The sequence below is a fragment of the Pseudomonas sp. NBRC 111131 genome (genome assembly GCF_001320525.1).
Classification (GTDB): Bacteria; Pseudomonadota; Gammaproteobacteria; order Pseudomonadales; family Pseudomonadaceae; genus Aquipseudomonas; species Aquipseudomonas ceruminis.
Map to the genome: position 1 here is coordinate 169,661 of NZ_BCBH01000001.1, position 56,115 is coordinate 225,775.

At 62.6% G+C, this 56,115-nt stretch carries 52 protein-coding genes (2 of these 52 only partly in view); 31 read left to right on the plus strand and 21 right to left on the minus strand.

Translation table 11 applies throughout. The features are described 5' to 3' along the window. From ftsW to lpxC, 8 genes are all read left to right on the plus strand, one after another. A protein-coding gene (gene ftsW, locus APH34_RS00790) for a putative lipid II flippase FtsW (protein ID WP_176514911.1) crosses the window boundary here: on the plus strand, positions 1-67 show its 3' end. The gene continues 1,145 nt to the left of window position 1, outside the view; the window shows 67 of its 1,212 coding nt (coding positions 1,146-1,212); its start codon lies beyond the left edge, outside the window; it ends in the stop codon at positions 65-67. Then, entirely contained in the window at positions 57-1,136 is a 1,080-nt protein-coding gene (gene murG / locus APH34_RS00795; RefSeq protein WP_054899266.1) for an undecaprenyldiphospho-muramoylpentapeptide beta-N-acetylglucosaminyltransferase, read from the plus strand. Before ftsW ends, murG begins: the two co-directional genes overlap by 11 nt. Further along, positions 1,129-2,577 carry a UDP-N-acetylmuramate--L-alanine ligase gene (murC, locus tag APH34_RS00800; protein ID WP_054899267.1) on the plus strand — a complete coding sequence of 483 codons (1,449 nt, stop codon included), beginning with the start codon at positions 1,129-1,131 and terminating at the stop codon, positions 2,575-2,577. The genes murG and murC overlap by 8 nt, the downstream gene beginning before the upstream one ends. Next, positions 2,574-3,530, plus strand: coding sequence for a D-alanine--D-alanine ligase (locus APH34_RS00805; RefSeq protein ID WP_054899268.1), 957 nt, complete (start codon positions 2,574-2,576; stop codon positions 3,528-3,530). Before murC ends, APH34_RS00805 begins: the two co-directional genes overlap by 4 nt. A 6-nt stretch (positions 3,531-3,536) precedes the next feature. After that, the gene (locus APH34_RS00810) at positions 3,537-4,406 is read left to right on the plus strand and encodes a cell division protein FtsQ/DivIB (RefSeq protein WP_054899269.1); all 870 of its coding nucleotides are present in this window, start codon (positions 3,537-3,539) and stop codon (positions 4,404-4,406) included. 14 nt (positions 4,407-4,420) lie between these two features. Beyond that, positions 4,421-5,677: a cell division protein FtsA gene (gene ftsA, locus APH34_RS00815; protein WP_051098537.1), complete on the plus strand. Its 1,257-nt coding sequence runs from the start codon at positions 4,421-4,423 to the stop codon at positions 5,675-5,677. Positions 5,678-5,732: 55 nt separating this feature from the next. Next, positions 5,733-6,929, plus strand: a complete 1,197-nt coding sequence (gene ftsZ / locus APH34_RS00820; RefSeq protein ID WP_054899270.1) for a cell division protein FtsZ — start codon at positions 5,733-5,735, stop codon at positions 6,927-6,929. A 112-nt stretch (positions 6,930-7,041) separates the two neighbouring features. After that, positions 7,042-7,953: a UDP-3-O-acyl-N-acetylglucosamine deacetylase gene (lpxC, locus tag APH34_RS00825; protein ID WP_054899271.1), complete on the plus strand. Its 912-nt coding sequence runs from the start codon at positions 7,042-7,044 to the stop codon at positions 7,951-7,953. 62 nt (positions 7,954-8,015) lie between these two features. On the opposite strand, the gene APH34_RS00830 is transcribed toward lpxC, so the two are convergent. Then, complete coding sequence (locus APH34_RS00830; protein ID WP_054899272.1) at positions 8,016-8,471, minus strand: DUF721 domain-containing protein; 456 nt, start codon at positions 8,469-8,471, stop codon at positions 8,016-8,018. A gap of 293 nt (positions 8,472-8,764) precedes the next feature. Here APH34_RS00830 and secA point away from each other — a divergent pair, with 293 nt between their 5' ends. From secA to APH34_RS00850, 4 genes are all read left to right on the plus strand, one after another. Further along, positions 8,765-11,500, plus strand: a complete 2,736-nt coding sequence (gene secA, locus APH34_RS00835; RefSeq protein WP_054899273.1) for a preprotein translocase subunit SecA — start codon at positions 8,765-8,767, stop codon at positions 11,498-11,500. 178 nt (positions 11,501-11,678) lie between these two features. Beyond that, on the plus strand, positions 11,679-12,896 hold the full coding sequence (argJ, locus tag APH34_RS00840; protein WP_054899274.1) for a bifunctional glutamate N-acetyltransferase/amino-acid acetyltransferase ArgJ: 1,218 nt from the start codon (positions 11,679-11,681) through the stop codon (positions 12,894-12,896). A 154-nt stretch (positions 12,897-13,050) separates the two neighbouring features. After that, positions 13,051-13,683, plus strand: coding sequence for a glutathione S-transferase family protein (locus APH34_RS00845; protein ID WP_054899275.1), 633 nt, complete (start codon positions 13,051-13,053; stop codon positions 13,681-13,683). Beyond that, on the plus strand, positions 13,680-14,624 hold the full coding sequence (locus tag APH34_RS00850; RefSeq protein WP_054899276.1) for a Nudix family hydrolase: 945 nt from the start codon (positions 13,680-13,682) through the stop codon (positions 14,622-14,624). Before APH34_RS00845 ends, APH34_RS00850 begins: the two co-directional genes overlap by 4 nt. Before the next feature lie 77 nt (positions 14,625-14,701). Here the strand turns inward: APH34_RS00850 and APH34_RS00855 are convergent, their stop codons facing one another. The 3 genes from APH34_RS00855 to APH34_RS00865 are packed head-to-tail and all read right to left on the minus strand — an operon-like array spanning position 14,702 to position 18,258. Continuing rightward, a complete protein-coding gene (locus APH34_RS00855) occupies positions 14,702-15,268 on the minus strand; it encodes a cob(I)yrinic acid a,c-diamide adenosyltransferase (protein WP_054899277.1) in 567 nt (188 codons plus the stop codon). Position 15,269: 1 nt separating this feature from the next. After that, positions 15,270-17,300: an ATP-binding protein gene (locus APH34_RS00860; protein ID WP_054899278.1), complete on the minus strand. Its 2,031-nt coding sequence runs from the start codon at positions 17,298-17,300 to the stop codon at positions 15,270-15,272. Between the two features lie 40 nt (positions 17,301-17,340). Continuing rightward, positions 17,341-18,258, minus strand: a complete 918-nt coding sequence (locus APH34_RS00865) for a putative 2-dehydropantoate 2-reductase (RefSeq protein WP_054899279.1) — start codon at positions 18,256-18,258, stop codon at positions 17,341-17,343. A 102-nt stretch (positions 18,259-18,360) separates the two neighbouring features. Between APH34_RS00865 and APH34_RS00870 the strand changes: the two genes are divergently transcribed. The 3 genes from APH34_RS00870 to APH34_RS00880 all read left to right on the plus strand — a co-directional run bounded on the left by APH34_RS00870 (position 18,361) and on the right by APH34_RS00880 (position 21,240). After that, the gene (locus APH34_RS00870) at positions 18,361-18,846 is read left to right on the plus strand and encodes a YajQ family cyclic di-GMP-binding protein (RefSeq protein ID WP_012312882.1); all 486 of its coding nucleotides are present in this window, start codon (positions 18,361-18,363) and stop codon (positions 18,844-18,846) included. Positions 18,847-18,960: 114 nt separating this feature from the next. Continuing rightward, positions 18,961-19,803 carry a mechanosensitive ion channel family protein gene (locus APH34_RS00875; protein WP_054899280.1) on the plus strand — a complete coding sequence of 281 codons (843 nt, stop codon included), beginning with the start codon at positions 18,961-18,963 and terminating at the stop codon, positions 19,801-19,803. A gap of 192 nt (positions 19,804-19,995) precedes the next feature. Next, complete coding sequence (locus APH34_RS00880) at positions 19,996-21,240, plus strand: MFS transporter (RefSeq protein ID WP_054899281.1); 1,245 nt, start codon at positions 19,996-19,998, stop codon at positions 21,238-21,240. 72 nt (positions 21,241-21,312) lie between these two features. Here the strand turns inward: APH34_RS00880 and APH34_RS00885 are convergent, their stop codons facing one another. Further along, positions 21,313-22,860, minus strand: a complete 1,548-nt coding sequence (locus APH34_RS00885; protein ID WP_054899282.1) for an AmpG family muropeptide MFS transporter — start codon at positions 22,858-22,860, stop codon at positions 21,313-21,315. A 43-nt stretch (positions 22,861-22,903) separates the two neighbouring features. Beyond that, on the minus strand, positions 22,904-23,257 hold the full coding sequence (locus APH34_RS28480; RefSeq protein WP_082422700.1) for an MGMT family protein: 354 nt from the start codon (positions 23,255-23,257) through the stop codon (positions 22,904-22,906). A 153-nt stretch (positions 23,258-23,410) separates the two neighbouring features. Between APH34_RS28480 and APH34_RS00890 the strand changes: the two genes are divergently transcribed. The 5 genes from APH34_RS00890 to groL all read left to right on the plus strand — a co-directional run bounded on the left by APH34_RS00890 (position 23,411) and on the right by groL (position 28,024). After that, positions 23,411-24,421 (plus strand): DUF481 domain-containing protein, encoded by a 1,011-nt coding sequence (locus tag APH34_RS00890; RefSeq protein WP_054899283.1) that lies wholly within the window; start codon positions 23,411-23,413, stop codon positions 24,419-24,421. Between the two features lie 123 nt (positions 24,422-24,544). After that, positions 24,545-25,276, plus strand: a complete 732-nt coding sequence (locus APH34_RS00895) for a HugZ family protein (RefSeq protein ID WP_054899284.1) — start codon at positions 24,545-24,547, stop codon at positions 25,274-25,276. A gap of 66 nt (positions 25,277-25,342) precedes the next feature. Beyond that, positions 25,343-25,804, plus strand: coding sequence for an FxsA family protein (locus tag APH34_RS00900; RefSeq protein ID WP_054899285.1), 462 nt, complete (start codon positions 25,343-25,345; stop codon positions 25,802-25,804). Positions 25,805-26,041: 237 nt separating this feature from the next. After that, positions 26,042-26,335, plus strand: a complete 294-nt coding sequence (locus APH34_RS00905; RefSeq protein WP_009395550.1) for a co-chaperone GroES — start codon at positions 26,042-26,044, stop codon at positions 26,333-26,335. A gap of 48 nt (positions 26,336-26,383) precedes the next feature. Continuing rightward, positions 26,384-28,024: a chaperonin GroEL gene (groL, locus tag APH34_RS00910; protein WP_054899286.1), complete on the plus strand. Its 1,641-nt coding sequence runs from the start codon at positions 26,384-26,386 to the stop codon at positions 28,022-28,024. A gap of 93 nt (positions 28,025-28,117) precedes the next feature. On the opposite strand, the gene APH34_RS00915 is transcribed toward groL, so the two are convergent. Beyond that, entirely contained in the window at positions 28,118-28,849 is a 732-nt protein-coding gene (locus tag APH34_RS00915) for a phosphatase PAP2 family protein (protein ID WP_054899287.1), read from the minus strand. Positions 28,850-29,030: 181 nt separating this feature from the next. On the opposite strand from APH34_RS00915, the gene colR reads away from it, so the two are divergent. From colR to APH34_RS00940, 5 genes are all read left to right on the plus strand, one after another. Then, positions 29,031-29,714, plus strand: a complete 684-nt coding sequence (gene colR / locus APH34_RS00920; RefSeq protein WP_003255215.1) for a two-component system response regulator ColR — start codon at positions 29,031-29,033, stop codon at positions 29,712-29,714. Continuing rightward, entirely contained in the window at positions 29,704-31,008 is a 1,305-nt protein-coding gene (locus APH34_RS00925) for a HAMP domain-containing sensor histidine kinase (protein ID WP_054899288.1), read from the plus strand. Before colR ends, APH34_RS00925 begins: the two co-directional genes overlap by 11 nt. 113 nt (positions 31,009-31,121) lie before the next feature. Continuing rightward, positions 31,122-31,802, plus strand: a complete 681-nt coding sequence (locus APH34_RS00930) for a class I SAM-dependent methyltransferase (protein ID WP_054899289.1) — start codon at positions 31,122-31,124, stop codon at positions 31,800-31,802. Between the two features lie 6 nt (positions 31,803-31,808). After that, complete coding sequence (locus APH34_RS00935; protein WP_054899290.1) at positions 31,809-32,510, plus strand: lipopolysaccharide kinase InaA family protein; 702 nt, start codon at positions 31,809-31,811, stop codon at positions 32,508-32,510. Next, complete coding sequence (locus APH34_RS00940) at positions 32,507-32,740, plus strand: hypothetical protein (protein ID WP_054899291.1); 234 nt, start codon at positions 32,507-32,509, stop codon at positions 32,738-32,740. The genes APH34_RS00935 and APH34_RS00940 overlap by 4 nt, the downstream gene beginning before the upstream one ends. An 89-nt stretch (positions 32,741-32,829) precedes the next feature. Here the strand turns inward: APH34_RS00940 and APH34_RS00945 are convergent, their stop codons facing one another. The 10 genes from APH34_RS00945 to APH34_RS00990 all read right to left on the minus strand — a co-directional run bounded on the left by APH34_RS00945 (position 32,830) and on the right by APH34_RS00990 (position 47,962). Next, positions 32,830-34,017 carry an MFS transporter gene (locus APH34_RS00945; RefSeq protein ID WP_054899292.1) on the minus strand — a complete coding sequence of 396 codons (1,188 nt, stop codon included), beginning with the start codon at positions 34,015-34,017 and terminating at the stop codon, positions 32,830-32,832. A gap of 484 nt (positions 34,018-34,501) precedes the next feature. Further along, positions 34,502-37,546 carry a multidrug efflux RND transporter permease subunit gene (locus APH34_RS00950; protein ID WP_054899293.1) on the minus strand — a complete coding sequence of 1,015 codons (3,045 nt, stop codon included), beginning with the start codon at positions 37,544-37,546 and terminating at the stop codon, positions 34,502-34,504. A gap of 13 nt (positions 37,547-37,559) precedes the next feature. After that, on the minus strand, positions 37,560-38,708 hold the full coding sequence (locus APH34_RS00955) for an efflux RND transporter periplasmic adaptor subunit (RefSeq protein ID WP_054899294.1): 1,149 nt from the start codon (positions 38,706-38,708) through the stop codon (positions 37,560-37,562). A 214-nt stretch (positions 38,709-38,922) separates the two neighbouring features. Continuing rightward, on the minus strand, positions 38,923-40,020 hold the full coding sequence (locus APH34_RS00960; protein WP_054899295.1) for a DUF1513 domain-containing protein: 1,098 nt from the start codon (positions 40,018-40,020) through the stop codon (positions 38,923-38,925). A 2-nt stretch (positions 40,021-40,022) separates the two neighbouring features. Continuing rightward, positions 40,023-41,087: an imelysin family protein gene (locus APH34_RS00965; protein WP_054899296.1), complete on the minus strand. Its 1,065-nt coding sequence runs from the start codon at positions 41,085-41,087 to the stop codon at positions 40,023-40,025. Positions 41,088-41,106: 19 nt separating this feature from the next. Continuing rightward, entirely contained in the window at positions 41,107-42,534 is a 1,428-nt protein-coding gene (locus APH34_RS00970; RefSeq protein ID WP_054899297.1) for a di-heme oxidoredictase family protein, read from the minus strand. 158 nt (positions 42,535-42,692) lie between these two features. After that, complete coding sequence (locus tag APH34_RS00975; protein WP_054899298.1) at positions 42,693-44,030, minus strand: imelysin family protein; 1,338 nt, start codon at positions 44,028-44,030, stop codon at positions 42,693-42,695. A 147-nt stretch (positions 44,031-44,177) separates the two neighbouring features. Then, entirely contained in the window at positions 44,178-46,229 is a 2,052-nt protein-coding gene (locus APH34_RS00980) for a bifunctional diguanylate cyclase/phosphodiesterase (RefSeq protein ID WP_054899299.1), read from the minus strand. Positions 46,230-46,558: 329 nt separating this feature from the next. Beyond that, the gene (locus tag APH34_RS00985) at positions 46,559-47,155 is read right to left on the minus strand and encodes a superoxide dismutase (protein WP_054899300.1); all 597 of its coding nucleotides are present in this window, start codon (positions 47,153-47,155) and stop codon (positions 46,559-46,561) included. 207 nt (positions 47,156-47,362) lie between these two features. Next, positions 47,363-47,962, minus strand: a complete 600-nt coding sequence (locus APH34_RS00990; protein WP_054899301.1) for a LysE/ArgO family amino acid transporter — start codon at positions 47,960-47,962, stop codon at positions 47,363-47,365. 90 nt (positions 47,963-48,052) lie between these two features. Between APH34_RS00990 and APH34_RS00995 the strand changes: the two genes are divergently transcribed. From APH34_RS00995 to APH34_RS01005, 3 genes are all read left to right on the plus strand, one after another. Next, positions 48,053-48,943 carry a LysR family transcriptional regulator ArgP gene (locus APH34_RS00995; protein WP_054899302.1) on the plus strand — a complete coding sequence of 297 codons (891 nt, stop codon included), beginning with the start codon at positions 48,053-48,055 and terminating at the stop codon, positions 48,941-48,943. A 49-nt stretch (positions 48,944-48,992) separates the two neighbouring features. Continuing rightward, the gene (locus APH34_RS01000; RefSeq protein WP_054899303.1) at positions 48,993-49,988 is read left to right on the plus strand and encodes an NAD(P)-dependent oxidoreductase; all 996 of its coding nucleotides are present in this window, start codon (positions 48,993-48,995) and stop codon (positions 49,986-49,988) included. Between the two features lie 87 nt (positions 49,989-50,075). Continuing rightward, the gene (locus APH34_RS01005; protein WP_054899304.1) at positions 50,076-50,903 is read left to right on the plus strand and encodes a hypothetical protein; all 828 of its coding nucleotides are present in this window, start codon (positions 50,076-50,078) and stop codon (positions 50,901-50,903) included. Between the two features lie 67 nt (positions 50,904-50,970). Here APH34_RS01005 and APH34_RS01010 read toward each other — a convergent pair whose 3' ends face one another. Together APH34_RS01010 and APH34_RS01015 are read right to left on the minus strand one after the other, a co-directional pair. Further along, positions 50,971-52,020, minus strand: coding sequence for an alkene reductase (locus APH34_RS01010; RefSeq protein ID WP_054899305.1), 1,050 nt, complete (start codon positions 52,018-52,020; stop codon positions 50,971-50,973). An 18-nt stretch (positions 52,021-52,038) separates the two neighbouring features. Further along, the gene (locus APH34_RS01015) at positions 52,039-52,341 is read right to left on the minus strand and encodes a helix-turn-helix transcriptional regulator (RefSeq protein ID WP_054899306.1); all 303 of its coding nucleotides are present in this window, start codon (positions 52,339-52,341) and stop codon (positions 52,039-52,041) included. 152 nt (positions 52,342-52,493) lie between these two features. Here APH34_RS01015 and APH34_RS01020 point away from each other — a divergent pair, with 152 nt between their 5' ends. Beyond that, the gene (locus APH34_RS01020) at positions 52,494-53,078 is read left to right on the plus strand and encodes an ACP phosphodiesterase (protein ID WP_054899307.1); all 585 of its coding nucleotides are present in this window, start codon (positions 52,494-52,496) and stop codon (positions 53,076-53,078) included. 50 nt (positions 53,079-53,128) lie between these two features. On the opposite strand, the gene APH34_RS01025 is transcribed toward APH34_RS01020, so the two are convergent. Continuing rightward, positions 53,129-53,917, minus strand: a complete 789-nt coding sequence (locus APH34_RS01025) for a lysophospholipid acyltransferase family protein (protein ID WP_054899308.1) — start codon at positions 53,915-53,917, stop codon at positions 53,129-53,131. Next, positions 53,917-54,672 (minus strand): L-ornithine N(alpha)-acyltransferase, encoded by a 756-nt coding sequence (olsB, locus tag APH34_RS01030; RefSeq protein ID WP_054899309.1) that lies wholly within the window; start codon positions 54,670-54,672, stop codon positions 53,917-53,919. Before olsB ends, APH34_RS01025 begins: the two co-directional genes overlap by 1 nt. 149 nt (positions 54,673-54,821) lie before the next feature. Between olsB and APH34_RS01035 the strand changes: the two genes are divergently transcribed. Next, positions 54,822-55,709 (plus strand): hypothetical protein, encoded by an 888-nt coding sequence (locus APH34_RS01035; RefSeq protein WP_054899310.1) that lies wholly within the window; start codon positions 54,822-54,824, stop codon positions 55,707-55,709. 47 nt (positions 55,710-55,756) lie between these two features. Continuing rightward, positions 55,757-56,115: the start of a serine hydrolase gene (locus tag APH34_RS01040; RefSeq protein ID WP_054899311.1), read on the plus strand. The gene runs 721 nt beyond the window's last position; 359 of the gene's 1,080 nt are visible here — the first part of the coding sequence; its start codon is at positions 55,757-55,759; its stop codon lies off the right edge, out of view.

The following is a 56,115-nucleotide window of genomic DNA, read 5'->3' on the forward strand; positions in this document are numbered from 1 at the left end:
CCTGGGCAGCGAAGAACACGAATTCAGTGAAAGCGATTTTGCCGAGGAGACCAGTCATGGCCGCTGACGGTAAAAACGTACTGATCATGGCTGGCGGCACCGGGGGGCATGTGTTCCCCGCCCTGGCCTGCGCGCGTGAATTCCAGGTCCGCGGCTACAGCGTGCACTGGCTCGGTACGCCGCGCGGCATCGAAAACGAACTGGTGCCCCAGGCCGGATTGCCGTTGCACCTGATCCAGGTCAGCGGCCTGCGCGGCAAGGGCAAGCTGTCGCTGCTCAAGGCGCCGTTCACCCTGGTCAAGGCAGTGTTCCAGGCGCGGCGCATCATTCGTCAGCTCAACCCGGTGTGCGTGCTCGGCTTCGGCGGTTATGTGACCGGCCCAGGCGGGGTTGCCGCGCGGTTGTGCGGCGTGCCCGTGGTGATCCACGAACAGAATGCCCGCGCCGGTACTGCCAATCGCCTGCTGGTGCCGTTGTCGGCGCGCGTCTGCGAAGCATTCCCCGGCACGTTCGAGGCCAGCGACAAGCTGCGCACCACCGGCAACCCGGTACGTCCTGAGCTGTTCATGGATGCCCAGCGTGCGCCGCTGGTCGAGCGCCGTGCCCGCTTGTTGGTCATGGGTGGCAGCCTGGGTGCGGAACCATTGAATAAATTGTTGCCTAAGGCCCTGTCCGAGGTGCCCGCGAACCTGCGGCCCGAGGTGTTCCATCAGGCCGGCAAGCATCACGCGGCGGTCACCGCCGAGCGTTATCACGAGGCAGGTGTCGAGGCTCAGGTAGAGCCGTTCATCAAGGACATGGCCCACGCCTATGGCTGGGCAGACATAGTGGTGTGCCGGGCCGGTGCCTTGACCGTCAGCGAACTCGCCGCGGCGGGCCTGCCTTCGATGCTGGTGCCGTTGCCCCATGCCATCGACGACCACCAGACCCACAACGCCCAATATCTGGCTCGGGAAGGCGCCGCCTTCCTCATGCCACAAGCGACAACTGGCGCAGCGCAGCTCGCTGAACGCCTGAACGAGGTGCTGATGCAACCCGAGAAACTCAACACCATGGCCGGCACCGCACGGCGCCTGGCCAAACCTGCCGCAACCAGCACCGTGGTCGATATCTGCCTGGAGGTGGCCCATGGTTGAGAGCCAGAAAGCCATGCCCCAGCCGAAGATGGGCCGGATCAACCGCATTCACTTCGTCGGTATCGGCGGCGTGGGCATGTGCGGGATCGCCGAAGTACTGCTGAACCTGGGTTACCAGGTGTCGGGCTCCGACCTCAAGGCCTCGCCGGTCACCGAGCGCCTGGAGTCGTTCGGTGCCGAGATCTTTGTCGGCCACCGCGCCGAAAACGCTGCCAATGCCGATGTACTGGTGGTGTCCAGCGCCATCAACCCGGCTAACCCGGAAGTGGCAACTGCCCTTGAACGCCGCATCCCGGTGGTGCCGCGTGCCGAGATGCTCGCCGAGCTGATGCGCTATCGCCACGGTGTGGCCGTTGCCGGTACCCACGGCAAGACCACCACTACCAGCCTGCTGGCCTCGGTGTTCGCCGCCGGCGGCCTGGACCCGACCTTCGTCATCGGTGGCCGCCTGACCGCCGCCGGCACCAATGCACAGCTGGGCACCAGCCGCTACCTGATCGCTGAAGCCGATGAAAGCGACGCCAGCTTCCTGCACCTGCAGCCGATGGTCGCCGTGGTCACCAATATCGACGCCGACCACATGGCCACCTACGAAGGTGACTTCAACAAGCTGAAGAAGACCTTCGTCGAGTTCCTGCACAACCTGCCGTTCTACGGGCTGGCCGTGATGTGCCTGGACGACCCGGTGGTGCGTGAGATCCTGCCGCAGGTCAAGCGCCCGACGGTGACCTATGGCTTCAGCGAAGAGGCCGACATCCGCGCCATCAACGTGCGCCAACAGGGCATGCAGACCCACTTCACCGTGCTGCGCCGCGACCGCGAGCCGCTGGACGTGTCGGTGAACATGCCCGGCAACCACAACGTGCTCAACGCCCTGGCCACCATCGCCATTGCCACGGACGAAGGCATCAGCGACGAAGCCATCGTCCAGGGCCTGTCTGGCTTCCAGGGTGTCGGCCGCCGCTTCCAGGTTTACGGCGAGCTGCCTGTCGATGGCGGCAGCGTGATGCTGGTCGACGACTACGGCCACCACCCGACGGAAGTGGCCGCAGTGATCAAGGCCGTGCGTGGCGGCTGGCCAAGCCGCCGCCTGGTCATCGTCTACCAGCCTCACCGTTACAGCCGCACGCGTGACCTGTACGACGACTTCGTGCAGGTGCTGGGCGATGCCAACGTGCTGTTGCTGATGGAGGTGTACCCGGCTGGTGAAGAGCCGATCCCCGGTGCTGACAGCCGTCAGCTGTGCCACAGCATCCGCCAGCGCGGCAAGCTGGACCCGATCTACATCGACCGTGGTGCCGAGCTGGCGCCGCTGGTCAAGCCGCTGCTGCGTGCCGGCGACATCCTGCTGTGTCAGGGTGCTGGCGACGTTGGTGGCCTGGCCCCGCAATTGATGAAAAGCCCGCTGTTCGCAGGCGCCAAGCAGGAGAAGTCGAAATGACCAGCGCCTACGACAAGTTGCACTCGACCCTGGACGTCAAGGCGTTCGGCCGCGTTGCCGTGCTGTACGGCGGCAAGAGCGCCGAACGTGAGGTGTCGCTGAAATCTGGCGCTGCGGTGATCGAGGCGCTGACCAGCGCCGGTGTCGACGTGGTCGCCATCGACGTAGGTGACGACCTGCTGGTGCGCTTGCAGCGCGAGAAGATCGACCGCGCCTTCATCATCCTCCACGGCCGTGGCGGTGAAGACGGCAGCATGCAAGGCCTGCTCGAGTGCCTGGGCATCCCCTATACCGGCAGTGGCATCCTCGCGTCTGCCCTGGCGATGGACAAATTGCGCACCAAGCAGGTGTGGCAGAGCCTGGGTATTCCGACACCGCGTCACGCCGTGCTGGCCAGCGCAAATGATTGTGTTGCTGCCAGCAGGGAACTGGGCTTCCCGCTGATCGTCAAACCCGCCCATGAAGGCTCTAGCATCGGCATGGCCAAGGTGAACAGCGAGCAAGAGCTGGTTGCTGCCTGGCAGGACGCCGCCAAATACGATTCCGAGGTACTGGTCGAGCAGTGGATCCACGGCCCCGAGTTCACCATCGCGGTGCTGCGTGGCCAGGTGCTGCCGCCGATCGCGTTGGGCACCCCGCACGTGTTCTACGACTACGACGCCAAGTACATCGCCAATGACACCCAGTACCGCATCCCATGCGGCCTGGACAGTGCCAAGGAACAGGAGCTGATCGACCTGACCGCGCGCGCCTGCGATGCCATCGGCATCGAAGGCTGGGGCCGGCTGGACGTGATGCAGGACGAGCAGGGCCGGTTCTGGCTGCTCGAAGTCAACACCGCACCCGGCATGACCGACCATAGCCTGGTGCCCATGGCGGCCCGCGCGGCCGGCCTGGACTTCCAGCAACTGGTGCTGGCAATCCTGGCCGACAGCGTTGAGACGCGAGGTTAACAAACCATGCAAGGCGCGATGATACGTCAGCAGCAACCCGTTACCGGCCGCAGCAAGCCGGTGCCACGTGGTGCCAGCCGACTGGTGGCTGACGAGCCCGTATCGGCGCGCCTGCCGCGGCCGAGCCTGGGTGGCCTCAAGCGCTTGCTGTGGCCGGTATTGCTGGTAGCAGCAGGCTTTGGTGCCTACGAAGGCGCTATTCGCCTGATGCCGTATGCCGATCGGCCGATCACCAAGATCGCCGTGCAGGGCGACCTTAGCTACATCAGCCAGCAGGCGGTGCAGCAGCGGATCGCGCCCTACGTGGCCGCGAGCTTCTTCAGCGTCGACCTGACGGCGATGCGTGCCGAGCTCGAGCAGATGCCCTGGATCGCCCACGCGGAAGTGCGCCGGGTGTGGCCGGACGAAGTGGTGATCCGCCTGGAAGAACAGTTGCCGGTGGCGCGCTGGGGCGACGAAGCCTTGCTCAACAACCAGGGCCAGGCCTTCACCCCCCGCGAGCTGGCCAACTACGAGCACCTGCCGCAGCTGTTCGGCCCGCAGCGTGCTCAGCAACAAGTCATGCAGCAGTATCAGGTACTGAGCCAGATGCTGCGCCCCTTGGGCTTTTCCATCGCTCGCCTGGAGCTGCGCGAGCGAGGCAGCTGGTTCCTGACCACCGGTGCTGGCAGCACCGGCCCGGGTATCGAGCTGCTGTTGGGGCGCGACCACCTGGTGGAGAAGATGCGCCGTTTCATTGCCATTTACGACAAGACACTCAAAGAGCAGATCACCAACATCGCCCGCATTGATCTGCGTTACGCCAACGGACTTGCCGTTGGTTGGCGGGAACCGAACGCACCGACGACGGCCCAACCCGCCGTTGCGAAGAATTAGAGAGAGGCAGGACCATGGCAAACGCGCATAGCGGCAAAATGATCGTCGGGCTGGACATCGGCACCTCCAAGGTGGTGGCGCTGGTGGGTGAAGTGGGCGAAGACGGCACCCTGGAGATCGTGGGTATCGGCACCCATCCGTCCCGCGGCCTGAAGAAGGGCGTGGTGGTGAATATCGAGTCGACCGTGCAGTCGATCCAGCGGGCGGTGGAAGAAGCCCAGCTGATGGCTGGCTGCCGCATTCACTCGGCCTTCGTCGGCGTGGCCGGCAACCACATCCGCAGCCTGAACTCCCACGGTATCGTCGCCATCCGCGACCGTGAGGTCAGCCTGGCCGACCTCGAGCGTGTGCTCGATGCGGCGCAGGCCGTGGCCATCCCGGCCGATCAGCGCGTGCTGCACACCCTGCCGCAGGACTACGTGATCGATAACCAGGAAGGCGTGCGCGAGCCGCTGGGCATGTCTGGTGTGCGCCTGGAGGCCAAGGTCCACGTGGTCACCTGCGCCGTCAACGCGGCGCAGAACATCGAGAAGTGCGTACGCCGTTGCGGCCTGGAAATCGACGACATCATCCTCGAGCAGCTGGCGTCGGCCTATTCGGTGCTGACCGACGACGAAAAAGAGCTGGGCGTGTGCCTGGTGGACATTGGTGGCGGCACCACCGACATCGCCATCTTCACCGAAGGCGCCATTCGTCACACGGCGGTGATCCCGATTGCCGGCGACCAGGTGACCAACGACATCGCCATGGCGCTGCGTACGCCCACCCAGTACGCCGAAGAAATCAAGATCCGCTACGCCTGTGCCCTGGCCAAGTTGGCCGGCGCCGGTGAGACCATCAAGGTGCCGAGCGTCGGCGACCGCCCGCCGCGCGAGCTGTCGCGCCAGGCCCTGGCAGAAGTGGTGGAGCCACGTTACGACGAGCTCTTCACCCTGATTCAGGCCGAGCTGCGCCGCAGCGGCTACGAGGACCTGGTGCCGGCCGGCATCGTCCTCACCGGCGGCACCGCGAAGATGGAAGGCGCCGTGGAACTGGCCGAGGAAATCTTCCACATGCCGGTACGCCTGGGCGTACCGCACAGCGTTCGGGGGCTGAGCGACGTGGTGCGCAACCCGATCTATTCCACTGGCGTGGGCTTGCTCACCTACGGCCTGCAAAAGCAGACCGAGGACCTGCCCCTGACCGGTAACAGCAGCAGCAACAGCTATGGCGATGAACCGAAGGCCCCAGTGCTTGAGCGCTTCAAGCGGTGGGTCCAGGGCAACTTCTAAGTTTCAAAGCAGTAGTGGTAGGCGCGACAACTAGAGAACTGTAAGGAGAGGGAAAATGTTCGAGCTCGTAGACAACGTCCCGCAAAGCCCGGTCATCAAAGTGATCGGCGTCGGCGGTGGCGGCGGCAACGCCGTCAACCACATGGTGAAGAGCAGCATCGAAGGCGTCGAGTTCATCTGCGCCAACACCGATGCACAGGCGCTGAAAAACATCGGCGCACGCACCATCCTGCAACTGGGTACCGGCGTGACCAAAGGTCTGGGTGCCGGCGCCAATCCGGAAGTCGGCCGCCAGGCCGCGCTGGAAGACCGTGAGCGCATCGCCGAGGTGCTGCAGGGCACCAACATGGTGTTCATCACCACCGGCATGGGTGGCGGTACCGGTACCGGTGCGGCACCGATCATCGCCGAAGTGGCCAAGGAAATGGGCATTCTCACGGTTGCCGTGGTGACCCGCCCGTTCCCGTTCGAGGGCCGCAAACGTATGCAGATTGCCGATGAAGGCATCCGCATGCTGGCTGAGAGCGTCGACTCGCTGATCACCATCCCCAACGAGAAGCTGCTGACCATCCTGGGCAAGGATGCCAGCCTGCTGTCTGCCTTCGCCAAGGCTGACGACGTACTGGCCGGTGCCGTGCGCGGCATCTCCGACATCATCAAGCGCCCAGGCATGATCAACGTCGACTTTGCCGACGTGCGCACCGTCATGGGTGAAATGGGCATGGCGATGATGGGTACCGGTTGCGCCAGCGGCCCGAACCGTGCGCGTGAAGCCACCGAGGCGGCGATCCGCAACCCGCTGCTCGAAGACGTCAACCTGCAGGGCGCCCGCGGCATCCTGGTGAACATCACCGCAGGTCCTGACCTGTCGCTGGGTGAGTACTCCGATGTGGGTAGCATCATCGAAGCCTTCGCCTCCGACCACGCAATGGTCAAGGTCGGCACCGTGATCGACCCGGACATGCGCGACGAACTGCACGTGACCGTGGTTGCCACCGGTCTGGGCGCGCGCATCGAGAAGCCGGTCAAAGTGGTCGACAATACCCTGCAGACGGCTCAGCAGGTGTACGAGTCCTCCAACCCGGCCCCGGCTCGCCAGGAGCAGCCAGCGGTTAACTACCGTGACCTGGAGCGTCCGACCGTCATGCGCAACCAGGCCCATGCAGGTGCCGCGGCAGCAGCTAAACTCAACCCTCAGGATGACCTGGACTACCTGGATATCCCGGCCTTCCTGCGTCGTCAGGCCGATTAATGGAATTTATCAGGGGTATAAGGGTGATTGGTGTTCAGCAAAGGCCGGGTCTGTTATCATCCCCAGCCTTTGTTGATACCTGTTCGCAATTTGCGCTGAAGCGGCCAATGCCATGATTAGACAACGCACCCTGAAGAATACCATCCGTGCCACAGGCGTCGGCCTGCACTCCGGGGAGAAGGTCTACCTGACCCTCAAGCCTGCGCCTGTCGATACCGGCATCGTTTTCCGTCGCGCCGACCTCGACCCTGTGGTCGAAATCCCGGCGCGTGCGGCCAACGTTGGCGAGACCACCATGTCCACCACGCTGGTCAACGGTGACGTCAAGGTCGATACGGTCGAGCACCTGCTCTCCGCCATGGCGGGCCTGGGCATCGATAACGCCTACGTCGAGCTCTCCGCCTCGGAAGTGCCGATCATGGATGGCAGCGCCGGTCCCTTCGTATTCCTGATTCAGTCTGCCGGCCTGGAAGAGCAGGACGCAGCCAAGAAGTTCATCCGCATCCTGCGTGAAGTGACAGTGGAGGAGGGCGACAAGCGCGCTACCTTCCTGCCTTTCGAAGGGTTCAAGGTGAGCTTCGAGATCGACTTCGATCATCCGGTGCTGCGCAACCGGACCCAGAGTGCAAGCGTCGACTTCTCCAGCACGTCCTTCGTGAAGGAAGTCAGCCGCGCCCGCACCTTCGGCTTCATGCGTGACATCGAGTACCTGCGCAAGCACAACCTTGCGCTGGGCGGCAGTGTCGAGAACGCCATCGTGGTGGACGAAGACGGTGTGCTCAACGAAGACGGTCTTCGCTACGAAGACGAATTCGTCAAGCACAAGATCCTCGATGCCATCGGCGACCTGTACCTGCTGGGTAACAGCCTGATCGGCGAGTTCAAGGGCTTCAAGTCCGGGCACGCGCTGAACAACCAGCTGTTGCGCAAGCTCATCAAAGAAACCGATGCCTGGGAAGTGGTCACTTTCGAAGATGCCAGTACGGCACCGATCTCTTATATGCGCCCTGTTGCGGCCGTGTAAGTTCGAACACTCTCTCTAGTGATTAAGGCCACCTTCGGGTGGCCTTTTTTATGGCCGCAGGTTCAGCTTTTGCCCTTGGCATGACTGGCCAGGCGCTGCAGGGCCTCGCGCAGCCTAGGGTCGCTGATGCCCTCTGCGGAGCCGCGAATGCTCTCGGCTGCCGTGTTCGACAGCGTGGTCGCGTTGCCGCCGCGTCTGGCCGGAACCAATGGCGGCTGCACCTTGTACAGAATGCGCTGCAGGTTGCCGAACGCCTCCAGTGCCTGGAGCTGACGCATCAGGCGCTTCTGCTGGTAGCGCAGGCGTGTGGCCCAATGCCCATCGGTGACCACCAGCAGCAAGGTGCCATCGCGCCACGAGGCCACATGGCAATGCTCGCGGGCAGCCGGTTGCAGCTGGCTTTCCAGCAAGCGCTGCAGGTGCTCCAGGCGCTCGGCCTGGTTCAGCAGCAGGCGCAATGGGCGGACCTGACGCAGCAACGCGGACGGTGGCTGGGCGGGGGAGGGTTTGTAGGCCATGGGAATACGCATGAGGTTACAAGATACGCAGTCTACCACCACTGGTGCCTGGACCGGCCCAATCAGCAACAAGCACCGTTCTTGATACGTTTCATCAACCTCTGGGTTGAACTCAGGGAAAATGCCCTTATCTTAGAAACGCCCCCGCCAAAGCGCTGTGCCAGCATCGTGGAAATCCACCACTTTCCTCACCATCGTTTCCGGGTAGAATGCTCGTTCGCATGCGGCCTCAGGGCTGCACGGGCGACTCATGGGGCCGCCCTCCATCCCTACGTGTGGAAGATCCTGCCGATATGTTTGCGCCTTTGTTAAAAAAACTTTTTGGAAGCAAGAACGAGCGTGAAGTCAAACGCATGCTCAAGACGGTGAACATCGTCAATGCCTTCGAAGAGAAGATGGTGGCCCTCTCCGATGAGCAACTGCGGGGCAAGACCGCAGAGTTCAAGGAGCGCCTGGCCAAAGGCGAGACACTGGACCAACTGCTGCCTGAAGCCTTCGCCGTGGCCCGGGAGGCCGGTAAGCGCGTCATGGGCATGCGCCACTTCGACGTGCAGCTGATCGGCGGCATGACCCTGCACGAGGGCATGATCGCAGAAATGCGTACCGGTGAAGGCAAGACCTTGGTCGGTACCCTGGCCGTTTACCTCAACGCGCTTTCCGGCAAGGGCGTGCACGTGGTCACCGTCAACGACTACCTGGCCCGCCGTGACGCCAACTGGATGCGCCCGCTGTACGAATTCCTCGGCCTCACCGTCGGCATCGTCTCTGCCTTCCAGCCGCCTGAAGAAAAGCGCGCCGCGTACGCGTCCGACATCACCTATGGCACCAACAACGAGTTCGGCTTCGACTACCTGCGCGACAACATGGCGTTCAGCCAGGAAGAGAAGTTCCAGCGTGAACTCAACTTCGCCGTGATCGACGAAGTCGACTCGATCCTCATCGACGAAGCCCGTACCCCGTTGATCATCTCCGGCCAGGCCGAAGACAGCTCCAAGCTGTACATCGAGATCAACCGCCTGATCCCGCGCCTGACCCAGCACATCGAAGAAGTCGAAGGGCAGGTTACCCAGGAAGGCCACTTCACCATCGACGAGAAGAGCCGCCAGGTCGAGCTCAACGAAGCCGGTCACCAGTTCATCGAAGAGATGCTCACCCAGGCTGGCCTGCTGGCCGAAGGCGAAAGCCTCTACTCGGCGCATAACCTGGGCCTGCTGACCCACGTCTACGCTGGCCTGCGCGCGCACAAACTGTTCCACCGCAACGTCGAGTACATCGTTCAGGATGGCCAGGTCCTGCTGATCGACGAGCACACCGGCCGTACCATGCCGGGCCGCCGTCTGTCCGAAGGCCTGCACCAGGCCATCGAAGCGAAAGAGAACCTGAACATCCAGGCCGAGAGCCAGACCCTGGCCTCGACCACCTTCCAGAACTATTTCCGTCTCTATACCAAGCTGTCCGGCATGACCGGTACCGCCGATACCGAAGCGTTCGAGTTCCAGTCGATCTACGGCCTGAACGTGATGGTCATCCCGCCGAACAAGCCGCTGGCGCGTAAGGACTTCAACGACCTGGTGTACCTGACCGCCGACGAGAAATACGCCGCGATCATCGCCGACATCAAGGAAAGCATGACCCACGGCCGCCCCGTGCTGGTGGGTACTGCGACCATTGAAACCTCCGAGCACATGTCGAACCTGCTGAAAAAAGAAGGTATCGACCACAAGGTACTGAACGCCAAGTACCACGAGAAGGAAGCCGAGATCATCGCCCAGGCCGGCGCCCCAGGTGCGCTGACCATCGCCACCAACATGGCCGGCCGTGGTACCGACATCCTGCTGGGTGGCAACTGGGAAGCCGAAGTGGCTGCGCTGGATAACCCCACTGCCGAGCAGATCGCACAGATCAAGGCCGACTGGCAGAAGCGTCACCAGCAGGTGATCGAGTCGGGCGGCCTGCATGTGATCGCGTCCGAGCGCCATGAATCCCGTCGTATCGACAACCAGCTGCGTGGCCGTTCCGGCCGTCAGGGCGACCCGGGCTCCAGCCGCTTCTACCTGTCGCTGGAAGACAGCCTGATGCGCATCTTCGCCTCTGACCGGGTGAAGAACTTCATGAAGGCGCTGGGCATGCAGTCCGGCGAGGCCATCGAGCACCGTATGGTCACCAACGCCATCGAAAAGGCCCAACGCAAGGTCGAAGGCCGCAACTTCGACATTCGTAAGCAACTGCTCGAATACGATGACGTGGCCAACGAACAGCGCAAGGTGATCTACCACATGCGCAACAGCCTGTTGGCGGCCGAAAACATCGGCGACACCATCGAAGAGTTCCGCAAGGAAGTGCTCGACGCTACCATCAGCCAGCACATCCCGCCGCAATCGCTGCCTGAACAATGGGACGTGGCTGGGCTGGAAGCTGCGCTTTCCAGCGATTTCGCCATGAAACTGCCGATTCAGCAGTGGCTTGACGAGGACGAGCACCTCTACGAGGAAACCCTGCGCGAGAAGCTGCTGAACGAGATCACCAGCGCTTACACCGAGAAGGAAGACCAGGCCGGTATCGATGCCCTGCGCACCTTCGAGAAGCAGATCCTGCTGCGCGTGCTGGACGACCTGTGGAAAGACCACCTGTCGACCATGGACCACCTGCGTCACGGTATCCACCTGCGTGGTTATGCGCAGAAGAACCCGAAGCAGGAATACAAGCGCGAGTCCTTCGCCCTGTTCCAGGAGCTGCTTGAGTCGATCAAGCGCGACACCATCCGCGTGCTGTCGCACGTTCAGGTGCGCCGCGAAGACCCGGTCGAAGAGGAAGCTCGCTTGCGCCGCGAAGCCGAGGAACTGGCCAGCCGCATGCAGTTCCAGCATGCGGCCGCACCCGGTCTGGAGAGCGAGCAACTGAGCGAAGAGGGCGCTGAAGTGGCCGTGGCCGCTGCCCCGGTACGCAACGATCAGAAGCTGGGCCGCAACGAACCGTGCTGGTGTGGTTCGGGTAAGAAGTTCAAGCACTGCCATGGTCAGATTGAATGATCTGATCCACCCGCAGTAACGTGACAAAACCGGGGCCGCTGTGCGGCCCATTCGCGGCACAAGGCCGCTCCCACAGGGACCGCGTGCGTTCTTGTGGGAGCGGCCTTGTGCCGCGTATGGGACGCGAAGCGGCCTCGCTCTTCCATCATCATTTCACCGTTTTTCTAGGAGCGCTCTAATGGCTGTTGGTCTTGGTCCTTTGCCCACTCTGCACCCGGTGCCGGGTTTTGAACTTGGCATCGCTTCTGCCGGCATCAAGCGCCCAGGGCGCAAGGATGTAGTGGTCATGCGCTGCGCCGAAGGCTCCAGCGTGGCGGGCGTGTTCACCCTCAATGCATTCTGTGCAGCACCGGTGATCCTCTCCAAGCAGCGTGTGCAGGGCACCGTGCGCTACCTGCTGACCAACACCGGTAATGCCAACGCCGGTACCGGCGCGCCAGGCCTGGCCGCCGCAGAGCGTACCTGCGCCAAGCTGGCCGAGCTGGCCGGTGTGCCTGCCGAATCGGTGCTGCCATTCTCCACCGGTGTGATCGGCGAGCCGTTGCCGGTCGAGAAGATCGAAGGTGCCCTGCAGGCTGCGCTGGACAACCTGTCGGAAAACAACTGGGCCGAAGCCGCTACCGGCATCATGACCACCGACACCCTGCCCAAGGGTGCCAGCCGCCAGTTCCAGCATGAAGGCGTGACCGTCACCGTGACCGGCATCAGCAAAGGTGCCGGCATGATCCGCCCGAACATGGCCACCATGCTCGGCTACATCGCTACCGACGCCAAGGTCGCCCCAGCGGTGCTCAAGGACCTCATGCTCGACGGCGCCAACAAGTCGTTCAACCGCATCACCATCGATGGCGACACCTCGACCAACGACTGCTGCATGCTCATCGCCACCGGCAAGGCCGACCTGCCGGAAGTCACCGAAGCCAGCGGTGACCTGTTCGAAGCCCTGAAAAAAGCAGTCTTCGAAGTGTGCATGGAAGTGGCCCAGGCCATTGTCCGAGACGGTGAAGGCGCTACCAAGTTCGTTACCGTGCAGGTCAACGGCGGTGGTAATCACCAGGAGTGCCTGGACGTCGGCTACGCTGTCGCCCACTCGCCACTGATCAAGACCGCGCTGTTCGCCTCCGACCCTAACTGGGGGCGCATCCTGGCCGCCGTGGGCCGTGCCGGCGTACCTGAGCTGGATGTCAGCCTGATCGATGTGTACCTGGACAGCGTCTGCATCGCCAGCAAAGGCGGCCGCAGCCCGAGCTACACCGAAGAGCAAGGTTCGGCCGTGATGGCGCAGGAAGAGATCACCATCCGTATCGAGCTGGGCCGTGGCCAGTGCAGCGAAACCATCTGGACCACTGACCTGTCCCACGAGTACGTGAAGATCAACGCCGAATACCGTACCTGATGCACTGATCCGAAGGCCTCTTCGCGGGCAGCCCGCTCCCACAGGTGTTGCACACCCTGAAGGAGCGGCGCAGCCCCTGTCGGAGCAGGCTTGCCCGCGAAAGGCTGCGCAGCAGCCTGCGGGTTCTGCAATACACCTCTGATGGAGCCGACCCATGAGCTATCACCTGATCATCGGCGACAAGCTGTATTCTTCCTGGTCGCTACGCGGCGCGCTGGCCCTCGAGCTGGCCGGCGTTCCCTACGAAGAAACCCTGATCAAACTCAAGCAGCCTGATACCCGTCAGCGCCTTCTCGCCTTCTCCTCCACCGGCAAAGTACCGCTGCTCAAGAGCGAGCACGGCGTGATCGCTGACTCGCTGGCCATCGCCGAATACCTCAATGAGCGCCACCCCGAGGCCCAACTCTGGCCTGCCGACGTGGCCGCTCGTGCCCAGGCCCGCTCGGCCTGCGCGCAGATGCACAGTGGCTTCTTCGCCCTGCGCGGTGCCATGCCATTCGACCTGTCGCGGGATGAGGCACTGGAGAGCATCCCCCTGGACGTGCAGGTGGACATCGACCGTATCGTCGCACTGTGGTCTGAATGCCGCTTGGTGGCCAAGGACAGTGGGCCGTTCCTGTTCGGCAAGCCGAGCCTGGCCGACGCTTTCTTCGCGCCGGTGGCCGTGCGCTTGCGCACCTACCGTGTGGCAGTCCCAGCGCAGGCTGCGGCGTACATCGAGACCATTTACCAGTGGCCGGCCTTCAAGGCCTGGCAGCAAGCTGGCCTGGCGGAGCGTGAAGGGTGAAACGGATTCATGTAGCAGCAGCCGTCATTCGCGGCACTGACGGCCGTATTCTCATTGCCCGCCGAGCCGACAGCCAGCACCAGGGCGGCCTGTGGGAGTTCCCTGGCGGCAAGGTGGAGGAGGGCGAGGGCGTCGAAGCGGCGCTGGCCCGCGAGCTTCGCGAAGAGCTGGGCATCGAAGTGACCCGCTCGCGGGCGCTGATCAAGGTCAGCCACGATTACCCGGACAAGCAGGTATTGCTGGATGTTCGCGAGGTCGACGCCTTTACCGGCGAACCACACGGTGCCGAAGGCCAGCCGTTGGAGTGGGTGGTGCCGCGTGACTTGTCGCAGTACACCTTTCCCGAGGCGAACAAGCCAATCGTGGCCGCTGCGCGCCTGCCAGACCAGTACCTGATCACCCCGGACGGCCTGGAAGTGCCACAACTGCTCAAGGGCATCCAGAAGGCAGTGGCTGCCGGTATCCGCCTGATCCAACTGCGCGCCCCGGACATGTACGACCCCAAATACCGCGATGTGGCGGTGGATGCGGTGGGCTTGTGCGCCGGCAAGGCGCAGCTGATGCTCAAGGGGCCTCTGGAATGGCTGGGCGACTTCCCGTCGGCCGGCTGGCACCTGACTGCGGCGCAGCTGCGCAAATACGCGGCCAAGGGCCGTCCGTTCCCCAAGGACCGCTGGTTGGCGGCCTCCTGCCACAATGCCGAGGAGCTGGCGCTGGCCGAGCAGATGGGCGTGGATTTCGTCACGCTCTCGCCGGTGCAGCCGACTCAGACCCACCCCGAGGCGGCGCCGCTGGGTTGGGATGAGGCGCAGCGCTTGATCGCGGGCTTCAGCCATCCCGTGTTCTTGCTGGGTGGGGTGGGCCCAGATGAGCGTGGGCGAGCCTGGGAAGCCGGGGCGCAGGGTGTGGCCGGAATTCGAGCGTTCTGGCCTGAGGCCTGACCCAGGGGCCGCTGGGCGGGCCTTCTAGTGAGTGACCCGCGCAGTGGCTGTGGGAGCCGGTTGGTCGGCGATTGGGCTCAGCCCAGAGGGCGCTCTGCCGCCTGCCACAACACCTCGGCCACTCCCTGGCGCCGCCCGATGATCCGCGCCGCCACGAACAGCAGGTCGGAAAGGCGATTGATATACGCCAGCCCCGCGCCCTCCAGTGGCTCCACGGCATTCAACTGCTGGCAGCGCCGTTCCGCACTACGCGCCAGGCTGCGGCATACATGGGCCTGGGCGACCAGTGCCGACCCGCTGGGCAGGATGAAGTTCTTCAGCGGCCCCAGCTCGTCGTTCCACACATCGATGGCGGCTTCCAAGCGCTCTACCTCGGCCATGTTCAGCGCTCGGTAGCTAGGCATTGCCAGCTCGCCGCCGAGGTCGAACAGGCGGTGCTGACAAGGTGCCAGGACTTCGCTGACCTCCTTGAGCCCTTGCTCATCCAGGCCTGCCAGTAGCAGCCCAAGCTGGCTGTTGAGGCTGTCCACCTCGCCGATCGCTTCAATACGCGGGTGGTCCTTGGGTACCCTGCGTCCATCGCCCAGGCCGGTTTCACCCTTGTCGCCGGTGCGGGTGTAGATCTTCGACAGGCGATAGCCCATGTCATGCCTCCGTTGTGGTTGGCGTCGCCGCTGCCGGCTGGCCGAGGGGTAGGCGCAGAGTGAAGCACGTGCCCTGGCCGGGCGTGGACTGCACCTCCATCTGCCCCTTGTGGTTGTTGGTAATGATGAAATATGACACCGATAGCCCAAGCCCAGTGCCCTGGCCGATTTCCTTGGTGGTGAAGAACGGCTCGAAGGTGCGTTTGCGTACCGCTTCGGGCATGCCGATACCGTTGTCCTCGACCTGGATCTCGGCCCACGGCGGATTGAGCCTGGTGCGCAAGGTGATACGCCCGGGCTCGCTGGGCTGTGGGCGTAGGTGGATGGCCTGGGCGGCGTTTTTCAGCAGGTTGAGCAGCACCTGCTCCAATTCGTTGGCGGTGCAGGGCACCGGCCCAAGGTTGGGGTCGAACTGACGGACGATGGCCTGGCCCTTGAAGTCGAAGCCGATGGTCAGGTCGAAGTCGTTACCGGCGATGTCCACTGCCTGGTCGATCAGCGCTGGCAAATCGCATGGGGCCAACTGGCGGTTGCTGCGGCGGCTGAAACTGAGCATGTGGGTGACAATCTTCGCAGCCCGGGCGCCAGCTTGCTGAATGCCGTCGAGCAATTGCGGCACCTCCCGGCTTTCCAGGTAGCGGTTGACGGTGGGCAGGTCGATGCCCAGCTCGCTGGCTTGTTCCTGATTGCGTGGCAGCTCCGGTGACAGGCGTCGGCGGATGTTCTGCACGTTGTGCAAGATCGCCCCGAGCGGGTTGTTGATCTCGTGCGCCATGCCGGCCGCCAGCCCGCCCACCGAGAGCATTTTTTCCGATTGCACCATCATTTCTTCCAGCGACAGGCGCTGGGTGATGTCGTCGATACGGATCACCACGCCACGGCCGCCTCCGCCCATCAGGGGGTAGAAGGTCAATGCGTAATGCCGTGAGTCGTCTCCCTTGGGCCACGTGACCCGTTCGATCTTCGCGACACGGTGTTTCTCCACCGTCTCCTTGAGCTGCGGCAGGAAGGGCTTGAGCGGTTCGAAGGCGATGAAGATGGGCTGGTTCAGCGCTTCGTCCAGCGGTGTGCCGGAAAGTGCCGTGGCCTCCTGGTTCCATTGCGTGACGTAGAGTTGTTCGTCGAGGGCGATCAGCGCAGAAGGCATGGAGTCGATGATGCTGTTGAGGTAGTTCTGAAAGCCCGTGAGTTTCTTCTCGATCTTGCTGCGCACCTGGACTTCCAACTCGAGCTTGCGGTTGGTGTGGCGGGTTTCCTCGGCCAGGCCCTGGGCCTGGTCAAAGGCGCTCTGGAATTCGTCGCGGGTGCGCTTGAGCTGCTGTTCGCGTGCCTCGATACGCGACAGCATGGTGTTGAAGGCCTCGGCCAGGCTGCCGATCTCGTCGTCGTTGCCACGTTTGGCGCGCAGCGCGTAGCTCTCTTCGCGGGTAACCTGGCGGCTGAGCTCTTCGAGCTGGTTGATCGGCTGGGTGATCAGGCGTTTGATCTGCCGTGCGATCACCAGCCACAGCAGGATGCTGAACACCAGGATCGCCAGGCTGGCGCTGAGGGTGCCAGTGTAGAAGGCGGTCGGCAGCTCGCTGCTGGCCACCAGCAGCAAGTGCGCAGGTGGGCTGGCTTCGCGGGGGATACGAATCAACTGGGTGCTGCGAAATTCCATCAGGCGCCAGCCATCGATGTTGCGGTAACGCTTGGGCAGCGCCATGGGTTCACCATGCTGCAGTTGGGCGAGCAGGCGGCCATCACCGCCATACACCGCGGCGGCGCGCAGCGGCGTGTAGCTATCCAGTTCATTGAGCAGTGCCGTGGCGTTTTCTGGAGAGTCGCCGGCGCGTGCCGACAGTTGTGGGTTGGCGACCAGGCGGCCGATGGTCTGCAGTGCCTGCGGCGCCATGCTCTCCTGGGTGATCCAGTAGGCGGCGCTGATGAAGGTCAGGTTGGCCACCAGCAGTATGGTCACCAGCAGCACCAGCAGGGCCGCCAGCAGCTTCTGCCCGACCGGGAGGTTTTCCAGGCGTTGGCGCAGGGTCATGGGCAAGGCAATGTCCGTATTCGGTTGTGAAGGGGTCGCGTCAGGCGCAGGGCAAGCCGCGAGCTCGCAGGTTATCGACCAGGCGCTGGTGCAGGTGTTCCAGCTGTGGCAGTGCCATACCGTGGCGTTCTGCAGCACGGCAGGCGTGACCCAGCAGGTAATGCACCTCGGTACGCCGACCAGCGCGCACGTCCTGATACATGGAAGAGTAGTTGGCCGCCGTGGCAAGGATCACCCGTTGCACTTCCTCGCCCAGGTCATCGGCAGCCTTGGGCTGGCCACACTGGCGCAGCAGTTCGCCCAGTTCGGCGCACAGGCTGTCGACTTCGTCCAGATGCCCCAGCAGCCCGCCGTTCTGGCAGTCGTGCAGCACGGTCAGGGGGTTGATGGCGCAATTGAGCGCCAGCTTGCGCCACAGACGGGTGAGGATGTCCACCGACCATTGGGCGGGAATGCCCGCGTCATGCAGGTCGTCGAACCATTGCGGCACACCGGGGTTGCCCGGGTCACCCAGCCAGTTGAAGCCCTGGCCGGCAAAACGTACCCGCCAATCGCTTTCGCTGAAGGCGCCCTCGGTGCTGGAGGCGAAGATGCAACGGGCAAGTGGGGCCTGATCTGCGACTTCATCCTGGCTACCCAGGCCGTTCTGCAGCAGGACGATCTCCGCGTCAGCGGCCAGGCGTGGCGCCAGGCGGGCAACTGCGGGAGCGGCGTCGTACGCTTTGCAGGCCAGCAGCAGGCGGTGGATCGGCCCGTCGCCCTCGGCCGTTTCGGCGGGGATGGCGTACATCCTGGCGTGGTCCTGCTCGACCAATGTCAGCCCGCCGGCCTGCTGATACGCCTGCAGCCGCTGCCCGTCGCGCAGAATCAGGCGTACCGCCTTGCCTGCACGTGCCAAGCGGCACGCCCAAAGGCTGCCAAGGCTACCGGCGCCGAGAATATGCCAGGTGCTGCTCATCTGCGTTTCGCAACCCGTTATAATGAGACCGCATTTTAACCTTCTAACCCCGACGCGCTCCATCTTCAGACTGAGCGCGCTTTTATTTTATGGAGAACAACCATGCCTTCGTTCGACGTGGTATCGGAACTGGACAAGCACGAAGTGCAGAACGCCGTCGAAAACGCCATCAAGGAACTCGACCGCCGTTACGACCTCAAGGGCAAGGGCAGCTTCGAGTTCAAGGAGAAGGAACAAACCGTGCTGCTGACCGCCGAGGCCGAGTTCCAGCTCGAGGCCATGATCGAGATCCTGCGCCTGGCGCTGGTCAAGCGCAAGATCGACGTCAAATGCCTGGAAACCAAGGACGCCTACGCTTCCGGTAAGGAAATGAAGCAGGAAGCCAAGTTCCGTGAAGGCATCGACAAGGAGCTGGCGAAGAAGATCGTCGCCCACATCAAGGATGCCAAGCTCAAGGTCCAGGCCGCTATCCAGGGTGAGCAGGTGCGTGTCACCGGCAAAAAGCGTGACGACCTGCAAGAGGCCATTGCTGCCTTGCGTGCCAAGGAATTCGACATGCCGCTGCAGTTCAACAACTTCCGCGACTGATCCAGGGAGCGCCAGGAACCCCGATGGCGCGATGATGTCCATGGGGGTTCATGGCCGCTGAACCGCTGGTGGCTGCTTTACTGTGTACTTGCCGCTCGGCATCAGGAGATGAATATGGATTTGAACGCTGAAGTCGATCAGCTGGTCCGCCAATCGCAGACCTGGATCCCCTTGATCATGGAATACGGCAGCCGTGTGCTGCTGGCGCTGCTGACCCTGGCGGTCGGCTGGTGGATCATCAACAAGGTCAGCGCCCGGTTGGGCAAGCTGGTGGGGCTGCGCAACGCCGACCTGGCACTGCAAGGCTTCATCAGTACCCTGGCCAACATCGTGCTGAAGGTGCTGCTGCTGGTCAGCGTGGCGTCGATGATCGGCATCGAGACCACCTCGTTCGTCGCGGCCATTGGTGCCGCAGGCCTGGCCATTGGCCTGGCTTTGCAGGGCAGCCTGGCGAACTTCGCCGGCGGCGTGCTGATCCTGATGTTCCGCCCATTCCGCATCGGCGACTGGATCGAAGCGCAGGGTGTCGCAGGCACCGTCGACAGCATCCAGATTTTCCACACAGTGCTGCGCACCGGTGACAACAAGACGGTCATCATGCCCAACGGCAGCCTGTCCAACGGCATCATCACCAACACCAACCGCCAGCCAACGCGCAAGGTTGTGTTCGATGTAGGTGTGGATTACGAGGCTGACCTGCAAAAAGCCCGTAATGTGCTGCTGGAACTGGCACAAGACCCACGTGTGTTGCCCGACCCTGCGCCGCAGGCAGTGGTGGCAACCCTGGGCGACAGCTCGATCACCGTATCGCTGCGCTTGTGGACCAAGACGGCGGACTATTGGGATGTGATGTTCATGCTCAACGAGCAGGCGCGTGACCGGTTGAAAGCCGAGGGGATCGATATTCCCTTCCCGCAGCGTGTGATTCGCGTGGTGCAGGAAACCACTGCGCAGTAACACTGGGCTGTAGCGGGGGCCGTTGTGCGCCCCTTTCGCGACGCCAGGCCGCCCCGTGCAGGAGCGGCAAGGTGCCACGAAAGGGGCGCGCAGCGGCCCTCGCTTTTTGTGTGCCATTACACTTGTTCACAGCCAACCCGTGCCGTTTCTGGCATATAGGCTGGCCTCACCTGTCTCTACCCGAAAGCCATCATGAAGCCACTGCTGTATATCACCCCCCTCAGGGCCCTGTTGTTCGGCCTGACCCTGGCCTTGTTCGAGCTGCTCACCTACCTTGCCAGCGACGCTGTCATGCCGGCGATGCCTGTGGTGGTCGACCACCTGAACGCCAGCCCGCAATACATCCCCCACGCACTCAACCTGTACCTGCTCGGTGGCGTGGTGCTGCAGTGGCTGATCGGCCCGCTGGCCGACCGCTACGGTCGCCGCCCGCTGCTGTTGGCCGGTTGCATCTTCTTCGGGGTGGCTTGCCTCGCCACGTACTGGGTTCAGGATATTGGCCTGTTCAACCTGCTACGGTTGTTGCAGGGGGTTGGCCTGGGCTTCGTGGTGACGGTCAGCTATCCGGCGCTGAACGAGGCGTTCAGCGAGGCGGACGCGGTACGCATGATGGCCCTGCTGGCCAACATCGCCTTGCTCTCGCCGCTGCTTGGCCCGCTGGTGGGCACCCTGATGTTGCAGTGGCTGGACTGGCGCTGGTTGTTCGTGGCGTTCGCCATTGGCGCGGTGCTGACGTGGCTGCTGTTGTACCGCCTGATGCCCGAGACGTTGGGGGTGGAGCGTCGTGATGGCTCACGCCTGGCGTTCACGCCGATTCATCTGCTGCCGTTGCTTGCGGGGTACGGGCAGTTGCTGGCCAATCGCCGTTTCGTTGCTGGCAGCGCCGCGTTGGGCCTGGTCGGCCTGCCCCTGATCGGCTGGATCGGCCTGTCGCCTGTCTTGCTCATCCATGATGAGGGGCTGAGCACCATGGCCTATGCGCTGTGGCAACTGCCAGTGTTTGGCGGGCTGATCCTGGGCAACCTGATCATCAACCGCATCGCTGACCGCTACCCATTGGCGGCGCTGGTGCGAGGGGCGTTGTGGCCCTACCTGGCCGGCTTGAGCCTGATGGTGCTGGCCACCTGGTACTGGCCGACGGTGCCTAGCGTGGTCGCAGGCATGTCGCTGTATGCGTTGGGCCTGGGCGTGGCCAACGCGGTGTTGTACCGCATGACGCTGTTCTCCAGCGAACAGAGCAAGGGCCTGGTTTCGGCCATGTTGGGGATGATCACCATTGCCCTGCTGGGGTTGGGCGGCGCGGTGATGGCGATGATTGGCGCGGGTGCGAGCCTGTTGCATTTCGCACTGGCGGCGGGTATTGCCGGGGCGCTGGCGCTGTGGCCGTTGTGGTTTGTGATCGGTGGGCCGCGTGGGGAAGGCGCTGTGGCCCAGTAAGCTGGAGCGCCTGTTACCGGCCAGTTCGCGGGCTTGCCCACGCGCTGGCCGGTAACAGGTTTCAGCCCGCCATCAAGGCCGCTCGGCCGCTGAATCCTCGACGGGCGCCTGCTTGCCACGCCGCACTTCCTGGTGCCAGTGCAGTGCAATCAGGATCAGCGTCGGCACGCCCAGCAGCGCGGTTATCAGGAAGAAGTCGTGATAGCCGAACTTCTCCACCATCACCCCCGAATAGCCGCCAATCAGGCGCGGCAGCAACAGCATGATCGAGCTGAGCAGGGCGTACTGTGTGGCCGAGAACTTCAGGTTGGTCAGGCTCGACAGGTAGGCGACGAACGCTGAAGTGGCCAGGCCCGCGCTGAAGTTGTCCAGCGAGATGGTCACCACCAGCATCTCCAGGTTCGGCCCCATGTCGGCCAGCATCAGGAACAGGATGTTGGTCGCCGCCGAGGCAGCGCCGCCGATGAACAGGATCGGCAGGATGCCGAAACGGACGATGAGCAGGCCACCGACCCCCGCGCCAACCAGGGTCATCACCAGACCGAAGATCTTGCTGACGCTGGCGATCTGGTCCTTGGTGAAGCCCATGTCGATATAGAACACGTTGGCCATTACCCCCATGACCGTGTCCGACATGCGATAGGTGGCGATCAGCCCTAGCAGCAGCAGGGCCTGCCAACGGTAACGCACGATGAAGTCGTTGACGGGGGTCAGCACGGGCGCCAGGCCGCGGCGCCCCATACCCGACAGGCAGGCCCAGGTCAGCGAGGCGTAGAGGATCAGCCTCAAGAAGGCGCGGTCTTCGAGCAGCAGGTCCAGTGGCGTGGCATCGCCGAAGATGACGCTGGCCCAGTCGGTGTTGAAGAACTGGGTGAAGCTTGCGGGCACCGACACCAGCAGAATGATCAGCACGAACACCGAGGCCAGTTGATGGACCAGGCCGTAGCGTGCAGCCGACAATTGGGTGCGCAGCGGTACCGGCGGCTCACGCATGACCAGCGTGGTGAACAGGGCAGGCAGCATCATCAAGCCGAACAACACATAGGTGCCAGCCCAGGCTTTGTGCAGGTAGCTGAAGCCGGTGGAGCCAAACCATTCGGCGAAGAACAGGGCGCCGGCGGTGGCGAGCAGGGCCGCTACCCGGTAGCCAGCCATATAGCTGGCCGCCAGCGCAGCCTGGCGTTGATCGTCGGCGATTTCCAGGCGATAGGCATCGACGGCGATATCCTGGGTGGCCGAGGCAAAAGCGACGAGTACCGCGAGCGCAATCAGCCACGAAAGATGCTGCTGAGGGTCACACAGGCTCATGCCCACCAGGCCGATCACCACCAGGGCCTGGGACAGCAGCAGCCACGAACGACGGCGCCCCATGCCACCGAGCAGCGGCAGGCGCCACTGATCGAGCAAGGGCGACCATACCCATTTGAACGCATAGGCCAAGCCGATCAGGCTGGCATAGCCAATGGTCTCGCGGGCCACGCCCGCTTCGCGCAGCCACACCGAAAGGGTCGAAAACACCAGCATGTAGGGCAAGCCGGCGGCGAAACCAAGCAGCAAAAGTACCAGGGTTGACGGGCTGGCATAGGCAGCGAGCGCAGCGCGCCAGGTTTTACGGGGCATGGGCCAACATCTGCCTCAAGTTTACGAAAACAAAGCGCGCACTCTAACCGCTGTGCTCCATTGGGCGCCAGCCATGGCGCGTCATATCCACACGATTATTGGTTACATACACACCTTCTGCACGCAGCCGTGCCCGTTGCTCATCACCTGATGGTGTGCCCGACGCCAGGCTCAACCGCCCCCCTGCGCCTAGCACGCGGTGCCAGGGCAATCGGGTATCGGCCGGCAACTGCCCCAGGGTGCGCCCGACCCAGCGTGCCGCTCGGCCAAGCCCTGCCAGTTCGGCGAGTTGGCCGTAACTGACGACCTTGCCTTCAGGCACTTGACCAAGCACGGAATACAACGCCGTTCGTCGGGCCTCGGGCGATTCCGATGCGTGCGCGTAAGGCTCAGACATCAGGGCAGCCCTGGCCTGGCGTGAAACCGGACGAGTGGTCGCGGCAAATGAGCGTTGAACTCAAAGGCATGGTTCTGGGTCTGTCCTTGCTCTGGTCGTCGGTATCTGGATAATGCCCGGCTTTTTTCGTCAAATCGAACCCACAGTCCGCTTATGTATTCTAGATCCTTGTTGTGCCTGATGACTGCCTCCCTGTGCACCGCCCCAGTGTTCGCCGATACCGTTTGGATGAAGAACGGCGATCGACTCAGCGGCAAGATCAGAGTGTTCGACGGTGGCAAGTTGCTGCTGGAAACCCCCTACGGTGGTTCGATCTCCCTGGACTGGAAACAGGTCCAGACCCTGGAGAGCGACCAGGAACTGCTGGTCAAGCAGGACGCCTACAACGGTGAGAAGGCCAAGTCGCTGAAAGCGGCCGAAGCGGGCAAGGTCACCCTGGCCAATGGCGAAGCGCCGAAAACGGTCGAGCTGGCCAGCATTCAGCAGATCATGAAGCCCAAGCCAGTAGTCGAGGACCTGATCTGGAAGGGTAACGTCGACGTGGCGATGGATTACAAGCGTGCCGAAAACGACACCGACGACTATGACATCGGCTTCAAGACCACTGCCCGGCACGGCCGCTGGCGCCATAACGCCGAAGGCGAATACAACCGCGAAACCAAGGACGATGTCACCACCACCGACAACTGGAGCGCCGAGTACGCGCTCGACCGCTTCATCACCGAGAAGTGGTTCTGGCAGGGCCGGCTGGAATACAAGCGTGATCACGTCGAGGACCTGTCCCGTCAGCGCACCGTGGGTACTGGCCCAGGCTACCAGTTCTGGGATGACGAGCTTGGCGCGTTTTCGCTCGGTTCGTTGATCAACCGTACCGACTTCGAATATCAGGATGGCGCCAAGGACAACTTCTACTCAGCGGCGGTGAAGTGGGACTACACCCGTTACCTGATTGGCAAGAACGTGCAGCTGTTCACCAATGGCGAGTTCGCCAAACCCTTGGGCGGCGTGGCTGACTACTCGCTCGATGCCGAGGTCGGGTTGCGCTACAAGGTCACCGAATGGGCCTCGCTCAACCTCAAGGCGGAGAAGGACATCATCACCGGCACCCGTGAGAGCGACCTGGACAAGACCCGCTATACCGCAGGCTTTGGTGTGACCTGGTAAAGGTCAGTTGCGCGCTGCAAGCTACCTGTTGAAAAGTGAGGAAGGTGGCGTCCCTGTCTTGCTTTTTCCTGTGGCTTGTAGCTTATAGCTTGCAACTGCTTTGTTACTGCCGAGGAACCAGACGTGAGTCAGAACGCCATCCGCCCCGCCCGGGAACTGCTGCTCAAGGAATACCGCGGCGTGCTCTCGACCCATTCCAAGTCGATGCCAGGTTTCCCCTTCGGGTCGGTGGTGCCGTATTGCCTGGATGCCGATGGCAACCCGCTGATCCTCATCAGCCGCATCGCGCAGCACACCCATAACCTGCAGAAAGACCCCAAGTGCTCTTTGCTGGTGGGCGAGCGTGAAGCCGAGGATGTGCAGGCCGTTGGCCGCCTCACTGTGATGGCCCAGGCGCGCAAGCTGGTCGATGAAAGCGTCATCGAGGCGGCCGCCGAACGCTATTACCGCTACTTCCCCGAGGCCGCCAACTACCACAAGGCCCACGATTTCGATTTCTGGGTGCTGGAGCCTGTGCGCCACCGCTACATCGGCGGTTTCGGCGCGATCCACTGGCTGGACCAGGTGACCCTTGCCAACCCGTTCGCGGGCAAGGCCGAGGCCAGCATGATCGAACACATGAACAGCGACCACGCCAACGCAATTGCCCACTACGTGGCGCTGAGCGGCTTGCCGGATGGCGCCACGGCGCACATGGTCGGTATCGACAGCGAGGGCATGCACCTGCGCATCGGCCAGGGCATCTACTGGCTGCCGTTCCCAGGCACCTGCAATACCCCGACACAAGTTCGCGAAGCCTTGGTTTTGCTTGCACGCGCCGACCAATGGCCCACTGCGACAGAAGTCGAAGCTTGAAAAATCGAGCGCACGCATCCATTTGATGGTCGTAAGGGAAGATTGTCTTCCGTCGAGGAATCCTTGATGCGTGCTTTTCTACTGTTGTTTCTGCTTTTCCCTGTGCTGGAGCTGTTCGTCTTCGTCAAGGTCAGCGCAGCCATCGGTTTCTTTCCGGCGTTGCTGTTGATCATCGCCGGTTCTGCCTTGGGCGTACTGGTAATGCGGGTGGCCGGCCTGGCCACGGCCCTGCGTGCCCGTGAAAGCCTGCAGCGCGGCGAACTGCCTGCCGAGGACATGTTCCAGGGCCTGATGATGGCGGTGGGCGGTGGCCTGCTGCTGCTGCCAGGTTTCATCAGTGACGTGCTCGGGGTGCTCTGCCTGCTGCCGTTCACCCGCCACTTGGCGGCGCGCAAGCTGCGCCAGCGCGCAGAGGCGCAGGCCATGCGCCAGCGCGCGTTTCAGGACGACCCGTTCCAGGCACAGCCGCGTGACAGCGGCCACCGGCCCAATGTGATCGAAGGCGAATACGAACGCCGTGACAAGTAACACCCTGGGGCCGCTTTGCGGCCCCAACTGTTTCAGGCTAATGAAAATTTTTCCGAGGCAAGCCTTGTAATTGAATATGGCGGCCTCATGTATGTGGTCACCGCAAGGTTTCTGGTGGTGACACCAGACATTACACAGGTGGTTCGCCCGTTGCGGACCACCCCCGGCAACGCCGGACTGCATCAACCCGCCGGTGTCTACCGGCCGATGAAAACCACAATTTGGGAGAGATCGACAATGAAGCTTCGTCCTCTGCATGACCGCGTAGTCATCCGTCGCAGCGAAGAAGAATCGAAAACCGCTGGCGGTATCGTCCTGCCGGGTTCGGCCGCTGAAAAACCAAACCGCGGCGAAGTCGTCGCCGTCGGCACCGGTCGCATCCTGGACAACGGCGAAGTACGTGCGCTGGCCGTCAAAGTGGGTGACAAAGTGGTTTTCGGCCCTTACTCGGGCAGCAACACCGTGAAAGTCGATGGCGAAGACCTGCTGGTAATGAGCGAGAACGAAATTCTCGCCGTTGTCGAAGGCTGATTTCCCCGACTTCCCGTTACTCCAAAGAATTTCAAGGATTAAACGATCATGGCTGCTAAAGACGTAAAATTCGGCGATTCCGCCCGTAAGAAAATGCTGGTTGGTGTCAACGTACTGGCTGACGCAGTAAAAGCGACCCTCGGCCCGAAAGGCCGCAACGTGGTGTTGGCCAAGAGCTTAGGCGCGCCGACCATCACCAAGGACGGCGTTTCCGTCGCCAAAGAAATCGAGCTCAAGGACGCCTTCGAAAACATGGGCGCCCAGCTGGTCAAGGAAGTTGCTTCCAAGGCCAACGACGCTGCCGGTGACGGCACCACCACCGCTACCGTTCTGGCTCAAGCCATCGTCAACGAAGGCCTGAAAGCCGTCGCTGCCGGCATGAACCCGATGGACCTCAAGCGCGGTATCGACAAGGCCACTGCTGCCGTTGTTGCCGAGCTGAAAAACCTGTCCAAGCCATGCGCCGACTCCAAGGCCATCGCTCAGGTCGGTACCATTTCCGCCAACTCCGACAACTCCATCGGTGAAATCATCGCCGAAGCCATGGAAAAAGTCGGCAAAGAAGGCGTGATCACCGTTGAAGAAGGCTCGGGCCTGGAAAACGAACTGTCCGTCGTAGAAGGCATGCAGTTCGACCGTGGCTACCTGTCGCCCTACTTCGTCAACAAGCCGGACACCATGGTTGCCGAGCTGGAAGGCCCGCTGCTGCTGCTGGTTGACAAAAAGATCTCCAACATCCGCGAACTGCTGCCAGTTCTGGAAGCCGTTGCCAAGGCCGGTCGTCCACTGCTGATCGTTGCCGAAGACGTTGAAGGCGAAGCGCTGGCGACCCTGGTCGTCAACAACATGCGCGGTATCGTCAAGGTTGCCGCAGTCAAGGCACCTGGCTTCGGCGACCGCCGCAAGGCCATGCTGCAGGACATCGCCGTCCTGACCGGTGGCCAGGTCATCTCCGAAGAAATCGGCCTGACCCTGGAAACCACCACCCTGGAGCACCTGGGTAACGCCAAGCGCGTCATCCTGTCCAAGGAAAACACCACCATCATCGACGGCGCTGGCGTCGACGCTGACATCGAAGCACGCGTCAAGCAGATCCGTGCCCAGATCGAAGAAACGTCGTCGGACTACGACCGTGAGAAGCTGCAAGAGCGCCTGGCCAAGCTGGCTGGCGGTGTTGCCGTGATCAAGGTCGGTGCTGGCACCGAAGTTGAAATGAAAGAGAAAAAGGCCCGCGTTGAAGACGCCCTGCACGCTACCCGTGCAGCCGTTGAAGAAGGCGTGGTACCTGGCGGTGGTGTTGCCCTGGTACGTGCTCTGGCTGCCATTGTCGACCTCAAAGGCGACAACGAAGACCAGAACGTCGGTATCGCCCTGCTGCGTCGCGCTGTTGAAGCGCCGCTGCGTCAGATCACTGCCAACGCCGGCGACGAGCCAAGCGTTGTGGCCGACAAGGTCAAGCAGGGTTCGGGCAACTACGGCTACAACGCTGCTAGCGGCGAGTACGGCGACATGATCGAGATGGGTATCCTGGACCCAGCCAAGGTCACCCGTTCGGCACTGCAAGCTGCTGCTTCGATCGGCGGTCTGATGATCACCACCGAAGCCATGGTTGCCGACCTGCCGGAAGACAAGCCAGCAGGTGGCATGCCTGACATGGGCGGCATGGGTGGCATGGGCGGCATGATGTAAGCCAGCCTTACCCCAGCACCCTCAAAAGCCCCGGTTCGAAAGAACCGGGGCTTTTTCGTCTGGCTGGGAATGGGCCGCGCAGCCGGCCCGTGTCTAGCCTGCATTGACTGGCTGGGCAGTATCCTGCTCGGCAACTGCATGGCGATACAGCACAAGGTAGTAAGCGCCCAACCCGATCAACCAGCAGAACACGGCCGTCCAGATGTTGTGCGACAGAAAGTGCGCCCCTTGCATCATCCGGCCCACCGACAGCACCGACCCGGCCACGAAGGCCACCGCCAACGCTACCCGTGCCAGGCGTGGGCGCCGGTCACGCAACATGAAGAACAACCCGAACAGGCAGAAGCCGGTGGCTGCATGCCCACCTGGCCAGCACAGGCCCGGCTTGTCGGTAGGCGGGCGAGGCTCCAGCAGCTTGCTGTAGGTTTCCTTGCCACCAAACTGGCTCAGGCTCCACGGGCACTGCACTTGGGTGACCTTTTTCAGCGGCGTGACGAAGGCCGTGGACACGCCCAACGCCAGCACCAGGCAGCCCAGCTCGCGGCGCCAGCTGAACAGCCGCTTCCAGAAAAAACTCAAGGCGAAGGCTGCGACCGCCAACAGCCCGAGCCCGATCACCCCCTGCTTGACCCCATCATGCAGGACATTCTCCAGCAAGTAGCTGTGGCGGCCGATAAACTCGCCGGCTGCCTGGTCGAAAAACAGGTAGGCCACGTCCATGTCAACCGAAGTCAGTTCAAGCAGCACCAACGCCAGCGCAGTTGCCAGCGGGATGCCCAGATACAGCCAGGGGTTGATCGGACGAGGACGAATGCGTTGTTGCATGACGACTCCAGGGCGCGAAAAAGACCGGGCATTGTTGACTGCCCGCTATCCTGTGTCCGTGAAGGATCAGTGAAAAAACTGTCAAGTTCACTGAATTTGCACTAGGGCTGGCACTGTCCAGGTGATGGCCTTAAGCTGCGCCTGCCGCGCACCACAGCGAAGCGCCGCACAGGAGAACCCGATGCGTATTCTTTTGGTTGAAGACAACCGCGATATCCTCGCCAACCTGGCCGATTACCTGGGCATGAAAGGCTACACAGTCGATTGTGCCCAGGACGGCCTGTCCGGCCTGCACCTAGCCGCTACCGAGCACTACGACTTGATCGTGCTCGACATCATGCTGCCCGGGATCGACGGCTATACCCTGTGCAAGCGCCTGCGTGAGGACGCTCGCCGCGATACGCCGGTGATCATGCTCACGGCCCGCGACCAGCTGGACGACCGTTTGCAGGGGTTCCGCTCCGGCGCCGACGACTATCTGCTCAAACCGTTCGCGCTGTCGGAGCTGGCCGCGCGTATCGAAGCGGTGCTGCGCCGGGCCCAGGGTGGCGGGCGCCGCACCTTGCAGGTGGCAGACCTGAGCTACGACCTGGATACCCTTGAGGTGACCCGTCAGGGGCGCTTGCTCAAGCTCAACCCGGTTGGCCTGAAGCTACTTGCCGTATTGATGCAGAAAAGCCCGCATGTTTTGCGCCGCGAGGTGCTGGAAGAGGCCTTGTGGGGTGACGACTGCCCCGACAGCGACAGCTTGCGCAGCCATGTGCACCAGTTGCGTCAGGTGATCGACAAACCGTTCGAAAAGCCCTTGCTGCATACCGTCCATGGCGTCGGCTATCGCCTCGCCGAGGGCCGCGATGGAGTTTAAACAGAGCCTGGCGCAGCGCATCATCATCGCTTTTGCGTTGATGAGTGCATTGGTTGCCGGCGCCTTCGCCTTCGGCATTGTCGCCACAGTGCATTTGGTCGAGGAGCGGTTGATTTCCTCGGTGCTGGGCGGTGACCTGCAACGGCTGTTGCGCATGGACAGCGTCAGCGACTGGAGCCATCGCCCTCGTCCAGACCAACTGTTCTACTTCAGCGGTGGGCGCGACGACTTCGAATTGCCCAAGGACCTGCGCCACCTCGATGTCGGCTTCCATGAGGTATTTCGCGACCAACTGTCCTACCACGCCATGGTCGAGATCGTCGATGGCCGGCGCTATGTGCTGCTGCAGGACCAGAGCGATTTCGAGGAGCGAGAGCGGGTGCTGTTCGCCGTCGTGGTAGTAGGCTTTGTGCTCAGCCTGGTGCTGGCTGTGGTGTTGGGCTGGCTGTTGGCGCGGCGCGTCATGGCACCGGTCATTCGCCTGGCACGCCAGGTCCGTCACCGCGACCAGTTGCTTGGCCTGGCGCCGCCGCTGGCGCCGGATTATGCAGCGGACGAAGTCGGCCAGTTGGCGGTGGCGTTCGACGATACGCTAGGGCGTCTGCGCGATGCCTTGACCCGGGAGCGGCTGTTCACCAGCGATGTCAGCCATGAGTTGCGTACGCCCTTGATGGTGCTGGCCACCTCTTGTGAACTGCTTATGGAAAACCCGAACCTGGATACCCGTTCGCGCAACCAGGTGGAACGCATAGCCCGCGCCACTGAAGAAATGCGCGAGCTGGTCAAGACCTTCCTGATGCTGGCCCGTGCCCAGCGCGATCAGGGGGCTGTAGCATCCCAGGCTACGCTGTGCGAGGTCGCCGATGACCTGATTGGGGTGTGGCGAGATACCATCGAACAGAAGGGCTTGGCGCTGTATTACGATGGCCGTGTCAGTGCTGGCCCGCTGCTGTACAACGCCACCTTCCTGCAATCGGTGATGGGTAACCTGTTGCGCAACGCTGCGCATTACACCGACAGCGGTTATATCCGCCTGAGCCTGGACCCCAAGGGCTTCAGCGTCGAGGACAGTGGCGTGGGTATCCCTGAAGAGCAGCGCGAGGCGATGTTCCAGCCCTTCGTCCGGGGTGACGAGCGGCGAGGTGAGGGCCTTGGGCTTGGCCTTTCGCTGGTGCAGCGCATCTGCGACGACCAGGGCTGGCGCGTGACCCTGACATCCACCGCACCGCACGGATGCCGCTTCCAGGTCGACCTTAGCCAGAGCGCGGAGAAAACCGACCCCTCGCAACTGTGACAGCCATGCGCTGAAACATGTCGTTCGGCGCATAACATTTTTTTCACACGGGCATGACCTGTTACCTACGCTTCTTTACCTAAGGTGAGCGCACTGGAGCCAGGAGATGCCCAATGCGTAGCCCGATCAAACTCGAATTTTCCCAGAAGTACGACCAGCAACATGCGCAGGAGTACTTCCTCAAGCACCAGGACGGCCTGGCGCGTCGCCTGTCTCACCAGCGCGATGAGCAACTGGCGCGTCGAGCACTGGCGCTGGCGGGAGAACCCGGGTTGGTGCTGGACCTGCCCTGCGGCGCGGGACGCTTCTGGCCATTGCTGGCGGAAAAGCCGAACCGCGTGATCATTGGCGCCGATAACTCCGAGGCGATGATCGAGACAGCCTGCAAGGCACAACCGCCAGAAGTGGTTGCGCGGGTACGGCCTTTGCAGACATCGGCGTTCGACATCGATTTGCCGGATAACGCCGTAGACAGCATCTTCTGCATGCGGTTGTTCCATCACATCGGCGAAGCGGCTCACCGCAAAAGAATTCTCTCTGAGTTTCAAAGGGTTAGCCGTGACAGTGTAATCCTGTCATTGTGGGTGGACGGTAACTTCAAGGCCTGGCGGCGCAAGAAGCTCGAGCAACGGCGCAGTGCCAAGGCGGAGCAGGACAGCTACCAGAACCGTTTTGTGTTACCGGCGGAGACAGTTGAAGAAGAATTCAAGGCCGCCGGCTTCAGAATCCAGGAACGCCTCGACTTCCTGCCGTTCTATGCCATGTGGCGAGTCTATGTATTACGTAAGGGGTAGTGTTTGATGGCTGTAACCCAGAATGGGGAGTCACGGTTCGATTATTACTGGCGTCAGCAGGGCGAATGGGTCGAGGAGCCTAACCAGCGGCGTGGTGGCGAAAGCGGTGTGCAGCGTCTTAACGACGCCAATGGCAAGCTGCTGTATGCCAAGCGGCAGGTCGGGCATATCTATCGCAGCCTGATGCACCCCTTCGGCAGGCCGACCGTGCTACGTGAACTCGATGCGTTGAACAGCTTCGAGCAGCTGGGTGTGCGCGTACCGCGTATCGTCTTCTGCGGTGCCGAGCGTGATGCCGATCACCAATGGCGGGCGCTGCTGGTCAGTGAGGCGCTGGAAGGTTTTGTCGAGCTTGACACCTGGCACGCTGAAGGGGCGCGAGAGCGTTATCCCCAGGTGGTGCACGAGCGCATGCTCAAGGAGCTGGCCGACAACCTGGCGCGCATGCACCGGGGGCATTGGCAGCATGGCTGCCTTTATGGCAAGCACGTTTTCATCAAGGTGATCGGCGAAGGCGAACAGGCCCGTGTTGAAGTGGCGCTGCTCGACCTTGAAAAATGCCGGCGCCGTATCAGTTGTCAGCGTGCAGCGGGCAACGACCTGCGTCAGCTGCGCCGCCATTCGTCGCTCAATGACGCAGAATGGCAATCGCTGCTCTACTTTTACCAGATGGCGTTTGGCAGCGCTGTCAAAGGGTTAGGGCAATGAAACTAGAAATCGCTCGAGCTTTGTTCCTGGTAGCTGGCCTGGCGGTAACCACCGCTGCGGTCGCGGCCTGGGAAGAGCCCAGGCCGACCGTGTTCAGCAAGGCTGAAATGGCCGACCAGTGCGCGTTGCCGCGGGAAGCGAAACCGCAGCAGCAGGCACAGGTTGCGCCGGACCAGGACCTTTTGCTGTTCCTGTTTGGTTTGCGTCAGGGGTTACGGCCTTTTGGTTGAACCCTACGGGAGCTAGAAATGCCAGAGGCCTCGCGATTGCGGGGCCTCTGGCATTTTTTTGTTTGTCTTTCTGGCCTCTGCTGCAGAAGTCAGCAGTGCTGCAGGCTGTTGCCTTTGAGGCACGTGAGCAGCAGGAAACCGCTAATGGCGCTGCCCAAGAACAGAATTCCCAAGCTCAATGGAAGCAGATGTTCAGCTGACGCAATCAAAGTGCCTGCGAAACCACCCCCGGCAAAGAGCACTGTTGTGTTGAGCGACGCTGCTGCCCCTGCCTGCTGCGGATAGCGGGCTAATGCTTGCGTAGCCGCAGCGGGGCGTACCATCGTCGTTCCTGCTGTACATAAAATCATCGGTATCATGAGGCCTATTACTGTCAGCCCTGCTAACCACTGCCAAATCAATAGGGCTGCACCTGCGGTGCCTATCAGCAGAAATCCCGTGCAGATTAGAGCGTGTGCGCTGACTCGATGGTTCAAGAAAGTCGCGATGGCACCTCCAACGATATACGCCAGCCCGTAGGCGATGAATACAATGGAAAACTGATAGGGTGTGAGGCCTAGCTGTTCCATCAGTATCAGGGGTGCAATGACGATGAATGAAAAATGGCAGGCGAACGCTAAAGTGGCTTGTAGGGAATAGGTTACATAGAATGCGTCTCGCAACATCTGAGTATAGCTTTGAACACCTGAATTACCCTCGCATAAAATAGGTGTTTCTTGCAGCAGCACCCATGCAAGTATTATGACAACGAAGGCTATTCCAATAAATACAGTAAAGCTCCCTGCCCAGCCGATTGATTGTTGGAGGGCTGCACCCGCGACGGGCGAGATTGATATGAACAAGCCACTTGCACTCGTCAACATGATGCGCATGGTGTTGCGCTGTTTTCCACTATACAGGTCCTGTACAAGTGCTTGGCCAAGAACCAAGCTTCCACAGCCGGCGGCTTGCAACAACCGAAATGCCAAAAAAATTTCATAGTCAGTTGAAAGTAGGCAGCCTGTAGCCCCAGCAATGGAGACGCCCAGCCCAACGATTAACAGTCTTTTACGCCCCGTTCGGTCAGACAGGGGGCCAATAAATATTTGCGCCACAGCTACGCCAAACGCGAATAGGCTTACAGAATAAGCTATTTGCTTTGGTTCTACTCGAAAGGCGTCTGCAAGCGCCGGGAACGAAGGAAGGATGACGTCCAGAGGGAAAACGCCTAATAGACACAAAAGAATCAAAAGCAATGGACGAAGAATGGTGTCTTTAAAGGTTTCGGTCTGACTCATGGGAGGAGGCCCGCCGCTCTGAACTGTGACGTATAGCGTGCATTTTTCAATAAGTCGGTGCGTTTGATTGCCAGTATCGTGATTTTGGATATTGTGGATATCCGAAGCATATTATTGTCTTTTAGGTAGCTAATAACCGTTTTTGATAATAGCGTTAAGCTCAAGATGTACAAGTCGAAGAGGGTGGCCAAATTTCTGATTGAGTTGTAGGAGTTTTTACCAAGGCCATTTCCAAGAAAGGTTGGATTTTGCTGGAAGGCGTCTAGTTCGCGAGTGCCCTGCCATTCTAGTTCTAATAGTTACCGGGCAAAGTGATTTTCTATTGGCCTTCTGTACCCTTACTGCCTCTTCGCGGGTTGCCCGCTTGTATGGTTAGACTTAAAGGGCTGGTGGGACTAGATGCCCGATTCTCCCACAGGTACTGCACCCATGTCGGGCCCGGTGCCCTTTCTGTGGGAGCGGGCAAGCCCGCGAAGAGGCCGGGTCAGGCTGTTACAGGTTCCTTGGCGTTCGTCTTGTGCGCCAGCAAGGTGTAGATACAAGGCAGCACAAACAAGGTAAACAGCGTGCCAATCGACATCCCGGTGGCAATCACCGTACCGATGTCAAAACGGCTGAGCGCCCCCGCTCCGGTCGCGAGAATCAGCGGCACCATGCCGAACACCATCGCCGCCGTGGTCATCAGCACCGGCCGCAGGCGAATGGCCGCCGCTTCCTCGATCGCCTCGCGCACGCTCAGGCCGCGTTCCTCACGCAACTGGTTGGCGAACTCGACGATGAGGATGCCGTGCTTGCTGATCAGCCCGATCAAGGTCACCAGCCCGACCTGGGTGTAGATGTTCATGCTCGATATACCCAGGAACAGCGGCAGCAGCGCCCCGCAGATCGACAACGGCACCGTCACCAGGATCACCAGCGGGTCGCGGAAGCTTTCAAATTGCGCTGCCAGCACCAGGAAGATGATCGCCAGTGCCAGGCCGAAGGTAACCCACAGCGCGCTGCCTTCCTGAACGTACTGGCGGGCCACGCCGGCATAGTCGAAGGCGAAGCCTTCCGGGGCCTCTTCGCGGGCGATGTCCTGCACGGTCTTCAGCGCTTCGCCCAGGCTGACCATAGGCACGCCCTGGATAATCGCCGCGTTCAACTGCTGGAACTGGTTGAGCTGGCGCGGGCGGGCGCGGTCGGTGAGTGTTATCAGGCTCGACAGCGGCAACAGTTGGCCCTGGTCGTTCTTTACGTAGTAGTTGTTGAGCCAGCCGGGGTTGTCGCGGTACGGCCGCTCGACCTGGGCAATTACCTTGTAGCTGCGTCCTTCCAGGGTGAAGCGGTTGATTTCCGCCTCGCCCAGCAAGGTCGCCAGCGTGCCGCCCAAGGTGTCCATCGACACCCCCATTTGCGCCGCCTTGGCCCGGTCGATATCGACCACCACTTCGGGCTTGTCGAAGGCCAGGTCGATGTCGAGGAAGGCGAACTTGCCAGACGCCTGGGCGCGCGTCTTGATGCGCTGGGCCACCTCCAGCAGTGCCGGGTAGTCGCCAGCGGTATTGATCACGAACTGGAACGGCAGGCCCTCGCCGGTGCCGGGTAACGAGGGCAGGTTGAAGCCGAAAATCTGCAGGCCGCCGATTTCCTCAAGCTTGGCCTGCACCAGCGGCAGCAGCGCCATTTGGGTGCGGTCACGCTCGTTCCAGGGCTTGAGCAAAAAACCACCAATGCCGCTCTGCACACCATTGAAACCATTGATCTGGAACGACGAGTAGTACTCGGGGAAGGTTTTGAACAGTGGTGTGAACTGGTCGGTGTAGGCATTGAGGTAATCAAGGTTGGCCGGCTGCGGTGAGCTGCTGATCATGAAGATCACCCCCTGGTCCTCGGCGGGCGCCAGTTCGTTCTGGGTAAACTTGAGCAGCACCGGGATCAGGCACAGCACGATCACGGCAAACACCAGCACCACCGGCCGACTGTCGAGGGTGGCGTGCAGCAGGCGCTGGTAGCGTATCTTCAGGCGTTCGAACAGCTGGTCAAGGCGATGGGCCAGGCCGCTGGGGTTCTGCTCCCGGCGCAGCAGCAGGGCGCACATCATCGGTGAAAGGGTGAGGGCCACGATGCCGGAAATGATCACCGCCCCGGCCAGGGTCAGGGCGAACTCCTTGAACAAGGCCCCTGTAAGCCCGGTGAGGAAGCCGATCGGCGCATAGACGGCAGCCAGAGTGATGGTCATCGACACCACCGGCATCGCGATTTCCCGAGCGCCCTCAAGGGCCGCGTCGAACGGTGACTTGCCTTCTTCCATGTGCCGGTGGATGTTCTCCACCACGACAATTGCATCGTCCACCACCAGGCCGATGGCCAGCACCATGGCCAGCAGGGTCAGCAGGTTGAGCGAGTAGCCCATCATCTGCATGAAGAACAGCACGCCGATCATCGACAGGGGAATCGTCACCACCGGGATCAGTACCGAGCGCAGGGCACCGAGGAACAGGAACACCACCACGATGACGATCAGCACCGCTTCACCGAGGGTCTTGACCACTTCGTCGATGGAGGCCTGGATGAACAGGGTGGCGTCGTAGGCGATCGACACCTTGAGCGCTGAGGGCAGCTGGCTTTCCAGCTCGGGCATGATGCGCCGAACTTCCTTGATCACTTCCAGCGGGTTGGCTGCCGGGGTCGCCTTGATGCCGATATACACCGACGGGGTACCGTCGAACGAACTGACCGTGTCGTAGTTTTCTGCGCCCATCTCGACCCGCGCCACATCGCCCAGCAGCACGCGGCTGTCGCCGCTGGTCTTGACCGGCAAGGCGGCGAAGGCCTCGGCCGATTTCAGCTCGGTACTGGCGTTGATACTGGTGACCACGTACTCGCCCTTCACCTCACCGGCGGCAGACAGGAAGTTGTAGCGGCGTACCGCATTGGTCACGTCGGTGGCCGACAGGCCAAAGCCAGCCAGCTTCACCGGGTCGATCCAGATACGCATGGCAAACACCTGGTTGCCGAGAATCTCCGCCTCGGCCATGCCTGGCAACGTGGCCAGCTTGGGCTGGATGACCCGCGACAGGTAGTCGGTGATCTGCGGGTTGCTCATTTCCTTGCTGTAGAAGCTGAGGTACATCAGCGCCGAGGCATCGGCGGCTTCCTTGCTGAGCACCGGGTCTTCGGAGTTCTGGGGGAGTTTGTTGCGCACTTCGTTGGCCTTGGCCAGCAGCTCGGTGAACAACCGGTCGCTGTCGGCGCCGATGCGCGCGTAGATGGAGATCACCGAGAAGTTCTGCCGACTCACCGAGGTCATGTAATCGATGCCTTCGGCACTGGCCAGGCTCTGCTGCAGCGGCTGGGTGATGTAGCCCTGAATGGTTTCGGCGTTCGCGCCAGGGTAGGCGGTGGTCACCGTGATCAGGGCGTTTTCCATTTGCGGGTATTGGCGAATCTGCAGCTTGCTCCAGGCCTGGAAGCCTAGCAGCAGGATCAGCAGGCTGACCACGCTGGCCAGTACCGGGCGGCGGATGAACGGGTCGGTGAACGCCATGCCAGCCTCCTGGTCAGTCTGCGCGCGGAGCGCTCTGTTCGGGTTTGAGTGCTGTGTCCTGGCCGAGGCGGATAGCGGCGCCGGGGGTCAGCTTGAGCTGCCCGGCGGTCACCACCTGATCACCCGCCGTGAGCCCCTTGCTGATCACCACCACACCCTCGCGGCGTTCGCCGGTCTGCACGGTGCGTTGCTCGGCGCTGAGTTGCGGCTGGCCCTTGTCGTCCAGCATCGGGTTGCCGTCCTTGTCTTTGCGCGGTGTGGCGACATACACCGAGTTGCCATACAGCGTGTAGGTGATGGCGCTTTCCGGCACCACCACCCGTGCCTGTGGGTTGGGCAGCAAAATCAGCAAATTGGCGAACATGCCGGGCAGCAGCTTGCCGTCCGGGTTGGCCAAGGTGGCGCGTACCAGCAGGTTGCGCGTGCTCTCTTCGACCTTGGGGTTGATGGCGCTGAGGCTCGCGGGGAAGGTCTGGCCCGGGTAAGCGGCCACCTGCACCAGCACCTGCTGGCCGAGGCTCAGGTGCGGCAGGGCCTGTTCGGGCACATTGAAGTCGACGTAGAGGCTGGAAAGGTCCTGCAAGGTGGCGATCACCGTGCCTGCGGCCAAGTAGTCGCCGACATCCACCTGGCGGATGCCGATAGTGCCGCTGAACGGGGCGCTGATGCTTTTCTTGGTCTTGGACGCCTTGAGCTGGTCGACCACCGCCTGGTTACGCCGATATTGCGCGGTAAGGCGGTCATATTCACCGCGGGAGATGGCCGAGTCGCCCACCAGTTGGCTGCCACGGCCGAAATCGACCTTTGCCAGGCCCAGGTCGGCCTGGGCAGTCCCGAGCAGGGCCGATTCCTGGTCATCGTTGAGCTGCAGCAACAGTTGCCCCGCCTTGACTGGCTGGCCGGAGTCGAAGTGCAGGGATTTGACGGTGCCTTCCACCTCAAGGCTCAACTCGACGCCTTGCAGGGCCTTGAGGCTGCCCACAGCGGGCAGGCGCTCCTGCCACTGGCGTTCTTCGGCCACGGCTGCCGCCACGGTGATGGGGGGCTTGGGGGCAGTGAACATCTGGATCTGCTGGTAGATCGAGAAGGCCTTGTAGCCTGCCAGGGCCAGCACGATCAGCAGAACCACGGCCAACATGATAAGCATGCGGCGGCGCAGCATAGTCCAGTTCCTTGCATGCGTGGTTGTTATTGGTTTAGGCACGACAACGGGCGATCCTGCCCACGTGTGGTTGGGGAAGTATTGACTGTTTTTGCCAGGATGGGGAGATATTGGCGGGGAGGGCCCTGTTGCCGGCAAGCCCGCCCCCACAGGAATTGCGTGAACCTGTGGGAACCGGTTTGCTGGCGATGAGCCGGTGCAGGCGGCCCCGGTGTCAGGCCAAGTGCAGGTGGTTGTCCCAGAACCCGGAAGGCAGGTCCATCGGCTGGCCGACCAGCTCCTGCTTGCGGCAATCATAGTAGCGGCACCGCCCCTGCCCGGAGGTGACGACAAAGCCGTCTTTCACCGCGCCGACTCCCGCGCAATCGGGCATCGGTGCATCCAGCCGTACCGCGCCACTGTCCAGGTCCCAGACAAACAGGCGGTTGGCCCGTGGCGCGGTCAGTGCCACCAGGCGCAGGTCGCTGTGGATGGCGACGCTGGCGGTGTACTGGGCCATCGCCTGCAGTTGGTGTTCCGGGACCGGAAAGGCGGTGAACCGCTCGCCTGGACGCTTGATCGCCAGCAATTCGGCCGTTTCGTCAGCATCGCCCATGAACTGTTGGCAGGCGGCGATGGTGCCATCACTGCCCACCGCCAGGTGGCGCACACTGTTCATCGGCTGGGCCAACGTTTCCTTGCTCAGCAAGGTCCCGTCGCGCTGCATCAGTACCAGGCTCGGCTCCATGGCATGGAGGTTCATCTCGACCCGGCTCTCGGCCTCGGTGCGGATGCCGCCGTTGGCCACGATCAGGGTCTCGCCATCCGGCAGCCAGGCCACCTCATGGGGGCCGATGCCGTGGGTCGGGATCTCGCCGGTGTGCACCAGGCGCTCGCCTTCGAAACGGTAGACACCCAGGACGCCACGCCCCGGGTCGGTGGTGTCGTTCTCGGTGGCATACAGCCATTCCCCGCCCTTGTGGATCACGGCGTGGCCATAGAAGTGCCGGTCCGGTTGCGACGTGACGGTCTGCAGCAGGCGCCCGTCGCGCAGGTCGACCAAGTAGCTTTCGGTGCCTGGGCGGCGTGCGACGAACACGGCGATCGGCAGTTCGGGGTGGTTGATGATCGCGTGGCAACGTTGCGCCACCTGGGTGCTGAACACCTGGGTGCCGTCCAGGCGAAACCCGACCGCATAGTGCTTGCCGTCGCCATCGTCACGCGCCGACAGCAGCAGGGGTTCGCTACCTTTGTTGCGGAACAGGCTCCAGCCGCCCAGGGTCAGGGCGCTGAGCAATACGCTACCGAGTTTGAGGGCCTGGCGTCGCAGCATGATCAGTCACCGTCGTTGGCATTGAAGCCCAGCTGAATGTTCAACGCCTTGGCCAGCTCGCCTTCGTGCAAGCGGTGGACGACGTTGAGGCTGTCGTAGATCTGGTTGAGCGCCTGTTGGCCTGCGTCGTCGGCCAGCAGCTCGCCCAGGGTCTTCTGGTTGTCGGCCAGTAGCTTGAGGGCGGTAGCGTAGGCGTCGTCGATCTTCTGCGCCAGGGCTTTCTGGTCGCTGCCCAGCAGGCCGCGCAGGCCCTGGTTGTCTACCCCGACCCACACGGCCTGAGCGGCCTTGAGGCTGGCTTCCAGGCTTTTCAGGGAAGAATGGCTGCGCCAGGCTTCGGCCTGCAACGGCTGAGGGATGCCTTTGCTCTGGCGGCCCATCGGCGCACCGAGCTTCTTCTTCAGGGTATCCAGGGCGGTCACCTGGGCGCGCAACAGGTCGGCGATGGCCTCGTGGGAGTCGGCATAACGCTGGTTAGGGAACTTGGTCATCTGCGAGAGCATGCCGTCGGTGCTGTTCCAGCCCTTGAGGATCTCTTCGGCCAGCGCCTTCTGGTGCTCACCAATAGCGACCAGCAACGGGCAGTAGCGCGCTTTCTGCTCGGCGGTGGCAATGTCCGGCTTGCTATCGAAGAGGATGTACTCGTAGGCCGACAGGCCACGTACCACGACACTGGCCTTGCCCAGGGCAGCGACATCGACCGGCTTGTCACCATTGACCAATTGCTCGACCTGGCGGCCGACCAGGTTCTTCTTGTCGGGCCAGAACTGCACTTGCCAGGCGCGGTTGCCTTCAGCCAGCGGGCCGACCAGCAGGGGTTGCAGCTCGGCCCAGGCTTTTTGCGCATTGAGGAAGTCGGCGCGTGCGGTTTCCAGGCTTTCCTTGCCTTCACAGTAGGCCAGGGCGCTGCTGGCCAGCTGACGGTCTGCTTCGACCCAGCGGCTGTAGGTCGGCAGGATCACCTGCTTGGCGATGGCGGCCGAGGTCACGGCCTGCGGGTCCTGCGGTGAGCAGGCGCCGAGGGCGAGTGCGGCGAGGCTGGTGAACAACAGTTTGGGTCGGAACATGCCCGGCTCCTTGCGCGTATTAAAGTGAGTTCAGGAACGCCAGCAACGCGGCTCGCTGCTCGGCATTGAAGGTCAATACATGGTCGCGCGCGGCCTGGGCTTCGCCGCCGTGCCAGAGCACGGCTTCGAGCAGGTTGCGGGCGCGGCCGTCATGCAGGTACTGGGTGTGGCCGCTGACGGCTTCGGTCAGGCCGATGCCCCACAGGGGAGGGGTGCGCCAGTCCTGGCCGTTGGCGGCGAATTCGGTGCGCTCGTCAGCCAGACCTGGGCCCATGTCGTGCAGCAACAGGTCGCTGTAGGGGCGGATGACCTGCCCGGCCAGCTCCGGCTCGGCAGCATTGGCGGCGGTGGTAAACTGCGGGATGTGGCAGCCCTGGCAGCCGGCCTGGTAGAACAGGTTCTTGCCGGCCAAGACCTGCGGGGCGCCGACGTCGCGGCGCGCCGGTACACCCAGGTTGCGGGTGTAGAAGGTGACCAGGCGCAGGATGTTGTCGCTGACTTCCTTTTCACCGTCGGCGCCGTCGCCATTGGGCGCGGCAAGGCAGTCGAGCTGGGCTGGGGTGCAGTCGTCCTTGGGGTGCAGGGTACTGGTCAGGCCCATGTCACCGGCAAAGGCGTGCACGTTCTGCTGGTTGACGTTGGGCTGCCCGGCCTTCCAGCCGAAACGGCCGATTACCGTTTTGCCCTGGGCGTCGTCCCATACCCGGTTGGCTCGTCCGCGAATGCCATCGCGGTTGCGGTCGTCAGGGTCTTCATTGGCCAGGATGTCGGCCTCTGGAATGGCTTCGAGCAGGCCCAGGCCGATCATGGGCGGAGCCACCCGTGCCGAGAACCGGGTGTCGGGGTGCATCGGCCCGTAGCCCAGCTGAGTGATCTGCAGCGTCGGGCGCCGTAACTCGACCTGGTGGCCATCCTTGAAGGTGACGGTCTGCTGGTCATAGGTCACCCGCACCTTGCCTTCAGGGGCCACGCCGGGGATGGCCATGTCCTGCAACTGAGTACCGTAGACCGGTTCGGGCACCACGCCGATGCGCTCGATCTCCTTGGCCAAGTAGGGCTGGTCTGGAATCGACAGGCGCACCAGCATCGATACCGCGTTGCTGTCACCGAGTTCTGGCGGATGGCCGCGGCCGTCACGGATGTGGCAGTTCTGGCACGCATTGGTGTTGAACAGCGGGCCGAGGCCGTCGCGCGCGGTGGTGGTGGAGGGGGCAATCACCCATGGGCTGCGGAAAAAGCTGTTGCCCACGGCAAAGTCCAGGCGCCGCTCGGGCGACAGGTTGGCCGAAGGCATGGAAAAGGCGTTGCGATCGCTGCGCTGGACAGTCGCCTGGCCACCCGACAGCGCTTCGCCCGGCTCGGCCTGAGTGAAACGCGGGGCGTCGTCACAGGCGGCGAGGGCGAGGGCCAGCAGCAGGGTAGGGAGTCTGAACAGCGACAAGGACATGCAAAATCCTGGGCGTGGGCGAAAAACCGGCGTGCAAGCTTAGCAGGCTGGGGGTGTTTGAATAAGAGCAATTTGCAATTGCCGGATGAAAATGTACCCGTCCCGAACAGAAAAAAGGCGACCCGAAGGCCGCCTCTTTCAGCACCGCAACGGCGTGATCAGAACTCGTGATCGGCGGTGTCCGGGTTCAGGTTGGCAATGCCCAGCTTGCCAGCCGCCTGCTCGATCGCGCCGGTCTGCTTGACCAGGGCGGCGATGGCGTCACGCACGATCTGGTTGCCGGCAGCGTTGTCGGCAGCGATCAGCTGGTCGTAGTGCTCACCCTTGAGCGCATGGTCGACGATGACCTGGATCTTCGCTTCGGTGGCTTCCAGGTCGGCCTTGAGGGTCGCGTCGGTCGCCGGGTCGGCTTTGGCCACCAGTTCGGACAGGCTCGGGCCGGTCAGCTTGGTGCCGTCGACACGGGTGTACTCACCCAGGTAGACGTTACGGATGCCTTTGGCGTCGTAGAAGTGCGAGTAGTGGGTGTTGTCACTGAAGCAGTCCTGCTCGTCTTCTGGCGAGTTGGCTTCCAGCGAGACTTTCATGCGTTCGCCAGCCAGTTCGCCCAGCGACAGGCTGCCCATGCCGAACAGCATCTTGCGCAGGCCATCGGCCGCAGGCTCGGCTTCCAGCGTGGCGCGGTAGTTGTCGGCTACGTTCGGCGCCCAGTTGCCGACCATCTCTTCGAGGTCGGTGACCAGCAGCTCGGTAACCGCTTTCAGGTAGGCGCGGCGACGGTCGTTGTGGCCGCCCGTGGCGCCCTGGCCTTCGAGGTAGTCCGACGCCGGGCGGTTGCCCGCGCCTGGGCCGGTGCCGTTCAGGTCCTGGCCCCAGAGCAGGAACTCGATCGCGTGGTAACCGGTGGCGACGTTGGCTTCGGAACCGCCCAGCTCGTTCAGGCTGGCCAGTTTCTCGGGGGTGATGTCCTTGACGTCGATCTTCTCTTCGCCCACCTGGATCTCGGTGTTGGCGATGATGTTGGCGTTGGCCGCCGGGTTGCCCAAGGCGTGCTCGTAGCTCTTGTCGACATAATCGATCAGGCCTTCGTCCAGGGGCCAGGCGTTAACCTGGCCTTCCCAGTCGTCGATGATCGTGTTGCCGAAGCGGAACGCCTCGCTCTGCAGGTATGGAACGCGGGCAGCGGCCCAGGCGGCCTTGGCGGCGTTCAGGGTCTCGTCGTTGGGCTTGGCGAGGAACGCGTCGATGGCGCTTTGCAGGGTCTTGGCGGTGCTCAGCGAATCGCTGTAAACGGTGTAGACCATCTCGGTGTAATGCTTGACCACGGCCTTGCCGGCCGCTTCGTCGACGGCCCCCGGCGCCGCAGCAGTGGTGCTGGCGGCAGCAGGTGCCTGTGCTTGCGGGGCGGCAGCCTTGCCGTCCTTGCTTTCACCGCAACCGGCGAGAGCGATGGCGATGGCCAGCAGACTGGCGGAGGCCAGAGGCATTCGAATCATTATTGGTTTCCCTGCGTCGTGTGGTTGGACAGTGTGGCGTGGCACGTGAAAGCGCAACATCATGCGAAAGATTTGCATTTGCTGTAAAGGGGCGCGGCACGCAATTCATGTAAATGCGCGTCACGGTGTGTAACCCAGGGGAATGGCTTACAGCGCGGAAACCTGATTGCGCTGCGCCTGTTTGAGGAAATGGGTCAACTCACGGGCCGAAAGCGGTTTGCTGTAGTGGTAGCCCTGACCTTCATGGCAGCCCTGGGCGATGATGTAGCTCTCCTGCTCGGCGGTTTCCACCCCTTCGGCGATCACCTGCATCCCCAGGCTCTTGCCCAGCTGGATGATGGCCCGAACGATGGTGGCGTCGTCATCGTCGTCAAGCAGGTCCTGGACGAAGCTCTTGTCGATCTTGATCTTGTCCAGTGGCAACGACTTGAGGTAGCTCAGCGACGAGTAACCGGTGCCGAAGTCGTCGATGGCGATCATCGCCCCTGAGCGGCGCAAGCTGAGCAGGTGCTGGGCGGCGGTGCTGATGTCTTCCATCAGGCCGGTTTCGGTCACTTCCAGCTCGAGGCTGCGCGGCGGCAAGCGGTAGGCCTGCAGCAGGTTGTTGACCACCCTTGGGAGTTCATTGTGGTGCAGTTGCACGGTCGACAGGTTGACGGCCATACGCAGTTCGGCGAAGCCCAGGTCGTGCCATTCGCGCAGTTGCCGGCAGGCCTGATCGAGCACCCACTCGCCGATGCTGATGATGCTGCCGTTCTGCTCGGCCAGCGGGATGAACTGGTCTGGCGGAACCATGCCCAACTCTGGATGCTGCCAGCGCAGGAGCGCTTCAACGCCGACCACGCGGTGGTCGCGGTAGCTGATCTGTGGCTGGTAAACCAGATACAGCTGGTTGCGCGTCAACGCCTCGCGCAGGTCCTTTTCCATCTCGCGGCGCCGACGCATCTCGCTGTCGACGCTGGCAATGTAGAACTGGTAACGGTTGCGTGAACGCGCCTTGGCCAGGGTCATGGTCTGCTCGGCTTTTTGCAGCAGCTTCTCGGTGCTGTCGCCGTCCTCGGGGAACAGGGTGATGCCGATAGTCGCACGCAGGCGGATCTGCTGATGGTCCAGGCCGAACGGCACTTCCAGGTCGTCGAGGATGCTCTGTGCCAGTTCTGCGGCTTCATAGGGCTGTTCGATGTTGGCCTGGACCAGAGCGAACTGGTCACCACCCAGGCGTGCCAGGGCGCCCAGCCGGCCACTGTGAGCGCGCAGGCGATCGGCCAGGGCTAACAGCAACTGGTCGCCAACCTGGTAGCTGAACTGTTCGTTGATGCCCTTGAAGTCGTCCAGGCCTACGCACAACACCGCCACACGCTGTTGCAGGCGGCCGCCGTCGACCAGGATTTTGTCCAGCTGTGTCTGCAATTGCTGGCGGTTGGGCAAGCCGGTGAGGAAGTCGTACTGAGCCATGCGCTGCAGGCTGTTCTCGGCTTCATGGCGCAGGTGGGTGTTGCGCTCGATCGAGGCCAGCAGCTGGTTGGCGGTGTTGACCCAGATGCCCAGCTCGTTCTTCTCGTGGCCTTTGAGCAGCGGGATCTGGTGTTGGCTTGGGCGATCAGGGTTGATCTGGGTGAGGTGCTCGATGATCTTCGACAGGGGCTTGGTCAACAGCCAGTGGTAGACCAGGTACAGCACCAGGCCCATGGCCAAGGCCCGCAGCACACCGGAAATGAAGATGATGATGGCGTTGAGCAGAAAGTCTTCACCGTAGGCGGCGGTGTCCAGGGTGATGCTCAGGTCGCCGTAGTATTCGCTGTAGGGCCCGCGCCCGACCAGTTGCGTGGTGTAGGTACGTTCCTGGCCGAGGATCAGGTCGGTCAGCCAGCGCATCGAGGTGTCCAGCAGTGGGCGGGACTTCTCGGCCAGCATGGTTTCGTTGGGATGTCCGATGGAGGCTTTGCGCACCGATTCGTCTTGGAACAGACCTTCCATGACCTGCATGCCCATTTCCCGGTCAAGGCTGTAGACCGCCTGGGTCGATGGGTCGCGGAACATGTCAAGGATGCGCTGGGCATCGTTGTTGACGGCCTGGCGGGTCTTGTAGGTGTCGTAGACGATCTGCGCGCAACTAAGGACGACACCAACCGCCAGCGCCGAAAGGAGTACGACCCTGAGCAACTTGACCGATAAGCTGTTCCGCAATTCCAGCTTCAATGGGGTTTCCTTAATCCATGCGCGTGACATCATTTTGCCATTAACGTTGGCAATACACTATCGGCCGTTGGGGCTGTACTGAGCAGTGTATCGGTTGCCTTACCCTGCAACTTGAGTGCGCTGTAGCGAACGTCCAGACGTTTGATGTTAGCGCGGTATGCGGGGGGAGCAAGAGCTACGGGGTAAACTGCGGCTCGCAACTTTGCAGTATCGGTGACGCGCCTCTTCACGAGGCAAGCCCACGCCCACGGGTACACCGCTGAGCCTGAATGAAACCCCATAAAAAAACCCGGCACATGGCCGGGTTTTCTGGATCAAGGCTGAGGGAATCAGGCCTTGAAGGTCTTGCCTTCGAACTGCTCGGCAACGAACTTCCAGTTGACCAGGTTCCAGAACGCCTCGACGTACTTCGGACGCAGGTTGCGGTAGTCGATGTAGTAGGCGTGTTCCCAGACGTCGCAGGTCAGCAGCGGGGTGTCGCCGCTGGTCAGCGGGCAGCCGGCGCCAATGGTGCTGGCCAGGGCCAGGGAACCGTCAGCTTTCTTCACCAGCCAGCCCCAGCCGGAACCGAAGGTGCCAACCGAAGTCTTGGTGAACTCTTCCTTGAACTTGTCGAAGGAGCCGAAAGCGGCGTTGATGGCATCAGCCAGGGCACCGGTCGGCTGGCCGCCAGCGTTTGGCGCCAGGCAGTTCCAGTAGAAGGTGTGGTTCCAGACTTGAGCGGCGTTGTTGAAGATGCCGCCCGAAGAGGTCTTGACGATCTCTTCCAGCGTCTTGCCTTCGAATTCGGTGCCTGGGACCAGGTTGTTCAGGTTCACGACATAGGTGTTGTGGTGCTTGTCGTGGTGATACTCCAGGGTTTCCTTGGAGATGTGCGGCTGCAGGGCATCATGGGCGTACGGCAGCGGCGGCAATTCAAAAGCCATGGTAGATCTCCTGATTCAGGTCTAGTTCGCGGTTTGCGCAAGGCCGATCACGGGCGGCCCTATGTGCGTCGGCGAGTTTGTACTCTTTGCGACGCAAGGGCTGGATCATAGCACCAGCCCCGGCGCATAACCACGCAACAAAGATAGGGAATAGAGGTTCCAGAGCGGTTGGCCGGGGCCGACGGGCGGACGTAAGGCCGCTTCACGTCACGTGAAGATCAGTTGCGCCGCCACAGCGAACATCATCACCGCCACCATCAGGTCGAGCATACGCCAGGTAGCCGGACGTGCCAGCCAGGGCGCCAGCCATGCGGCGCCGACTGCCAAGGTAGTGAACCAGAGCGCCGAGGCACTGGCGGCTCCGGCCACATAGGCGCCGGGCACGGTCTGCTGAGCGCCGAGCGAGCCGATCAGGAGCACGGTGTCCAGGTACACATGGGGGTTGAGCAGGGTCACCGCCAGGGCACTGAGCAGTACGGCGCGGCGGGAGCGTATGCCTTGGCCTTCCTGGTGTTGCAGGCTCTGTTTGGAACAGGCGCTGCGCAAGGCCTTGGCGCCATACCAGATCAGGAATACGGCGCCGCCCCAGCGGGCGATGGCCAGCAGCGTCGGGTTGTGCGCCAGCACCGTGGCCAGGCCGAATACACCGGCCGCCACCAGGAGGGTATCACAGACAATGCACAGCGCTGCGACTGGCAGGTGATGTTCGCGGCGCAGGCTTTGCGCCAGGACGAAGGCGTTCTGTGCGCCAATGGCCATGATCAGGCCGAAGGCGACCAGCATGCCGTTCAGATAGCTTTGCCACATGGCAGATACTCCAGAGAAGATGCTGGCCATTGTCCGTGGCTAGGCTGTATAAGAAAAACAAATAACGCTGATCAGTCATTAGGAAAATCGATGTTCGATTACAAGCTGCTGGCTGCCCTCGCCGCGGTCATCGAGCAAGGGGGGTTCGAGCGGGCAGCGCAGGTACTGGGGCTGTCGCAATCAGCCATTTCCCAGCGCATCAAGCTGCTCGAGGCACGGGTTGGCCAGCCGGTGCTGGTGCGCGCCACACCGCCGAGCCCGACTGAGGTGGGGCGGCAATTGCTCAACCATGTGCAACAGGTGCGTTTGCTCGAACGTGACCTGCAGCGCCAGGTGCCGGCACTGGATGTAGAGGGCATGCCGGAGCGCCTGCGTATCGCCCTCAACGCCGACAGCCTGGCCACGTGGTGGGCGAGTGCGGTCGGGACGTTCTGCGCCGAGCAGCGGGTGCTCACCGAACTGGTGGTAGAGGACCAGGAAGTTGGCCTTAAGCGCATGCGTGCCGGTGAAGTGGCAGCCTGCCTGTGTGGCAGCGAGCGGCCGGTGGCCGGGGCCCGCAGCCTGCCGCTGGGTGCCATGCGCTATCGGGCACTGGCCAGCCCGGCGTTCATGGCGCGGCATTTTCCTCAGGGCTTCGAGGTCAAGCGCCTGGCACGTACCCCTGCCATCGTCTATGGCCCGGACGACTTTCTGCAGCACCGTTACCTGGCATCGCTGGGCATCGAGGATGGTTTCCTGCATCACCTGTGCCCCTCCTCCGAAGGTTTCCTGCGCATGACCGAAGCGGGCCTTGGCTGGGGGCTGGTCCCTGAACTGCAGGCCCGTGAGCAGTTGGGCAACGGGCAACTGGTGGAAATATATGCCGATACCCCCATCGATGTGCCGCTGTACTGGCATCATTGGCGCAATGGCGGGCACCTGCTCGCGCAACTGACCGAACACTTGCGCTTCACGGCACAGCATTGGCTGGTGCCCTTGTAGGGGCGACCGGCGTCAGTTGCATCTGAAATCTGGCGAGGCGGAGTCTTACATGCAAATTCTGGTCACTGGCGCGAGCGGCTTCATCGGGGGGCGTTTCGCGCGCTTTGCCCTGGAGCAGGGCCTGGACGTGCGGGTCAGCGGCCGGCGTGCCGAGGGGGTAGAGCACCTGGTCAAGCGCGGCGCGCAGTTCATTCCCGGCGACCTGGGGGACGCCGAACTTGCCCGGCGTCTTTGCCAGGGCGTCGAAGCCGTGGTGCACTGCGCGGGGGCGGTGGGCACCTGGGGGCGCTACCAGGATTTTCACCAGGGCAATGTAGTGGTCACCGAGAACGTGGTCGAGGGCTGCCTGAAGGAACATGTACGCCGCCTGGTACACCTGTCGTCGCCGTCCATCTATTTCAACGGCCATTCACGCCTGGACATCCGTGAGGACCAGGTACCGCGCCGGTTCCACGATCACTACGGGCGGACCAAGTACTTGGCCGAGCAAAAGGTTTTCGGCGCCCAGGAGTTCGGCCTGGAAGTGCTGGCGCTGCGCCCGCGCTTTGTCACGGGTGCCGGTGATGCCAGTATTTTCCCGCGGCTGATGCAGATGCAGCGCAAGGGCCGGGTGGCGATTATCGGCAACGGCTTGAACAAGGTCGATTTCACCAGCGTTCATAACCTCAACGAAGCCTTGCTCAGGGCGCTGTTTGCCGATGACCGTGCGCTGGGCCAGGCCTACAACATCAGCAATGGCCAGCCGCTGCCGCTGTGGGATGTGGTCAACTACGTGATGCGTCAGATGCACTTGCCGCAGGTCACCCGTTATCGCGCCTACGGGCTGGCCTACAGCCTGGCCGCGCTGAACGAGGCTGCCTGCATGCTTTGGCCCGGGCGGCCGCAGCCGACCCTGTCGCGCCTGGGGATGCAGGTGATGAGCCGCGATTTCACCCTGGATATCAGCCGTGCCCGCCAGTACCTGGATTACCAGCCCACCGTCAGCCTGTGGACCGCGTTGGATGAATTCTGCGCCTGGTGGAAGCATCAGCCCCGTGGCCAGTGAACCTGGCGCACGGATGATGGTCATCAGTGCGCCGCGTGAGCGGTTTATACTCATGCCTCTTTGCTACCACTGCGGTTGACACTATCCATGCGCAACGATGCCCACGACGATTTCGACGATGTACCCGCCTTGCGGGCAGGGACCCCTGATGATGACGAACTGTTGCCTGCACACGTGGCGCGCAGCCGGCAGAAGGCCGCCAAGCCTGCCAGTACCGGCCCATTGTGGGCGCTGTTGGGGGCATCGTTCATTGCGTTGGCGGGGCTTGGCTGGTGGAGCTTTCAGCAGATCTCGCTGATGGAGCAGCAACTGGTGGCGACCCAGGAGAGCTTTGCCCGCATCAGCGAAGAAGCGGCAGGGCGCCTGCAGGCCATCAGCGGCAAGGTCGAGGCCAGCGAGTCCTCCAGCACCACCGGCAGCGAGGCGCTGAAGCTGCAGATACGCCAACTGCAGGCCAGCCTGGCCGAGCAGGGCAAGCAACAGCAAGGCGTGGCGGGGCAGGCGGGCGACCTGGGCAAGCGCCTGGAGCAAGTGCTGGCCGATACCCGCGAGCAACAGAAGGCCGTCACCGAATTGCAGACTCAGTTGCAGGCGCAGTTGAAGGCTGTGAATGGCGAACTGGCGGCGTTGAAGTCGGGCCAGGTGGATGGCGGCAAACTTGACGGCCAGCTCAAGAGCTTGAGCGACGAAGTGGCCGCGTTGAAGAAGCAGGGTAACCCGAAGGCGGCGATCGATAGCCTGGCGCAGGATGTGCTGGTGTTGAAGAGTCAGGTGGACAACCGCCCAGCTGCGGCGGCTGCCAGCGGGGCATCTGTGCAGGAGTTCGATGCGTTCCGTGGGCAGACCACGCGCAGCATCAATACCCTGCAGAGCCAAATCCAGAACCTGCAGCAGCAGATCAACGCCCGGCCTTGAGGTCTCCTGAACCCTTATCGCCGGCTTGCCGGCGATAAGGGCCCCAACGCGGCCCTGGGGGCCTCACTTAAAGCCGCGGATAATCGATGTACCCCACCGGCCCCTTGCCATAGAAGGTCTCCGGATGCGCCTGGTTCAACGGCGCATCGGCAGCCAGGCGTGCTGGCAGGTCGGGGTTGGCGATGAACGGCACGCCGAAGGCCACCGCATCTGCCTTGCCACTGGCCAACGCCGCGTTGGCACTGGCCTTGTCGAAGCGTTCGTTGACGATGTAAGGGCCGCCGAACGCGTCCTTGATCTGCGGGCCGATACTGTCGTCGGCTTCCTTTTCCCGCGAGCAGATGAAGGCGATGCCACGTTTGCCCAGTTCCCGCGCCACGTAGGTAAAGGTTTCGACACGGTCGGCATCGCCCATGTCATGCGCATCGGCCCGTGGTGCCAGGTGCATGCCCACGCGTCCGGCACCCCATACATCGATCACAGCGTCCGTCACTTCCAGCAGCAGGCGAGCACGGTTTTCCACAGAGCCGCCATAGCGGTCGGTGCGCTGGTTGGTGCTGGTCTGCAAAAACTGGTCGAGCAGGTAGCCGTTGGCACCGTGGATTTCCACCCCGTCGAAACCTGCGGCCTTGGCGTTTTCGGCACCGCTGCGGTAGGCCTCGACGATGTCGGCGATTTCTTCGGCTTCCAGGGCGCGTGGGGTCGGGTATTCGGTAGTCGGGCGCACCAGGCTGACATGGCCTTTGGGCTGGATTGCGCTGGGGGCTACCGGCAGCTCACCGTTCAGGTAGCTGGGGTGGGAGATACGGCCCACATGCCACAGCTGCAGGAAGATACGGCCGCCGGCGCCATGCACGGCCTTGGTCACGTTGTTCCAGCCCCGGACCTGTTGATCGTTCCAGATGCCCGGCGTGTCGGGATAGCCAACGCCCATCGGCGTGACCGAAGTCGCTTCGCTGAGAATCAGGCCTGCGCTGGCGCGCTGCACGTAGTATTCAGCCATCAGCGCGTTGGGTACTCGTCCCTCGTCGGCGCGGCAGCGGGTGAGCGGGGCCATGATGATGCGGTTGGGCAGTTGCACGTCGCCCAGTGTGATCGGATCGAAAAGCGTGGTCATAACGGTTTACCTGCCTTGTCAAAGCGCTTGGCGCAGTTGTTCGATGAACGCCTGGATGGTGGCTTCGTCGCGTTTGAAGAAGTGCCACTGGCCGATCTTCTGGCTGCTGATCAGGCCCGCGCGCTGCAGCGTGGCCAGGTGGGCGGACACCGTCGACTGCGACAAGCCGCAGCGTTGGTCGATCTGCCCGGCACAGACACCGTGCTCGGTGCTGTGATGCTGGTCAGGAAATTGCGCGGCCGGGTCTTTCAGCCAGTTGAGGATTTCTCGCCGGACCGGGTGGGCCAAGGCTTTTATTATTTCGTCGAGATCGAGAGGCATGGTGTGAGGCTCAAGGTGTAGCGGTATATCGCGATGGAGCGAAATATAAATCGGTTTCAGGCGATATAGAAATATGAAGAAGTTCTGAACTGAGTGCGAATCGCTATATCGCGTTATAACGATATAAAAGCGTGCAGTGCTAAACTGCGCCCATGAACTACCTCGCTCACCTGCATCTGGGCGGCCCTGCGCCGCAACAACTGCTCGGCAGCCTGTACGGCGACTTCGTCAAAGGCACGCTGGAAGGGCGCTTCCCACCTGCGCTGGAGGCGGCCATCCGCCTGCATCGGCACATCGACAGCTACACCGACCGGCACCCTCTGGTGCTGGCCGCCCTGGCACGCTTTCCGCGCGAGCGGCGGCGGTTTGCCGGGATCGTGCTGGATGTGTTTTTCGACCATTGCCTGGCCCGGCACTGGGACGATTATGCCGCGCAGCCGCTGGAGCAGTTTACCGGTGAGTTCTATCGGGTGTTGCTCGCCGAGCCGCAGTTACCCGGCCGGTTAGCACGCATTGCGCCGTACATGGCGGCGGATGACTGGCTGGGCGCGTACAGTGACTTCGCGACGCTGGAGCAGGTGTTCAACGGCATAGGTCGGCGCTTGTCCAGGCCCGAGGGCATGGTGGGTGTGATGGATGAGCTGGAGCGGCTGTATGAGCCGCTGCTGGCGGACTTTCGCGCGTTCTATCCGCAGCTGCAGGCGTTTGCCGCCGCGGGACGGATGGCTGACGCCTGATTGCCTGTTCGCCTGGCTATTCCCATCGCCGACACTGAGGCTGCACGCAATCAGGCCGCCCGTGCCTGACGCCGTGGCATGGCTTCAACGTCGTCAACCCCGAACAACGCCAGGTGTATTGCCTGCTGCGCCTGCAACGCCAGCACCGCACGTTCCTTGCCTACACTAGAGATCGGCTGCAGCAGGTGAATGCACACCTCGCCTCGGGGCTGGGCGAACAGACGCATCAGGTGGGATACCAGATCGTCATCCCCAACGAACGGCGCAATCGGGTCGATCTGGCCACCGCGCAAATACTGGATAGCCACCGGCTGCACCGCCACACCACGGTCGATGGCACCTGCCAGCAGGCGGCCATGGAAGGTGCGCAAACTGCGACCGCTGGTCGTGGTGCCTTCGGGGAAGATCAGCAGGGGGCGGGCCAGGCCTAGCTGCCCGGCGATCTGTTCACGCAAGCGCTGACTGTCGCCGCCGCCGCGGCGGATGAACAGCGTGCCGGCCTTCTCTGCCAACCACCCGGCCAGCGGCCAGTGGCGTACTTCGGCCTTGGACAGGAACGACAGCGGCAGCAGCATGCCCAGCAGCGGGATGTCGGTCCAGGACACGTGGTTACTGACCCACAGCATCGGCCGCTTGGGCAACTCGCCGAGCACCCGGACCTCGAAGGGCAGGGCGGCGACCAGGCGCTTCATGAACAGGCAGGTCCAGCGCTGGCGGCGTTCGAGGGAGGTCTTCACGCCCAGGCGTTCGCCGAGGGCGATCGCGCTGGCCATCAGCAGGCCGAACAGCAACACCAGCAGCAGCCGTGAGAGGCGGGCAATGACCCGCAGCTTGGGCATCAGACCGCCGCCTTGAAGTGGCGGGCATAGCGCGGGCAGAGGTCGTCGCGTTTGAGCAGGATGAACACGTCGGCGACCTGGAAGTCTTCGTCCCAGCAAGGTTCGCCGCAGATCTTCGCACCCAAGCGCATGTAGGCCTTGAGCAGCGGCGGCATCTCGGCGATGACGTTGTTTGGCAGAGCCAGGTTGGGCAGGGGGTTCTTCGGCTCGGCGCGCAGGTGTTCGGTGCACAGGTAACGCTCGCGCAGGCGCTGCATGATCGCATGAGCCTGCACGCCACCATCCTGCATCGGGATGCTGGCGCAGCCCATCAGGTAACTGTAGCGGCCTTCGTTGAGCACTTCGGCCAGCTCGCCCCAGAGGACAGCGATGGTGCCGCCGTTGCGATAGTCAGGATCGACACAGGTGCGGCCCAGCTCAAGGATCGGCCCCTGCAATTGCAACAGGCCATGCAGGCTGAATTCCTCTTCGCTGTAGAAGCGCCCCAGGCTGCTGGCGGCCTGGTGGTCGAGCAGGCGGGTCGTGGCGACCAGTTCGCCGGTGCTCAGGTCGCGCACCCCGATATGGCGGCAATGTACGTCGTAGTCATCCATGTCCAGGCCCTGTTCGGCGCCTTTGAGCTTGGCCTTGAATTCTGCGCTGAACACTTTGAAGCGCAGGGCCTGTGCTTCCTGCAAGGCCACGGCGCCGACCAGGCGTTCGGCTTGCAGACGGCGTTCAGTGCTGTTGTCGCCAGAGCGAGCGATCCGAGTCATTGCGAGTCTCCATAAGCCAGCCATGAAGGGTTGCGGCCGGGCGGCTTTGTTGTGCAAAGTCAGCCTAGGTAGGCGCGGTGTCACCTCTGTGAATCTTTGGTGATGCTTGCGTGACACCACCCGACAAGCGCCTATGAAAGGAGCGTTCGATGGCCTGGTTGCAACGACTCAACGACCCCCTTCGTCAGCCCCTGGCTGGCACGTTGGGCGAGACCTACAACGCACAGCTCGAACGCCTCGGTGGCGCCGCGCCTTTCGAACTGGCGGTGCTGGGTGGGCGGGCCATGGCCACCCCTGGCCTGGCCTTCCTCATGGGCTACCAGGCCGCCCTGCGGGTGCTCTGGCCCAGTGCCCCGGCCAGCCTCGGCGCGCTGTGCGCCACCGAGCGGCGCAGCGTGCGCCCGGCTGACATGCACACCCGGCTCGAGGGCCTGCGCCTGACGGGCAACAAGGATTTCGTCACCGCCGGGCTGGACGCCGAATGGTTGTTGGTGGCGGCGCGCTGTGAAGCACCCGGCGAGACGCCGCGGCTCAGCCTGGCGGTGGTCTACCCCGGTGAGCCTGGGGTGACGCTGGAGGCATTGCCGACGTTGCCGTTGATGCCAGAGGTGGGCCATGGCCGCCTGCATGTGCAGCAGGCGGCCTGTGAGCTGTTGGCCGGTGATGGCTGGGATGCCTACGTCAAACCGTTCCGCTCGCTGGAGGACTTGTACGTGCTCGCGGCGATGGTTGCCTGGCTGTACGGGGTGGGGCAGGAGTGCCGCTGGCCGCAGGATTTACGCTTGCGTCTGCTGGGTTTGTTGGCAGGGTGTGCCGAGGGAAGCCGACAGTGTGCGGACAGTGTGGGGTGCCATTTGTTGCTGGGAGGCTTGTTCGCTCAGTTTCAGGGGCTCAGGGGCGCAGTCGACAAGGCGTTGCTCGCCGGGCCGGAGCAGTGGGCGCAGCTATGGCAGCGGGATCAGGGGGTATTGGCGTTGGCCGCGGCCGCTCGGGAAAAGCGTTTGGCCAAGGCGTGGAGCGCTGCAGGACTGTCATGAGCGCCTGCCAGGATTGGGCGATTGGTTGACGCTCGGGGCTCCTGGCGATGAAGGCATGCTTGCTGATATTGGCGATGGCTGTGGGCACTGCCTGGGCCGAGGACTGGCCCCTGCCGGACTGGAAGGTCGACAGCACGGGCCGTGACTGGCAGGCCGTGGACACCTATGCCTTTCCCCCGCGCAACGCCGCCGAGCGCAGCGGCATCCGCAGCGACGCGCTGCTGATCATCCGCGACGGCCGCATCCTCTACGAGCGCTACACTGCCCCTACCACGGCACAGACGGCCCACCTCACCTGGTCGGTGAGCAAGAGCGTGCTCGCCACGGTGTTGGGGGTCGCCCAAGGGGAGGGGCGTTTCCAACTGCAGGACCCTGCGGCGCGCTTTTACCCGCCGCTACAGGCGCA

Excerpts from the sequence above, each read along its gene's own strand:
- murG (WP_054899266.1), top strand. The coding sequence starts at position 57 with ATGGCCGCTGACGGTAAAAACGTACTGATCATGGCTGGCGGCACCGGG.
- murC (WP_054899267.1), top strand. The coding sequence starts at position 1,129 with ATGGTTGAGAGCCAGAAAGCCATGCCCCAGCCGAAGATGGGCCGGATC.
- APH34_RS00805 (WP_054899268.1), top strand. The coding sequence starts at position 2,574 with ATGACCAGCGCCTACGACAAGTTGCACTCGACCCTGGACGTCAAGGCG.
- APH34_RS00810 (WP_054899269.1), top strand. The coding sequence starts at position 3,537 with ATGCAAGGCGCGATGATACGTCAGCAGCAACCCGTTACCGGCCGCAGC.
- ftsA (WP_051098537.1), top strand. The coding sequence starts at position 4,421 with ATGGCAAACGCGCATAGCGGCAAAATGATCGTCGGGCTGGACATCGGC.
- ftsZ (WP_054899270.1), top strand. The coding sequence starts at position 5,733 with ATGTTCGAGCTCGTAGACAACGTCCCGCAAAGCCCGGTCATCAAAGTG.
- lpxC (WP_054899271.1), top strand. The coding sequence starts at position 7,042 with ATGATTAGACAACGCACCCTGAAGAATACCATCCGTGCCACAGGCGTC.
- APH34_RS00830 (WP_054899272.1), bottom strand. The coding sequence starts at position 8,471 with ATGGCCTACAAACCCTCCCCCGCCCAGCCACCGTCCGCGTTGCTGCGT.
- secA (WP_054899273.1), top strand. The coding sequence starts at position 8,765 with ATGTTTGCGCCTTTGTTAAAAAAACTTTTTGGAAGCAAGAACGAGCGT.
- argJ (WP_054899274.1), top strand. The coding sequence starts at position 11,679 with ATGGCTGTTGGTCTTGGTCCTTTGCCCACTCTGCACCCGGTGCCGGGT.
- APH34_RS00845 (WP_054899275.1), top strand. The coding sequence starts at position 13,051 with ATGAGCTATCACCTGATCATCGGCGACAAGCTGTATTCTTCCTGGTCG.
- APH34_RS00855 (WP_054899277.1), bottom strand. The coding sequence starts at position 15,268 with ATGGGCTATCGCCTGTCGAAGATCTACACCCGCACCGGCGACAAGGGT.
- APH34_RS00860 (WP_054899278.1), bottom strand. The coding sequence starts at position 17,300 with ATGACCCTGCGCCAACGCCTGGAAAACCTCCCGGTCGGGCAGAAGCTG.
- APH34_RS00865 (WP_054899279.1), bottom strand. The coding sequence starts at position 18,258 with ATGAGCAGCACCTGGCATATTCTCGGCGCCGGTAGCCTTGGCAGCCTT.
- APH34_RS00870 (WP_012312882.1), top strand. The coding sequence starts at position 18,361 with ATGCCTTCGTTCGACGTGGTATCGGAACTGGACAAGCACGAAGTGCAG.
- APH34_RS00875 (WP_054899280.1), top strand. The coding sequence starts at position 18,961 with ATGGATTTGAACGCTGAAGTCGATCAGCTGGTCCGCCAATCGCAGACC.
- APH34_RS00880 (WP_054899281.1), top strand. The coding sequence starts at position 19,996 with ATGAAGCCACTGCTGTATATCACCCCCCTCAGGGCCCTGTTGTTCGGC.
- APH34_RS00885 (WP_054899282.1), bottom strand. The coding sequence starts at position 22,860 with ATGCCCCGTAAAACCTGGCGCGCTGCGCTCGCTGCCTATGCCAGCCCG.
- APH34_RS28480 (WP_082422700.1), bottom strand. The coding sequence starts at position 23,257 with ATGTCTGAGCCTTACGCGCACGCATCGGAATCGCCCGAGGCCCGACGA.
- APH34_RS00890 (WP_054899283.1), top strand. The coding sequence starts at position 23,411 with ATGTATTCTAGATCCTTGTTGTGCCTGATGACTGCCTCCCTGTGCACC.
- APH34_RS00900 (WP_054899285.1), top strand. The coding sequence starts at position 25,343 with ATGCGTGCTTTTCTACTGTTGTTTCTGCTTTTCCCTGTGCTGGAGCTG.
- APH34_RS00905 (WP_009395550.1), top strand. The coding sequence starts at position 26,042 with ATGAAGCTTCGTCCTCTGCATGACCGCGTAGTCATCCGTCGCAGCGAA.
- groL (WP_054899286.1), top strand. The coding sequence starts at position 26,384 with ATGGCTGCTAAAGACGTAAAATTCGGCGATTCCGCCCGTAAGAAAATG.
- APH34_RS00915 (WP_054899287.1), bottom strand. The coding sequence starts at position 28,849 with ATGCAACAACGCATTCGTCCTCGTCCGATCAACCCCTGGCTGTATCTG.
- colR (WP_003255215.1), top strand. The coding sequence starts at position 29,031 with ATGCGTATTCTTTTGGTTGAAGACAACCGCGATATCCTCGCCAACCTG.
- APH34_RS00925 (WP_054899288.1), top strand. The coding sequence starts at position 29,704 with ATGGAGTTTAAACAGAGCCTGGCGCAGCGCATCATCATCGCTTTTGCG.
- APH34_RS00930 (WP_054899289.1), top strand. The coding sequence starts at position 31,122 with ATGCGTAGCCCGATCAAACTCGAATTTTCCCAGAAGTACGACCAGCAA.
- APH34_RS00935 (WP_054899290.1), top strand. The coding sequence starts at position 31,809 with ATGGCTGTAACCCAGAATGGGGAGTCACGGTTCGATTATTACTGGCGT.
- APH34_RS00940 (WP_054899291.1), top strand. The coding sequence starts at position 32,507 with ATGAAACTAGAAATCGCTCGAGCTTTGTTCCTGGTAGCTGGCCTGGCG.
- APH34_RS00945 (WP_054899292.1), bottom strand. The coding sequence starts at position 34,017 with ATGAGTCAGACCGAAACCTTTAAAGACACCATTCTTCGTCCATTGCTT.
- APH34_RS00950 (WP_054899293.1), bottom strand. The coding sequence starts at position 37,546 with ATGGCGTTCACCGACCCGTTCATCCGCCGCCCGGTACTGGCCAGCGTG.
- APH34_RS00955 (WP_054899294.1), bottom strand. The coding sequence starts at position 38,708 with ATGCTGCGCCGCCGCATGCTTATCATGTTGGCCGTGGTTCTGCTGATC.
- APH34_RS00960 (WP_054899295.1), bottom strand. The coding sequence starts at position 40,020 with ATGCTGCGACGCCAGGCCCTCAAACTCGGTAGCGTATTGCTCAGCGCC.
- APH34_RS00965 (WP_054899296.1), bottom strand. The coding sequence starts at position 41,087 with ATGTTCCGACCCAAACTGTTGTTCACCAGCCTCGCCGCACTCGCCCTC.
- APH34_RS00970 (WP_054899297.1), bottom strand. The coding sequence starts at position 42,534 with ATGTCCTTGTCGCTGTTCAGACTCCCTACCCTGCTGCTGGCCCTCGCC.
- APH34_RS00975 (WP_054899298.1), bottom strand. The coding sequence starts at position 44,030 with ATGATTCGAATGCCTCTGGCCTCCGCCAGTCTGCTGGCCATCGCCATC.
- APH34_RS00985 (WP_054899300.1), bottom strand. The coding sequence starts at position 47,155 with ATGGCTTTTGAATTGCCGCCGCTGCCGTACGCCCATGATGCCCTGCAG.
- APH34_RS00990 (WP_054899301.1), bottom strand. The coding sequence starts at position 47,962 with ATGTGGCAAAGCTATCTGAACGGCATGCTGGTCGCCTTCGGCCTGATC.
- APH34_RS00995 (WP_054899302.1), top strand. The coding sequence starts at position 48,053 with ATGTTCGATTACAAGCTGCTGGCTGCCCTCGCCGCGGTCATCGAGCAA.
- APH34_RS01000 (WP_054899303.1), top strand. The coding sequence starts at position 48,993 with ATGCAAATTCTGGTCACTGGCGCGAGCGGCTTCATCGGGGGGCGTTTC.
- APH34_RS01005 (WP_054899304.1), top strand. The coding sequence starts at position 50,076 with ATGCGCAACGATGCCCACGACGATTTCGACGATGTACCCGCCTTGCGG.
- APH34_RS01010 (WP_054899305.1), bottom strand. The coding sequence starts at position 52,020 with ATGACCACGCTTTTCGATCCGATCACACTGGGCGACGTGCAACTGCCC.
- APH34_RS01015 (WP_054899306.1), bottom strand. The coding sequence starts at position 52,341 with ATGCCTCTCGATCTCGACGAAATAATAAAAGCCTTGGCCCACCCGGTC.
- APH34_RS01020 (WP_054899307.1), top strand. The coding sequence starts at position 52,494 with ATGAACTACCTCGCTCACCTGCATCTGGGCGGCCCTGCGCCGCAACAA.
- APH34_RS01025 (WP_054899308.1), bottom strand. The coding sequence starts at position 53,917 with ATGCCCAAGCTGCGGGTCATTGCCCGCCTCTCACGGCTGCTGCTGGTG.
- olsB (WP_054899309.1), bottom strand. The coding sequence starts at position 54,672 with ATGACTCGGATCGCTCGCTCTGGCGACAACAGCACTGAACGCCGTCTG.
- APH34_RS01035 (WP_054899310.1), top strand. The coding sequence starts at position 54,822 with ATGGCCTGGTTGCAACGACTCAACGACCCCCTTCGTCAGCCCCTGGCT.